The organism is Chryseobacterium daeguense DSM 19388, from assembly GCF_000430825.1.
GTDB lineage: Bacteria > Bacteroidota > Bacteroidia > Flavobacteriales > Weeksellaceae > Chryseobacterium > Chryseobacterium daeguense.
The window spans coordinates 1-57,671 of record NZ_AUMT01000005.1 but is presented as its reverse complement, the minus strand read 5'-3'; the positions used below and the strand labels follow the sequence as shown (position 1 = coordinate 57,671).

The 57,671-nt window shown below is 35.4% G+C and carries 55 protein-coding genes and 2 tRNA genes (1 of these 57 running past the window's edge); 35 read left to right on the top strand and 22 right to left on the bottom strand.

The window, feature by feature from the left end:
- Both H560_RS0108810 and H560_RS0108805 read left to right on the top strand, forming a co-directional pair.
- Window positions 1-149, top strand: the end of a protein-coding gene (locus H560_RS0108810) for an IS1096 element passenger TnpR family protein (protein ID WP_027379706.1). It extends 448 nt beyond the left edge of the window; 149 of the gene's 597 nt are visible here — the last part of the coding sequence; its start codon lies beyond the left edge, outside the window; the stop codon is at window positions 147-149.
- 221 nt (window positions 150-370) lie between these two features.
- On the top strand, window positions 371-1,720 hold the full coding sequence (locus H560_RS0108805; RefSeq protein WP_027379705.1) for an alpha-amylase family glycosyl hydrolase: 1,350 nt from the start codon (window positions 371-373) through the stop codon (window positions 1,718-1,720).
- A 67-nt stretch (window positions 1,721-1,787) separates the two neighbouring features.
- Here the strand turns inward: H560_RS0108805 and H560_RS0108800 are convergent, their stop codons facing one another.
- Complete coding sequence (locus tag H560_RS0108800; protein ID WP_027379704.1) at window positions 1,788-2,588, bottom strand: hypothetical protein; 801 nt, start codon at window positions 2,586-2,588, stop codon at window positions 1,788-1,790.
- Window positions 2,589-2,954: 366 nt separating this feature from the next.
- On the opposite strand from H560_RS0108800, the gene H560_RS0108795 reads away from it, so the two are divergent.
- From H560_RS0108795 to H560_RS0108760, 8 genes are all read left to right on the top strand, one after another.
- Window positions 2,955-3,395, top strand: a complete 441-nt coding sequence (locus H560_RS0108795; protein ID WP_027379703.1) for a hypothetical protein — start codon at window positions 2,955-2,957, stop codon at window positions 3,393-3,395.
- Window positions 3,396-3,509: 114 nt separating this feature from the next.
- A complete protein-coding gene (locus H560_RS0108790; RefSeq protein WP_027379702.1) occupies window positions 3,510-4,304 on the top strand; it encodes a thymidylate synthase in 795 nt (264 codons plus the stop codon).
- 213 nt (window positions 4,305-4,517) lie between these two features.
- Window positions 4,518-4,748, top strand: coding sequence for a hypothetical protein (locus H560_RS0108785; RefSeq protein WP_027379701.1), 231 nt, complete (start codon window positions 4,518-4,520; stop codon window positions 4,746-4,748).
- Entirely contained in the window at window positions 4,748-7,261 is a 2,514-nt protein-coding gene (locus tag H560_RS0108780) for a M1 family metallopeptidase (protein WP_027379700.1), read from the top strand. Before H560_RS0108785 ends, H560_RS0108780 begins: the two co-directional genes overlap by 1 nt.
- A 138-nt stretch (window positions 7,262-7,399) precedes the next feature.
- Window positions 7,400-7,681 carry a T9SS type A sorting domain-containing protein gene (locus tag H560_RS0108775; RefSeq protein ID WP_027379699.1) on the top strand — a complete coding sequence of 94 codons (282 nt, stop codon included), beginning with the start codon at window positions 7,400-7,402 and terminating at the stop codon, window positions 7,679-7,681.
- Between the two features lie 166 nt (window positions 7,682-7,847).
- Window positions 7,848-9,176, top strand: a complete 1,329-nt coding sequence (locus tag H560_RS0108770) for a hydroxymethylglutaryl-CoA synthase family protein (RefSeq protein ID WP_027379698.1) — start codon at window positions 7,848-7,850, stop codon at window positions 9,174-9,176.
- 384 nt (window positions 9,177-9,560) lie between these two features.
- Window positions 9,561-12,440: a SusC/RagA family TonB-linked outer membrane protein gene (locus H560_RS0108765; protein ID WP_027379697.1), complete on the top strand. Its 2,880-nt coding sequence runs from the start codon at window positions 9,561-9,563 to the stop codon at window positions 12,438-12,440.
- Between the two features lie 12 nt (window positions 12,441-12,452).
- Window positions 12,453-13,862 carry a RagB/SusD family nutrient uptake outer membrane protein gene (locus H560_RS0108760; RefSeq protein ID WP_027379696.1) on the top strand — a complete coding sequence of 470 codons (1,410 nt, stop codon included), beginning with the start codon at window positions 12,453-12,455 and terminating at the stop codon, window positions 13,860-13,862.
- Window positions 13,863-13,966: 104 nt separating this feature from the next.
- Here the strand turns inward: H560_RS0108760 and H560_RS0108755 are convergent, their stop codons facing one another.
- Window positions 13,967-15,166 (bottom strand): dicarboxylate/amino acid:cation symporter, encoded by a 1,200-nt coding sequence (locus tag H560_RS0108755; RefSeq protein WP_027379695.1) that lies wholly within the window; start codon window positions 15,164-15,166, stop codon window positions 13,967-13,969.
- 94 nt (window positions 15,167-15,260) lie between these two features.
- On the opposite strand from H560_RS0108755, the gene H560_RS0108750 reads away from it, so the two are divergent.
- The 3 genes from H560_RS0108750 (at window position 15,261) to H560_RS0108740 (ending at window position 17,115) form a co-directional block, all read left to right on the top strand.
- Window positions 15,261-16,175: a DnaJ C-terminal domain-containing protein gene (locus H560_RS0108750; RefSeq protein WP_027379694.1), complete on the top strand. Its 915-nt coding sequence runs from the start codon at window positions 15,261-15,263 to the stop codon at window positions 16,173-16,175.
- A 3-nt stretch (window positions 16,176-16,178) separates the two neighbouring features.
- Window positions 16,179-16,481: a chaperone modulator CbpM gene (locus H560_RS0108745; RefSeq protein WP_027379693.1), complete on the top strand. Its 303-nt coding sequence runs from the start codon at window positions 16,179-16,181 to the stop codon at window positions 16,479-16,481.
- A 109-nt stretch (window positions 16,482-16,590) separates the two neighbouring features.
- Window positions 16,591-17,115: a YcxB family protein gene (locus H560_RS0108740; protein ID WP_027379692.1), complete on the top strand. Its 525-nt coding sequence runs from the start codon at window positions 16,591-16,593 to the stop codon at window positions 17,113-17,115.
- A gap of 81 nt (window positions 17,116-17,196) precedes the next feature.
- Here H560_RS0108740 and H560_RS0108735 read toward each other — a convergent pair whose 3' ends face one another.
- Window positions 17,197-18,180, bottom strand: a complete 984-nt coding sequence (locus H560_RS0108735; protein ID WP_027379691.1) for a PLP-dependent cysteine synthase family protein — start codon at window positions 18,178-18,180, stop codon at window positions 17,197-17,199.
- A 240-nt stretch (window positions 18,181-18,420) separates the two neighbouring features.
- Here H560_RS0108735 and H560_RS0108730 point away from each other — a divergent pair, with 240 nt between their 5' ends.
- Window positions 18,421-19,599 carry a glycosyltransferase family 87 protein gene (locus tag H560_RS0108730; RefSeq protein WP_034752480.1) on the top strand — a complete coding sequence of 393 codons (1,179 nt, stop codon included), beginning with the start codon at window positions 18,421-18,423 and terminating at the stop codon, window positions 19,597-19,599.
- Here H560_RS0108730 and H560_RS0108725 read toward each other — a convergent pair.
- Window positions 19,596-20,519 (bottom strand): DUF535 family protein, encoded by a 924-nt coding sequence (locus H560_RS0108725; protein WP_027379689.1) that lies wholly within the window; start codon window positions 20,517-20,519, stop codon window positions 19,596-19,598. The genes H560_RS0108730 and H560_RS0108725 overlap by 4 nt on opposite strands.
- Before the next feature lie 267 nt (window positions 20,520-20,786).
- Window positions 20,787-22,016 carry an ABC transporter permease gene (locus H560_RS0108720; protein WP_027379688.1) on the bottom strand — a complete coding sequence of 410 codons (1,230 nt, stop codon included), beginning with the start codon at window positions 22,014-22,016 and terminating at the stop codon, window positions 20,787-20,789.
- Between the two features lie 4 nt (window positions 22,017-22,020).
- Here H560_RS0108720 and H560_RS0108715 point away from each other — a divergent pair, with 4 nt between their 5' ends.
- Window positions 22,021-23,217, top strand: a complete 1,197-nt coding sequence (locus H560_RS0108715) for an exo-beta-N-acetylmuramidase NamZ family protein (RefSeq protein WP_027379687.1) — start codon at window positions 22,021-22,023, stop codon at window positions 23,215-23,217.
- An 88-nt stretch (window positions 23,218-23,305) separates the two neighbouring features.
- Here H560_RS0108715 and H560_RS0108710 read toward each other — a convergent pair whose 3' ends face one another.
- The 7 genes from H560_RS0108710 to H560_RS0108680 form a co-directional block, all read right to left on the bottom strand.
- Window positions 23,306-23,512: a hypothetical protein gene (locus H560_RS0108710; RefSeq protein WP_027379686.1), complete on the bottom strand. Its 207-nt coding sequence runs from the start codon at window positions 23,510-23,512 to the stop codon at window positions 23,306-23,308.
- A 4-nt stretch (window positions 23,513-23,516) separates the two neighbouring features.
- Window positions 23,517-24,143, bottom strand: coding sequence for a DUF3575 domain-containing protein (locus H560_RS0108705; RefSeq protein WP_081413949.1), 627 nt, complete (start codon window positions 24,141-24,143; stop codon window positions 23,517-23,519).
- A gap of 4 nt (window positions 24,144-24,147) precedes the next feature.
- Window positions 24,148-25,323, bottom strand: coding sequence for a thioredoxin family protein (locus H560_RS0108700; RefSeq protein ID WP_027379684.1), 1,176 nt, complete (start codon window positions 25,321-25,323; stop codon window positions 24,148-24,150).
- Between the two features lie 134 nt (window positions 25,324-25,457).
- Window positions 25,458-25,530: transfer RNA gene (locus H560_RS0108695), tRNA-Phe, on the bottom strand.
- 114 nt (window positions 25,531-25,644) lie between these two features.
- Window positions 25,645-25,717 (bottom strand) — tRNA-Phe (locus tag H560_RS0108690).
- 97 nt (window positions 25,718-25,814) lie between these two features.
- Window positions 25,815-27,656 carry a lysophospholipid acyltransferase family protein gene (locus H560_RS0108685; protein WP_027379683.1) on the bottom strand — a complete coding sequence of 614 codons (1,842 nt, stop codon included), beginning with the start codon at window positions 27,654-27,656 and terminating at the stop codon, window positions 25,815-25,817.
- A 23-nt stretch (window positions 27,657-27,679) separates the two neighbouring features.
- Window positions 27,680-28,918: an aspartate kinase gene (locus H560_RS0108680; protein ID WP_027379682.1), complete on the bottom strand. Its 1,239-nt coding sequence runs from the start codon at window positions 28,916-28,918 to the stop codon at window positions 27,680-27,682.
- A 305-nt stretch (window positions 28,919-29,223) separates the two neighbouring features.
- Between H560_RS0108680 and fbp the strand changes: the two genes are divergently transcribed.
- The 5 genes from fbp (at window position 29,224) to H560_RS0108650 (ending at window position 37,170) form a co-directional block, all read left to right on the top strand.
- Entirely contained in the window at window positions 29,224-30,240 is a 1,017-nt protein-coding gene (fbp, locus tag H560_RS0108675) for a class 1 fructose-bisphosphatase (RefSeq protein WP_027379681.1), read from the top strand.
- Entirely contained in the window at window positions 30,241-31,245 is a 1,005-nt protein-coding gene (locus H560_RS0108670) for an o-succinylbenzoate synthase (RefSeq protein ID WP_027379680.1), read from the top strand.
- A gap of 547 nt (window positions 31,246-31,792) precedes the next feature.
- The gene (locus tag H560_RS0108665; RefSeq protein WP_027379679.1) at window positions 31,793-33,466 is read left to right on the top strand and encodes a glutamine--tRNA ligase/YqeY domain fusion protein; all 1,674 of its coding nucleotides are present in this window, start codon (window positions 31,793-31,795) and stop codon (window positions 33,464-33,466) included.
- A 178-nt stretch (window positions 33,467-33,644) separates the two neighbouring features.
- Window positions 33,645-34,871, top strand: coding sequence for an MFS transporter (locus H560_RS0108660; RefSeq protein ID WP_027379678.1), 1,227 nt, complete (start codon window positions 33,645-33,647; stop codon window positions 34,869-34,871).
- Window positions 34,872-35,139: 268 nt separating this feature from the next.
- Window positions 35,140-37,170 carry a TonB-dependent receptor gene (locus H560_RS0108650; RefSeq protein ID WP_027379676.1) on the top strand — a complete coding sequence of 677 codons (2,031 nt, stop codon included), beginning with the start codon at window positions 35,140-35,142 and terminating at the stop codon, window positions 37,168-37,170.
- A 59-nt stretch (window positions 37,171-37,229) separates the two neighbouring features.
- On the opposite strand, the gene H560_RS0108645 is transcribed toward H560_RS0108650, so the two are convergent.
- Window positions 37,230-38,186, bottom strand: a complete 957-nt coding sequence (locus tag H560_RS0108645; protein WP_027379675.1) for a YpdA family putative bacillithiol disulfide reductase — start codon at window positions 38,184-38,186, stop codon at window positions 37,230-37,232.
- Window positions 38,187-38,347: 161 nt separating this feature from the next.
- On the opposite strand from H560_RS0108645, the gene H560_RS0108635 reads away from it, so the two are divergent.
- Entirely contained in the window at window positions 38,348-38,998 is a 651-nt protein-coding gene (locus H560_RS0108635) for a hypothetical protein (protein WP_027379674.1), read from the top strand.
- A 144-nt stretch (window positions 38,999-39,142) separates the two neighbouring features.
- On the opposite strand, the gene H560_RS0108630 is transcribed toward H560_RS0108635, so the two are convergent.
- The 8 genes from H560_RS0108630 to H560_RS0108595 form a co-directional block, all read right to left on the bottom strand.
- Window positions 39,143-40,453 (bottom strand): glycosyltransferase family 4 protein, encoded by a 1,311-nt coding sequence (locus H560_RS0108630; protein WP_027379673.1) that lies wholly within the window; start codon window positions 40,451-40,453, stop codon window positions 39,143-39,145.
- An 84-nt stretch (window positions 40,454-40,537) separates the two neighbouring features.
- Window positions 40,538-40,945, bottom strand: coding sequence for a GxxExxY protein (locus H560_RS0108625; RefSeq protein ID WP_027379672.1), 408 nt, complete (start codon window positions 40,943-40,945; stop codon window positions 40,538-40,540).
- Window positions 40,946-40,974: 29 nt separating this feature from the next.
- Window positions 40,975-43,512 carry a glycosyltransferase family protein gene (locus tag H560_RS0108620; RefSeq protein ID WP_185095854.1) on the bottom strand — a complete coding sequence of 846 codons (2,538 nt, stop codon included), beginning with the start codon at window positions 43,510-43,512 and terminating at the stop codon, window positions 40,975-40,977.
- Window positions 43,513-43,534: 22 nt separating this feature from the next.
- Window positions 43,535-43,762, bottom strand: a complete 228-nt coding sequence (locus H560_RS0108615; protein ID WP_027379670.1) for a hypothetical protein — start codon at window positions 43,760-43,762, stop codon at window positions 43,535-43,537.
- Between the two features lie 81 nt (window positions 43,763-43,843).
- A complete protein-coding gene (locus H560_RS0108610) occupies window positions 43,844-44,893 on the bottom strand; it encodes a DUF6263 family protein (protein WP_027379669.1) in 1,050 nt (349 codons plus the stop codon).
- 27 nt (window positions 44,894-44,920) lie between these two features.
- Window positions 44,921-45,664 carry a 23S rRNA (guanosine(2251)-2'-O)-methyltransferase RlmB gene (rlmB, locus tag H560_RS0108605; protein ID WP_034752477.1) on the bottom strand — a complete coding sequence of 248 codons (744 nt, stop codon included), beginning with the start codon at window positions 45,662-45,664 and terminating at the stop codon, window positions 44,921-44,923.
- A gap of 123 nt (window positions 45,665-45,787) precedes the next feature.
- Entirely contained in the window at window positions 45,788-46,180 is a 393-nt protein-coding gene (locus tag H560_RS0108600) for a four helix bundle protein (protein ID WP_027379667.1), read from the bottom strand.
- Window positions 46,181-46,215: 35 nt separating this feature from the next.
- Window positions 46,216-46,686, bottom strand: a complete 471-nt coding sequence (locus H560_RS0108595; protein ID WP_027379666.1) for a DinB family protein — start codon at window positions 46,684-46,686, stop codon at window positions 46,216-46,218.
- A 251-nt stretch (window positions 46,687-46,937) separates the two neighbouring features.
- On the opposite strand from H560_RS0108595, the gene H560_RS0108590 reads away from it, so the two are divergent.
- The 12 genes from H560_RS0108590 (at window position 46,938) to H560_RS0108535 (ending at window position 56,867) form a co-directional block, all read left to right on the top strand.
- Window positions 46,938-47,942, top strand: a complete 1,005-nt coding sequence (locus H560_RS0108590) for an AAA family ATPase (RefSeq protein ID WP_027379665.1) — start codon at window positions 46,938-46,940, stop codon at window positions 47,940-47,942.
- Complete coding sequence (locus H560_RS0108585) at window positions 47,942-48,394, top strand: GNAT family N-acetyltransferase (RefSeq protein WP_027379664.1); 453 nt, start codon at window positions 47,942-47,944, stop codon at window positions 48,392-48,394. The genes H560_RS0108590 and H560_RS0108585 overlap by 1 nt, the downstream gene beginning before the upstream one ends.
- A 51-nt stretch (window positions 48,395-48,445) precedes the next feature.
- The gene (locus tag H560_RS0108580) at window positions 48,446-49,309 is read left to right on the top strand and encodes a DUF58 domain-containing protein (RefSeq protein WP_027379663.1); all 864 of its coding nucleotides are present in this window, start codon (window positions 48,446-48,448) and stop codon (window positions 49,307-49,309) included.
- Window positions 49,310-49,418: 109 nt separating this feature from the next.
- The gene (locus tag H560_RS0108575) at window positions 49,419-50,315 is read left to right on the top strand and encodes a BatD family protein (protein WP_394330256.1); all 897 of its coding nucleotides are present in this window, start codon (window positions 49,419-49,421) and stop codon (window positions 50,313-50,315) included.
- Window positions 50,308-51,300, top strand: coding sequence for a VWA domain-containing protein (locus H560_RS0108570; RefSeq protein ID WP_027379661.1), 993 nt, complete (start codon window positions 50,308-50,310; stop codon window positions 51,298-51,300). Before H560_RS0108575 ends, H560_RS0108570 begins: the two co-directional genes overlap by 8 nt.
- Complete coding sequence (locus tag H560_RS0108565; RefSeq protein WP_027379660.1) at window positions 51,300-52,307, top strand: vWA domain-containing protein; 1,008 nt, start codon at window positions 51,300-51,302, stop codon at window positions 52,305-52,307. Before H560_RS0108570 ends, H560_RS0108565 begins: the two co-directional genes overlap by 1 nt.
- Before the next feature lie 120 nt (window positions 52,308-52,427).
- Complete coding sequence (locus tag H560_RS0108560) at window positions 52,428-53,150, top strand: tetratricopeptide repeat protein (protein WP_228372448.1); 723 nt, start codon at window positions 52,428-52,430, stop codon at window positions 53,148-53,150.
- On the top strand, window positions 53,150-54,892 hold the full coding sequence (locus H560_RS0108555; RefSeq protein WP_027379658.1) for a BatD family protein: 1,743 nt from the start codon (window positions 53,150-53,152) through the stop codon (window positions 54,890-54,892). Before H560_RS0108560 ends, H560_RS0108555 begins: the two co-directional genes overlap by 1 nt.
- 44 nt (window positions 54,893-54,936) lie before the next feature.
- A complete protein-coding gene (locus H560_RS0108550) occupies window positions 54,937-55,539 on the top strand; it encodes a MarC family protein (RefSeq protein WP_027379657.1) in 603 nt (200 codons plus the stop codon).
- Between the two features lie 5 nt (window positions 55,540-55,544).
- Window positions 55,545-55,739, top strand: coding sequence for a hypothetical protein (locus tag H560_RS0108545; protein ID WP_027379656.1), 195 nt, complete (start codon window positions 55,545-55,547; stop codon window positions 55,737-55,739).
- 162 nt (window positions 55,740-55,901) lie between these two features.
- Complete coding sequence (locus H560_RS0108540; RefSeq protein ID WP_027379655.1) at window positions 55,902-56,279, top strand: hypothetical protein; 378 nt, start codon at window positions 55,902-55,904, stop codon at window positions 56,277-56,279.
- Between the two features lie 3 nt (window positions 56,280-56,282).
- Window positions 56,283-56,867, top strand: coding sequence for a super-infection exclusion protein B (locus H560_RS0108535; protein WP_027379654.1), 585 nt, complete (start codon window positions 56,283-56,285; stop codon window positions 56,865-56,867).
- 60 nt (window positions 56,868-56,927) lie between these two features.
- On the opposite strand, the gene H560_RS0108530 is transcribed toward H560_RS0108535, so the two are convergent.
- Window positions 56,928-57,158, bottom strand: coding sequence for a hypothetical protein (locus tag H560_RS0108530; protein WP_027379653.1), 231 nt, complete (start codon window positions 57,156-57,158; stop codon window positions 56,928-56,930).
- 116 nt (window positions 57,159-57,274) lie between these two features.
- Between H560_RS0108530 and H560_RS23560 the strand changes: the two genes are divergently transcribed.
- Both H560_RS23560 and H560_RS0108520 read left to right on the top strand, forming a co-directional pair.
- The gene (locus tag H560_RS23560) at window positions 57,275-57,397 is read left to right on the top strand and encodes a hypothetical protein (protein WP_262486267.1); all 123 of its coding nucleotides are present in this window, start codon (window positions 57,275-57,277) and stop codon (window positions 57,395-57,397) included.
- 42 nt (window positions 57,398-57,439) lie between these two features.
- Window positions 57,440-57,671 (top strand): transposase (locus tag H560_RS0108520; RefSeq protein WP_027379652.1); only part of this gene is annotated, 232 nt, incomplete at its 3' end.

The following is a 57,671-nucleotide window of genomic DNA, read 5'->3' as shown; positions in this document are numbered from 1 at the left end:
TAATGGATGACGATTTCAGCTTTGATGACGATTTTGTTACTACTACCACTTTTGTGGATGAGGATGAGGACAATTTTGATGATGATGAAGAAGAAGACTACAATGATGATGTTTTCGATGATGAAGATGACAGCGATGACGAAAGATAATTAGAATTAACGTATTAAAATATACAGCCCTGAACATTGTTCAGGGCTTTTTTTCTGGAAATTTCATTTAAAAATAACTTCTGCTAAACCTTCAAGATTTTTAAAACCTTGAAGGTTTGATAATATCCAATTACATAAAAATTCACTTTGCAAAGCAAAAATTCACCATTCACCATTCACTTTTATAGATCACATTTCCTATTTTTGTTGAAAATGAATTAATGAGAAAATTAATTTTATTAGCTGTAATTGGTCTGGGAATTGTTTCCTGTACCACTCAAACCGTAAAAAAAAACATGACAGATTTACCTAAAGACTGGAAGCACACCACCAATATCTACGAAGTAAACTTAAGACAATATACAAAAGAAGGAACCTTCAGAGCATTTGAAAAAGAAATGCCGAGACTGAAATCTATGGGAGTGAAAACCCTTTGGTTTATGCCCATCACCCCAATTGCCCAGCTTAATAAAAAAGGCAGCATGGGAAGCCAGTACGCAGCCGCAGATTATACTTCCATTAATCCTGAATTCGGGACGCTGGATGATTTTAAGCATATGGTGAACGAAGCTCACAGGTTGGGCTTTAAAGTGATTATAGACTGGGTAGCCAATCATACTGGATGGGATCATGTCTGGACAAAAACACATCCGGAATTTTATCTGAAAGATGAAGACGGAAGCTTTCACCGCGCTTCCGGGATGGACGATATCATCGAGCTGGATTACAAAAACCAGGAAATGCGTACAGCAATGATTGATGCCATGAAATATTGGGTGAAAGAAACCAACATTGATGGTTTCAGATGTGATCTTGCCTCTTGGGTAGAAGTTGATTTCTGGGAACAGGCCCGTCCTGAAGTTGAAAAAATAAAGCCTCTTTTCTGGATAGGAGAATATGATGAACTGGAAAATCCGGATTACGGAAAAGTTTTCGATGCCAGCTATTCATGGAAATGGATGCATAAATCCGCAGATTATTATAAGAAAAACGAACCGCTTCAGGAGCTTAAAGATTTGCTAATCAAATACTCGGCGATAGGAGATAAGTCAATGAGAGCCTGGTTTACAACCAACCATGACGAAAATTCATGGAACGGAACCGAATATGAAAAATATGGTGTTATTACAAAACCAATGGCTGTATTTTCAGCCACCTGGAACGGTATTCCACTGCTTTATTCCGGGCAGGAGCTTCCGAATATGAAACGTTTGGAATTCTTTGAAAAAGATGTGATCAAATGGACAAATACCTATCAGAATGCAGATTTTTATAAGACTTTATTAAATTTAAAATCAACAAATCCGGCTTTACGAGGGGGAGATCAGAATGTAACGACTTATTTTCTTAATACAACAGCCAATGACAAGATTTTAGCTTATGTAAGAAAAAACGGGAATGATGAGGTGCTGGTTGTCTTAAATATGTCAAAAGAACCGGTAAATTTTGCCATTGAAGATGAACATTTATCCGGAACATTCATCAATGTTTTTGATAAAATGAAAAGAGATTTCAGTGATGATAAAAGCTTTGATTTTAAGGTCTCAGATTTTGCTGTTTTTGAAAAATGAAATTCCCAACCATTAAAGTTTTGGCTAAAATTATAAAAAAGCGGACTATTACGGTCCGCTTTTATAGTTAAAATGACTGTAATTTGACGTTATCTATTACCCAAAGCTCCGAAGAAGCATTATTTCTCACACCAATTCTCAATTTCAACTGGCTGGAATTAGGAATTCCCGTTACCGACATTTTTGTGATCGCCTGAGCACCCGTTAATGTAATTCCCGATCCGGTATTTGTATTGGATGAAGTCACTGTAATTCCGGATGCAGAATAGCTGTTCGTTCCCGTTCCGGAACCTGTAAAAGCCCATCTTACATTAGTCGCGGTGGAAGAATTTCCTCCGGTAAGCGTAAGTTTTGTGTTGTAATTAGCCCCGCCGTCTGTGCTTATATCAATGCTTACAATATCCGTGTTTTCCATTCCGTTTGCTGTACTTCCTATTGAAAATGCAGCCACATCAAAACTGAAAGTGATATTATTTGTATAAGCCGAAGCATCAATGGTATTGAATTCTACATAAGAAATTGTAGCAGAAGAGTTTGAGTTTGAGTATCCAAAACCTCTTGTTCCCTCAGAAAATAAAGCTACAGAAGCCGGTGCATCAGAGTTTGTTGTAGATCCGGAAGTAAAATTGAAACTTGTAGGTGCAAAGCCTGAAGTTGTATAGTTCACAGAATCACTTGTTTCAAATCCTTGGGTAAAGACTACTCCCGTCTGCTGGCTGCCGCCTCCTGAACTTTCAAAGCCCAGATCTACCCATTTAGTACCATTCCATCCCAGGAATTTTTTTTGTTCTTTATTGTAGACGATCAGTCCCTCGCTTGCCGTAGCGGTTAAACTGTTTACAGCAGCTGTGGTAAGTCTTGGAACCAAAACTCCTTTAGAATCCGAAGAAACTTCCAGTACAGAAGAAGCATGTGGATTCTCAATATTAATCCCTACCTGTGAAAAAAATAGTCGTTGATGTAGAAACCAACGAGATAATGAATAATTTTTTTGTCATTGTTTTTTTAAAATTGTTGGCAAATATAGGAATTGTTGTTATTGCGAATTTTGGGATTAATAAAATTTATTTAATTTAAATAATAAAATACTTCATTTAGTGTTGAAATATTTAATTATAATTGAAGTTTGTACACTTGATTTAAAAATAATATTAAACTTATTTTTTTTGAAATTTTTTAATTAACTTAAAAATAGTATACATTTGAAATTATATGTCAAATGAAATTTGTCGTTATGGATAAATCAAAAATATTAGAAATTGTCAAAAATAAAATCACGGAAAAAATACAAAGTTTTGAACACCTCATTGCCGAAACTAGGGCTTCCAACAATGATACAAAAAGCTCAATGGGCGACAAATATGAAACCGGCCGCGAAATGCTTCAGCAGGAAATCAATAATCTTCAAAGACAATTGAACGAAACCCTGAATCAGCAGTCTTTAATCCAAAAAATTACCGCCGAACCTTCTTCTAAAGTACAAAATGGAGCTTTGGTGAGAACAGATAAAGGTCTCTTTTACATTGCAGCATCCATTGGGGAAATTGTTTTTGATAATAAGAAAATCATGACCGTATCCGCAGAATCTCCTCTGGTAAAAGCAATGGCCGGGCTTAATTCCGGGCAAAAATTTTCTATTAATAATATGAATCAGACCATTGAAGAAATCTGGTAACATTAGAATTAAGATATTGAAAGCATCCATGAAAATGAATGCTTTTTTTATGATGTATGATAACAGGAAATTCCTTTGTTTTTTCTAAATTTGACCCATCAATTCATTTTCAAAATGCAGAATTACTTAGACCTTTTACAGCATATTTTAGACAACGGAACGGATAAAACAGACAGAACCGGAACGGGAACAAGGAGTGTTTTCGGGTATCAGCTGAGATATGACCTGTCAAAAGGTTTTCCTTTGGTGACAACAAAAAAGGTGCATTTGAAATCTATTATTTACGAATTGCTTTGGTTCCTGAAAGGAGATACGAATATTAAATATCTTAAAGACAACGGCGTTTCAATCTGGGACGAATGGGCAGATGAAAACGGAGATTTGGGACCAGTTTACGGCGCACAGTGGAGAAGTTGGACCGGTGCAGATGGAAAAGTAGTTGATCAAATTACTGAAGTTATCGATCAAATTAAAAAAAATCCCGATTCCCGAAGACTTATTGTTTCCGCTTGGAACGTTGCAGAAATTCCTAATATGGCTTTGGCGCCTTGTCATGCGCTATTCCAGTTTTATGTGGCAGATGGAAAACTGTCTCTTCAATTGTATCAGAGAAGTGCAGATGTTTTCCTGGGAGTGCCTTTCAATATTGCAAGTTATGCGTTGTTATTGATGATGGTTGCCCAGGTTTGTGATCTTGAAGTGGGGGATTATGTTCACAGTTTTGGTGATGTTCATATTTATAATAATCATTTTGAGCAGGTAAATAAGCAATTAGCAAGAGACCCAAGACCGCTTCCGACAATGAAATTAAATCCTGAAATTAAAGACATTTTCGGTTTTGATTTTGAAGATTTTACATTGGAGAATTATGATCCGCATCCGGGAATTAAAGCACCTGTTGCGATATAACTTTTTAGTAATTAAAGTACAAGTTTTTATATTCACTTATTTGTCATTCCGTAGGAATCTAAACTAAGTTTTGAATATTGCTGTCGAGATTCCTGCGGAATGACAAACTTTGAAAATAATTTTAATCAAATAAAATTAAAATAAAGTATAAAGTGAAGTTTACAAACTTCACTTTTTTTGTAACATTTAACCTAATTTTTCTACCTATCCGTCATGAAATCACTTAAAATTACCATTGAAAAAAATACCGATGCCGATAAGCTGAAAGAAATACTTCTTCAGATAAAAGGAGTGGATTCCGTAGACATCATCGACGAAGAAAATCCTGAAAGCGAACTGAAAAAAGCTTTTAACAAAACCAAAGAACAGTTTAAGAAAGGAGATTACGAAACGGTTGTAAATGATATTTTCGACATTTTAACAAAAAATAATTCTAAAAAATAATGAACAAAGCCATTTTATCGATTGCTCTTTTGGCTGGAATTTTCTTTTCCACCAATGCAGCGGCACAAACCGAAACTTCGGGAAGAGAAAAGGTGTACAGAGCCACTCACACGAAAGTAACGGAACTGAAACATACCAAGCTTAAAGTAAATTTCGACTATCAGAAGGAACAAATGAATGGGGAAGAATGGCTTACAGCCGCTCCTTTTTTCTATCCGACAAACGAATTGACGCTCGATGCAAAAGGAATGTTGATTCATGAAGTAGCTTTGGATATCAATGGCAAAAAATCTCCTTTAAAATATGATTACAAGGATGATGTCTTAAAAATCACCTTAGATAAAACGTATCAGAAAAATCAGGATTATACTGTTTATATCAAGTATACCTCCCGTCCGAACGAAGTAAAACAGGAAGGAAGCGCGGCCATTAATGATGCAAAAGGTCTGTATTTCATCAATGCTCAAGGACAGGATCCTGATAAGCCGACACAGATCTGGACACAAGGCGAAACAGAATCTTCTTCTGCATGGTTCCCGACCATTGACAAACCAAACCAGAAAACAACCCAGGAAATCTATATGACGGTTCCAGATAAGTATGTAACGCTTTCTAATGGTATTCTGAAAGATTCTAAAAAAGAAGCGAACGGTTTGAGAACAGACCATTGGGTAATGGATAAAAGGCATGCAACTTACCTTTTCTTCATGGGAGTGGGTGAGTATGCAATTGTAAAGGATAAATGGAGAAATATTCCTGTAGATTACTATATCGAGAAAGAATATGAACCATACGCAAAGCAGATCTACGGAAATACACCGGAAATGATGGAGTTTTTCTCTAAAAAAATGGGCTATGATTACCCTTGGGCAAAATATGCCCAGATTTCAGGGAGGGATTACGTAAGTGGAGCCATGGAAAACACCACGGCAACGCTTCACGGAAGTGATATTCTTCAAAAACCCGGGCAGCTGATCGATGAAAATACCTGGGAAGATACTATTGCCCACGAATTATTTCACCATTGGTTTGGAGATCTGGTGACGGCGGAAAGCTGGAGTAATTTGACGGTAAACGAATCCTTCGCAAACTATTCCGAATATCTTTGGAACGAGTACAAATACGGAAAAGACCAGGCAGATTACCATCAGATGCAGGATGTAAACATGTATATTCATAACCCTTCTGATTTCAAAAAAAATCTGGTAAGGTTCAATTATGATTCACGTGAAGATGTTTTTGATCTGGTAACGTATCAGAAAGGAGGCGGAATTCTTCACATGCTTAGAAATTACCTTGGCGACGATGCTTTCTTTGCAGGGATGAATGATTATTTAAAATCAAATGAATATCAAAATGCGGAAGCACACCAGCTAAGGCTGTCTTTTGAAAAAGTTTCTGGAAAAGACCTGAACTGGTTCTTTAATCAGTGGTATTTCGGAAGCGGAAATCCGAAAATCAATTATTCTTACACTTTTGAGCCTGTTAAAAAGCAAATTGCGGTTACCATCAATCAGACTCAGGATCAGCCGTTTGAATTTCCTTTGGCTATTGACGTTTATGACAACGGGAAGCCGAAAAGATATAATGTCTGGGTAAATGCGGAAGCAAAAAATACATTTAATTTTGATGTTTCTAAAAATGCAGATTTAGTTAATATCAATGCAGACGGGGTTTTATTAGCTGATATTACAGATACTAAGACACCGGAGCAGTATTTAATGCAGTTCATGAATTCCAGGGAGTTCAAAAGCAAATACAATGCTTTAAACGGAATTAAAGATCAGGTAGGAAAAAGTCCTGCGGCCACAAAATTATTAGCTGCCGCGATCAAGGATCCATTTTTCAGAACAAGGATAAAAGCTTTGCAGCTCATGGATTTATCGAATCCGGAGCAATTAAAAGCTTTGGGTTCTGATGTAGAAAAGCTGGCGGCAAATGATCCTAAAACACTGGTTCAGGCAGCAGCAATCTCTGCACTGGCAAAAACCAAGGACAAAAAATACATGCCAGTTTTTGAAAAAGGCCTGAATGCTGTTTCAAATTCAGTAAAAGGAAATTCTGTAGGTGCAATAATCGAAATTGATCCTTCAAGAGCCAATGCTTTGGCAGATAAAATAGATTTGGAAGGTGCTCCGGATAATTTGATGGATAAGCTTTTACCGATTATCGTTAAAAATAAAGTAACTTCACAGATGTCAAATATTGCACAGGTTGCGGCATTTTATCCTTTCATCAAATTCCAGAATCCTGAATTAGGAAAAGTGGCAGAAGAAGGATACAACTGGATTATGACTTCCGATAACCTGAAGGCGACAGAAAGTATTACAAAAATGCTGGGCCATGCAAAAGGGCAGATAGCAGAAAATCCGCAGGCTAAAATGATGATAACCCAGATATTGAAAGAGGGTCTCAATAAAAAAATGGAACTTTTGAAACAAAACCCTCAAAGCGCTGCAAGCATTAATAAACAAATTGATGTAATTAATAAAGCTATTGAAGATTTTAAATAATTAACAAAATAAATTATTAAAAAATATGATAACCGTTACTTTTTGTAGCGGTTATTTTATTGATGATATTCTTTTATTATTTACCAGATTGCTATTGAATGAGAAAATAGCCAGGGATATTCTACGTTAATTGATAATGTGACGATCAGCAATGAGGTTTTAAGTACAAATGATGTTGTAAGCCCTTCAAAATCATCAGTAAAATATTACCCTAATCCGGTAAAAAACACATTGAATTATGTCAGTAAAGGAAAGGTTGATGAAATTAATATTTTCGATTCGAATGGAAGAAAAGTTCAGACTAAGAAAGTAAATTCGGAACAGGGGAGTATCGATATTTCCGGATTGAATAATGGAATCTACATTATTTCAGGAAAAACAGACAGCGGAACCGGTACTTTTAAAATGATCAAGAATTAAAATATAATAGATTTATAAGTTTGATTAATAATTTACAATAAGGCACCTTTTTTTAGGGTGTCTTTTTCTTCAAAATAGAATTGATTCAAAAGATTATAAAAATTTGGTAAAAATCATATATGATTAAACGTTTACATTTTTTAAATTCGTATTAAAATTGAAAATTATGACTTTTGGAATTGAGGCAGTAAGCTATTATGTACCTTCTTTATATTTGGAAATTAAGGATTTAGCAGAAAAAAGAGGAATTGAACCCGCCAAACTGGAAAAAGGGCTTGGGCTTCATAAAATGGGCTTCCCTGATGTTCATGAAGATGCTGCAACTTTCGCTGCGGAAGCGTTGTTGAAACTTATCAGAGATTACAATATCAACCCAAAAGAAATTTCAAGAATTTATCTGGGAACAGAAAGTGCTTTAGATGCTGCAAAACCAACGGCTTCATACGCTATGCAGATGGTTGAAAAGGTACTGGAAGCAGAATTTGGAGAAAGATGTTTTAAAAATTGCGATGTTGTAGACATGACATTTGCATGCATCGGAGCTGTAGATGCACTTCACAATTCTTTGGATTTTGTAAGGGTAAATCCGGATAAAAAAGCGGTTGTTATTGCAAGCGATTATGCAAAATACGAGCTGGCTTCTTCAGGAGAATATACGCAGGGAGGCGGTGCTGTAGCTGTTTTAGTTTCCTCGAAACCCGATTTAATAGAAATTGAAAATAATTGGGGCGTGGCAACAGAAAGTGTTTTCGATTTTTTCAAACCAAGACGTCATTTTAAAAAAGAAGATCTGACTAACGCTTCTGAGAATTTTCCGGATAAAATTGAAATTTTCACAGATGAACCGGTCTTTGATGGGCAGTATTCCAATCAGTGTTATCAGGACAGGATAAGGGAAGCTTATAATCATTATAAGGAAATTACAGGAAAAAATAAACCTTATAAAACCTGGAAGTATCTTATTTTTCATCTTCCGTATGCTTTTCACGGAAAAAGGGTTTTCACGGAAATTTATAGTTTAGAAAATGGTCTTTCTTATCAGACTCCTGATGAGCAGAAGGCTGTTGCAAAATCCGAAGATTATATTAGGTTTATCAATGATAAAATTGAAAAATCACAAAGAGCTTCATCAGAAATCGGAAATATGTACACGGCATCTATTTTTATGGCCTTGCTTTCAGCATTACAAATTTCTTTTGATGAAAAGGAAGAGCTGGAAGGTAAGGAAATTGGTTTTTTAGGATACGGAAGCGGTTCAAAATCAAAAGTTTTTGCCGGAAAAGTTTCAGCGGGGTGGAAAAATGTTGTAGAAAAATGGAATTTATTTGAAAATCTTAAAAACAGGATAGCCATAGATTTTGAAGCCTACGAAAAGCTTCACAGAAAACAGCTAAGTAATTCTGTTAATGAAAATTACAAAGGGTTTGGACTGAAGTCTGTTGAGCTGGAAAAGCCATTTTTAAAAGGAGCCAGATATTATGATTATCAGATATAAGATTAAGATTTACTAGTATAAAGCTTTGAGAAATCAAAGCTTTTTTTGTTAATATTATTCAATAGCAATTATGTGAATAATTCAAATTAATTGTGAATTAATTTTATTTTTGAAAATTTTTATGTAAACTAAAAATTTTATAATTAATTGTTAATTGTTTTAAACTTTTAACATGATATGATGATTTTTTTTACAATTGAATAAATAACATTATTTTTTAATAAAAAGTTAAAAAAATTCATAATAGATTAAACGTTTAATTTATTTTTAAATTAAAATATTGAAAAAATCAGAATTATAATTATTCAATTGTTTGTTTTTCAGTTAATTAATAATTGATAATGTTAAAGTTAATTAACACATTTGTATTGTAAAAATACAAATATGAAGAACAATAATTTAAAATTATGTGTTATAACAACTGCTGTACTGTTTTTTACCGGGCAGGCGAATGCCCAGAAAAAAGGTAAGGATTCAATAAAGGAATCTACTATTGAAGAGGTTGTAATGGTAGGCTTTGGTCAGAAGAAAACTGTTAAGGAATTGACAGGAGCTATTGGAACCATGAAGAGTGATGCTATAAAAGATGTTCCTGTAGCTTCGGTAGATAAAATGCTTCAGGGCCGGATAGCAGGAATTCAGACGGGTAATGCTTCTGGGCAACCAGGAGGATTTGCTTCTGTTAGGGTAAGGGGCATAGCTTCTGTAAATGGTGGAGTTAATCCAATTTATGTAGTAGATGGTGTAAGAATCCAAAGTGGAGATTTAACGACCGGAGCAACTACCGGAAATATTTTGGCAAATCTTAATAGTGAAGATATTGAAAGCCTTACAGTATTGAAAGACGCTTCTTCTACGGCGGTTTATGGAGCTGATGCCGGAGCCGGGGTAATTGTTATTACTACTAAATCTGGAAAAAAAGGCAAACCAAAAATTTCCTTAAACTTTGAATCTGGAATGAATTCTAGAGCGATTCAGGGAATGAAGGGATTGAACACAGAACAGTATAGACATTTATTAAGTTATAGTATTGCTAACGCTTATGGTTTTGATCCGGCTATAGTATCTAATATGGCGAGTCAGGGATCTTGGCCAAGTGGCACATTTAATTCATCAACTGTTTCTACTCTTAAAAATATCTATACCACGAATAATGATACAAATTGGAGAGATGTAACAACACGAAGTGGTTATCAAAATACCATCAATGCCTCAATTAGTGGTGGAAATGATAAGATTACTTATTATAATTCAGCTAATTATTTTTTACAGGAAAGTGAACTGAAAGGTTCTGATTTCAAGCGTTTAGGCTTTACCTCAAAAGTTGACTATAATGCGACCGATAAATTAAAAATGGGAACTGATATTCAGCTTTCTTACAGCAAAATAAATACGTTGCCTAACGGGGGAGGCTTTGCCAATCCAATATTGTTTGAGCTTTTTGCAAGACCTACAGACCCGGGATATAATGCAGATGGAACTTATTATTTAGGAACGGGTGGAAGATTAAGTAATAATTTATTTAACTCAGGATATACTCAAGAAAATAATTATTTCAGAGCAAATACTGCCAGAATTTTTGGAAATATATATGGAGAATATCAAATTCTAAAAAATCTCACGTACAAAATGGTTTTTGGGGCCGAACTGAATAATATTGAAAATGATGTTTACTATAATCCAGTACATGGTGATGGATATCAGGTAAATGGTAGGAAAACAGAATCAACAGCAAGATATTTCAATTGGAATTTTCAAAATATAGTGAATTATAATTTTAAACTTGATGATAAAAACAGGTTTAACATTTCTGGTATTCAGGAAGCTTATCAAAGAAATTATAGATTTGTTGCAGGTCAAGGTGTGAACGTGGGTTCACCGAATCTGGAAACATTATCGAACTTTATAAAGCCAGTATACGCAAGGGGCGAAAAATCAAAAAGCTCCAGAAACGGATATGCTCTGATCTTCAATTATGACTATGATAAACTCATTTTATTAGATGCTTCTATAAGACGTGATGCGTTGTCAAATTTCACTCCTGGTCAAAAATGGGGAACTTTTTATTCCATTGGAGCAGGAGTAGATTTAGTAAGATTACAATTTGTAAAAGAATGGAAAGATGTTTCTCAATTCAAATTAAGAGCTTCTTATGGTAAAGTAGGGAATACCATTTCAAGTATTCCATATTCTTTATATGAATACACTTTAAACTATAACGATATGCCGGCTGCAAACATGAAATATGTCTACAATCCGAATTTAAAATGGGAAACAGTAAAACCTTTAAGTTTAGGTGTGGATATGGGCTTCTTTAAAAACAGATTGACCGTTACAGCCGAATATTACAATAAAAAGACCAATGATTTGGTATTCAGTGTGCCATTACAAATGTCTCAAGGCCTGCCAATTCCTACAGAAAGTGCGCTTACCTATCCGTTTATGGATGTGAATGTAGGATCTTTGGTTAATAAAGGTTTTGAATTTACCGTTAATTATAATGTAATTAATAAAGAAGATTTTAGCCTTAGTATTGGAGGAAACCTAAGTACGCTTAAAAATGAAATAACTTCATTATATGAAGGAAAAGATATTATTTTAGGATCAACAATATTAAGAGAAGGAGAAGGGGTAAATACATTTTATATGAGAAAATGGGCAGGTGTAGATCCTTCTAACGGAGACCCTTTATGGTATAAAAATGGAATTGATGGTGAAACAACAAATAAATATGCAGATGCTGGTCTTGCTGTTCAGGGTAGAGCTTATTCAAATTTATTTGGAGGTATTAATATTAATGCTTCTTATAAAAACTTTACATTGTCTGCATTGGGGACATTTGGATTTGGAGGTCAGGTACTTAATGACTGGGGTAGATATACAAATTCTGACGGTCAATTTACATATTCTTACCCTGGTTCAACGGATGCACTTGATTTCTGGACTCCGTCTAATCCCAATGCAACAAACCCAAGGCCTATTTATGGAAATGGAACCAATTCAAACAGAGAATCAACTCGTTTCTTAGCTAAAACAGATTATTTAAGATTAAGTAATGTAAGACTCGGTTATAGGTTTGATGCCAAAATGCTGAGAGGTACCGGCATGCAAAGCTTTGAAGTTTATGTACAAGGTAATAATATCTGGACTCATCGGTATGATAAAAACTTGAAATTTGATCCGGAAAATAATTTAAATACGACTAACAACCTTAATTTACCTGTTCAGAAAACATATTCATTAGGGTTTAATATACAATTTTAAAACACAAAAAATATGAAAACAAATATTTTAAAATACAGCCTTTTAGCTCTTTTATCAATTAATACATTTACTTCTTGTAGTAATGATTTTGTAGAAACAGAATTTTATCAGCAAGTTCAGCAGGGTCCTTTAAATACAATTGAAGAACTTGAAGCTTTTGTGAAGGGGCAATATACTGCTATGAGAGCAGCAACCTATTACGGATGCGACTTCCTAATGATTGGTGAAACAAGAAGTAATAATATGTATTCTGATTTTACAAATGGAGCTGGATATTATCAAAGTGTTGCCAGTTATTCTATGACAACCAATGATACGTACGCATCTAATCCATATATGCAAATGTATCAGGTTATAGCAAAGGCAAATATAGTTATAAATAATACTCCATCACAGCAATTAACATGGAAGTCCTCACAGGATCCCGTAGTTATACAAGCGAGATTTAATTATTTAAAAGGACAGTCTTATGCTGCAAGAGGCCTTGCTTTATTTGATTTATTAAGGCTGTTCGGACAAGAATATTCTGGGGGAACAACTGGTGTTGTTATTCCAACAGTTTACGATCCCACTGCATTACAAGCACGTTCCACAGTTGCAGAAACCCGAGCAAGAATTGAGGCTGATTTTGATCAGGCACTTGCTTTAATGGGAACTCCAACAGCAGCTGCAATTGCAAATAAAACTGAAATAAATTCGTATTCAGTTAAAGCATTAATGTCAAGATATTACTTATATAAAGGTGATTTTGCTAAAGTAAGATCTTTAGCTGCTGAAATAGTAACATCTAATAAGTATTCAGTAGTGCCAGCTGCTGATTATGCGGTTAGTTTTACTAAAGCAAATAGTAGTCCTAACTCAATTTTTGAACTATCTATAGGTTCTACTAATGATTTAGGAACAACATCCGTATCTTATAAATTAAATGTTGCTCCTAATGGTTATGGTAATATGAAAGTTTTACCTTCACTTAGATCAACATTTAATGCGAATGATGTAAGATTACAAGGTATTACTTCGGCTAATGTTCTTAACGGTAAATATGTAAATACTTTTGATAATATTCACATTGTGAGATATGAAGAAGTATTATTAAATGGCGCAGAAGCTGAGTTAAATGGAGGGTCACCAGCTATTGCTCTAGGATATTTTAATCAGATACAACAAAATCGCGGATTGTCAAACGCTGTTGCAGTTACATTAAATGATATCTATTCTGAAAGACAAAAAGAATTGGTAGGAGAGGGATTTGGATACTGGGATTTATTGAGAAGAGGACAATCAATTACTCAGAGAAATTCAAGTGGAGCAACCGTAGCTACAAGAAATATTGGTGATAATCTATTAGCCTTCCCAATACCAAGAAATGAATTAAATGTACCAGGGACAAAAGTGGTACCTAACCCAGGATACGGGAATTAAATAACAAAATTCTTAAAAATTATATCCTCGCTTATGCGGGGCTTTTTTTAGCTTAGAAAGCAATAATCAAATAAAATATTATTAATACAGTTCGTGTTAAAAAATCAAACCTTAACAAACCGGCTCACAAACATCGAAGCTACCAATTGCCCGACTGCATTTAAAACCGTAGCTAACGGATCAACCAAAGTACCGATAATCATCACCGCAGGAATTGCTTCCTGAGGGAGCTTGTAAACAGAAATCATCAGCATTTCACCGATATATCCGCCATTAGGAATTCCGCCGGCAACAATACTTACGAAAACGGTAATACCTAATGCTAAAAGTAAATTGGTAGGTTCAAAGAAATCTCTTCCGATAATTAAAAAAGCCACATAAATTTTTATAATCGAAGACATGGAAGATCCATTTTTATGCAAAGTAGTCCCAATCGGGATTACAATGTTGGCAATTTGTGCCGGGATTCCCATCTTGGATGCAGACAATAGACTGGCAGGCATTGTCGCGAAGCTGCTGCACGTACTTAAAGCTGTTAGGGTAGGAAAGATGGAATTTGACCAAAAACTTTTTACACCACTCTGTCCTTTTGCCATAAAGGCGTAAAGTGAAAAAAATACGATGAAATAAACAATTCCTGCAATATAATAAAGCCCTAAAGGTTTTGCATAAAATCCGAAAAGCTGAGGTCCTAAAGTTGCCACCTGGTAGGCAAAATAAGCGCCGAGCCCGATAGGAGCTATTTTCATGATGAGTAAAAGCAATTCTTTCATTACCTCATATCCCGAAGCAATAAATGCTCTGAAAGTCTGCCCTTTCTCACCAGCTTTTCTGGCGGAAAAACCGGTCATGAAAGCAAAAATTAAAAGAGCCAGCATATTTTGTCTCGAAAAAAGCTGGGTAAATTCTCCCACTGTAAAAAATCCTACAATTCTATTGCCCCAGCTATCATTATTCGCTGCCTCTTCCACAATTTCCGTGCTTCCTGACACTCCGGAAACCGGAAATATATATACCGCGCAGATCGTAAAGATGGCTGCCGTTAAAATAAAAAACAGAAAGGTTAAAGCCATCGTAAGCATGATCTTTCCAAATTTTGACTGCTGTTCCAGCGAAGCGATGGAATTGGAAACGGCAAAAAATACCAGGGGTACAACACTTACAAAAAGCAGATTCAGGAAGATGTCGCCTAAAGGTTTCAGATATTCAACAAACCCGGGGGCGGTTATCCCAATAACGCTTCCAACAGTGATTCCCAATAGTAGAAGTAAAATTCTCGAATAGTTTTTCAACACTTCTTTCATGCGGTGCTTTTTGATCAAAGATAGGTTTATTTTTAACATTGTGTTATATTAATTTTATTCATTAAATCCTTAAATTTGAGTAAATATCGTTTCTATGGCTTATATAGATTACTATAAAATTCTGGGCGTAGATAAAAACGCAACGCAGGAAGATATCAAAAAAGCATATCGGAAATTAGCAAGAAAGCTTCACCCTGATCTTAATCCGGATGATAAGGAAGCGGAAATGAAATTCAAAGAACTAAATGAAGCTAATGAAGTTCTCAGCAATCCGGAAAACCGCACCAAATATGATAAATACGGTGAACACTGGAAGCATGGAGAAGAATACGAAAAAGCAAGGCAACAACAAAGCCAATATCAAAATCAAGGCGAAGGTTTCGGAGGCGGATTTTCCGGTGCGGATTTTGGGGAAGGTGAAGATTTTTCTGATTTTTTCCAAAGTATGTTTGGTGGAGGAGGAGGCTTTGGAAGAAGCTCAAGAGGAAGTGCTTCCGGAAAGTTTAAAGGACAGGATATTCATGCTGAATTAAATTTAAGCTTAAAAGATGCAGCCACTACCCATCCGCAGACCTTTGAAATTAATGGTAAAAAAGTAAGAATCACCATTCCGGCGGGAGTTTATGATGGCCAGCAGATTAAACTGAAAGGTCATGGCAGCCCGGGTTTCAACGGCGGGCCGAACGGTGATCTTTACATCACGTTCAATATTGCAGCTGATCCTGATTTTGAAAGGATTGGGGATGATTTGAAAACGAAAGTTTCTATTGATCTGTATACAGCGGTTTTAGGCGGAGATGTGAAAGTCAATACTTTGGGTGGAAGTGTTAATCTGAAAGTGAAGCCGGAAACTCAGAACGGGATGACTGTGAGATTGAAAGGAAAAGGTTTTCCGGTATATAAAAAAGACGGACAATTTGGTGATCTTTTTGTGACATACGAAGTGAAATTACCGACAAATCTTACGGAAAAGCAGAAAGAACTTTTTGAACAACTTAAAAATTCCTAGGCCATGAGTGAAAGAATATCGCGAGAAGAGCTCGTAAAAATATACAATATTGAAATCACTTTTTTTGATGAGCTGGTGAATTCCGGTTTGCTGAATATCCAGACGGAAAATGAAATCCGGTATCTGATGTATGAGGATCTGCCGGCTTTTGAAAGGTTTACCAACTGGCATTATGATCTGGAAATCAATCTTCCCGGGCTGGAAGTTATCCACGAAATGCTTAAAAAAATGGAAGACTTAAAGCAAAAGAACCGTGAGCTGATGAGCAGGCTTTCGGCGATTAGTGATACGTTTGAAGATCATTAGTTTTGTTTAAGGTTAAGGTTAAGGTTAAGGTTTAAGGTTTTAAATTAAATTATGATTTAGATCGGGAATGAAAATCCTATCTTTACAGACTTGAAGAAAATTAATAATTATGAATGAAAAGGTTATTGTTTTAAAGCCTAAGAGACAGGATTTCGAGGAAATATATTTTAGCGGAAATCAGGGAAGCTTGTTTTTTTCATCTTCAACCCGGGGGAAAACAATTACCACTATTGTTGTGGGCCTAATTTTGCTGATTTTATTCTTTTTTAAAGATGATTTTACCAAAGAGAAATTCGGTATTTTATATTTCGTAAGTTTTCTGTTTTTGCTTTGCGCGGTTTTCCTTTCAGTGAGTATTAATAAGGTTTCCAGGTGGAAAAAGCAGGTAAACGGATATTTAATAAAACTTGAAAACTGCAAAATTTATGAAATTACACTTGATCAGAATTTTTTTACCGTAAATATTGATGGTGAAAAAGAAACCAGCGAATGGAAGGATTTTGAATATTTCGACAGTAATGGAGATTATATTGCCCTTGAAGGAAAGTACAGCTATATGTTTCCTAAAAAATCAATGAGCACTCAGGATTACAGCTTGTTAAAACAAACTTTAACTAAAAATATTAAAGAATAGCATAAAAAAACTCAGAGTATCTGCTCTGAGTTTTTATTTATATAAAATGCAATCGGCAAATCTGCCTTTTTGCAATTTAGCCTAGTCCAGCCAGCCCATTTCTTTCATCCACTCATCATTGTACACTTTTCCGACGTATCTTGAACCGTGGTCATGGAAAAGAACAACAATCACATCATCTTTCGTAAACTGATCCTTCATCTGAACCAATGAAGCAATCGCGCTTCCCGCGGAATATCCGCAGAAAATACCTTCTTCTTTTGCCAGCTTTCTTGCATAGATTGCCCCGTCCTTATCCGTCACTTTTTCGAAATGATCAATCACGGACATATCATAGTTTTCAGGAAGAATATCTTCTCCGATGCCTTCTGTAATATAGGTATAAGCATTTTCCAGGTGGATTTCTCCCGTTTCATGAATTTCTTTTAAGATAGAACCGTATGTATCAACGCCTATTACTTTAATATTCGGATTTTTTTCTTTGAAGAATTTTCCACAGCCCGTAATGGTACCTCCGGTTCCGGCTCCCACCACAAAATGAGTCAGCTGGCCTTCCGTCTGTTCCCAGATTTCCGGAGCTGTAGATTCATAATGAGCGGCACGGTTTGATAAATTATCGTATTGATTCACATACCATCCGTTTTCCGTTTCTTTAGCCAGCCTTTTTGAAACCGAATAATAAGAACGCGGATCAGTAGGCTTTACATCTGTAGGGCAAACAATTACTTCTGCTCCCACAGCACGAAGAATATCACATTTCTCTTTTGACTGTTTTGAGTTGGTTACGAAAATACATTTGTAACCTTTGATGATTGCTGCAAGAGCAAGTCCCATTCCCGTATTTCCTGAAGTTCCTTCAATAATGGTACCTCCGGGTTTTAATCTTCCATCTTTTTCAGCGTCTTCAATCATTTTCAGGGCCATTCTGTCTTTTACGGAATTCCCCGGATTGAAAGTTTCAACCTTTGCCAGAACCAACGCAGGAAAATCTTCACCTAAAACTTTATTAAGCTTTACTAAAGGTGTATTCCCGATGGTTTCAAGGATGTTTTTTGCGTATTTCATAAATGTTTTTTAAAGCACTGCAAAGATAAGGCTTTATATTTAGATTATTCATGCTTGAGATAAATGCTTGATAATTAAAGGAATTTTTAAATTTTTCTATAATTAAGACAGGCCGATTATTTTAATATTTTTTCTTGGGATTGATTATCAACTTTTTTACCTTTGGGCGACAGTGGAATGCATCGGAACATCAAGGTTTGTTGTGTCCGGATAAACATTTATTTTTTAAACACAGATTAAATGGAAAAAACAAGACAAATCTTTTTAGATCTCATCAGCAATTACAAAATTATTTTTGCTGTTTATTTTATAGTATCAATTGTAACGGCGGTAAGCAATTTTATCCGTGGCCCACAGTCTTATAATAATTATCTTCTTTTTAAGTATGTTTTTGTGCATACCAGAGAAGAAAAGAATATTTTTCTGCAATATCCTGAGCTGTTTTTTGACAGCAATCACTATGGTGTTTTATTTAGTGCACTAATCGCCCCATTTGCCATGATGCCGGATTGGCTGGGCATGGTACTCTGGAATATTGCAAATACAGCCGTTTTTCTTTACGGAATTTATAAAATTCCTTTTTCCGAGAAAAAGAAGGCTTTTTTTGGTCTCCTCTGCCTGCAGGAATTTATTACAGCGTCTTTGTACTATCAGTTTAATATTGCATTAACAGGGCTTTTGATGCTTTCTGCAATGTATATTTATGAAAAAAAAGAAGTAAAATCTGCTGCTACTATTTTAATAGGGACTTTTGTAAAAATCTATGGGATTGTAGGCCTTAGCCAGTTTTTCTTCATTAAAAATAAGTTTAAATTTATTATATCAGGATTCATTATTGGGATTTTATTTTTTGTGATTCCAATGGCGTATTCATCATCAGGGTATGTATTTCAGAGCTATTCAGACTGGATGAATTCCCTTATTGAGAAGAATGCCCACAACCAATCGGTAGGCATCATGCAGGATATCTCCCTCATGGGAGTTGTCAGAAGGATTACGGGAGATCTGTCAATTTCAAATCTGTCTTTCCTTGCTTTTGGAGTTCCAGTATTTGCATTGCCATATATCAGGATAAAACAGTATCAGCATCTGGCCTTTCAGTTGATGATTTTAGCTTCTACACTTTTATTTTTGGTGTTATTTAGTTCCGGCTCAGAGTCGCCTACTTATGTTATTGCAGTTGCCGGAGTGCTTATCTGGTTTTTTCTTCAGAAAGAAAAGACTCCTTTCATAACAGGACTGCTGGTTTTTGTCATTATTTTCACATGTTTTTCCACATCAGATCTCTTCCCGAAATTAATTAGGGAAAATTACATCAGAAAATATTCTTTAAAGGCAGTGCCCTGTATTGTTGTATGGCTTAGGGTGATTTATGAACTTTTAGTTAACGATTTTGAGAAAAAATATAGTTTAAATTAATTTTTTCCTGTCGGATCTTTTAAAAAATTAAATAAATCTGCTTTTACTTTATCCATCAGCTCATATCTTCTTTTATAATAGGCTCTTTTTTCAGATTTTATTTCTGAAATATCTCTTTTCTGCGTTTCTAGAGGAAGGGCGTACCAATTTTCTCCAATTTCTTTTCCACCAATCTCCTTCCAGAAATCATCGTATGAAAAATGGATGGAATGCAGCGACGGAATATGAACGAAATGTTTCTTTTTTTGGGCCTGATACCTACCGCCAATCGCGTGGATATGCTTTACTTCAAGGATTTTACAAAACTCCTGAAGAATCTCGATGAGAAAAGCTTTTGGACGGATCCCGCTCATCAGCTTTTGTGCTTCTTTGGTTACATATTGCCCATCCCTAACTGGGCGGCCTTGCAAGCATCCTATTTTGCAAATCCACCCTGAGGATTCATTAAATTCAAAAGAAAATGCCACAGAACTAATCACTCCGTGCAGGTGATCTATAAAAAGGGAAATTACCAGCTCGCCTTCCTTCCTGTACCGGTCGTCATAGCCTATGCTTACGTGACCCGGGAAATTGTTTTTCAAAGGCAGGTTACTAAAATTTTCACTTTCTTTATAGATTATTTTTTGAATATTATTTTGATAAATAAACCGATAGGTATCACAAATAATTTTTATTTTTTTTGTAATAGAGTAGTCGGTGGAAAGATAAGTTTTAAATGGTTTCAGATACAGCCTGGGTCTATGGTGGAGAATTTCCGTAAAATTATCGGTATCCAGGATTTTGAACCATCTTTTAGACGGAATGTGGTGTAGCGAAGCCAGTGCAAAGCTTTTGTACTGCTGTTTGCGCATATAATTCGGTTTTTCATCACTGAAAGCTACCCTGGCATAATTCCAAGCTTTAATGCTAACTCTTATCATTTGTATATTTTTTTGTGTTTAGCAACAAAATTACAAATAATTTTGATTTAACAAAATGTGAATTATTTTTTTATGATAATTTATGATTCTTAAATAATATAAATAACTATTTTATAATTAGTAACTTGATAAAAGTGTAATTTAATATCTAGTGTAATAACTCACAGTATATTTTTAGATATATTTTTTGAGTATAAGGGTATTTTTAGGAAAAAGAACTATAATTCTGGTAATATAAATTAAAGCTTAACGTTTTAACAATATTGTTTAATTATACTTAATCGCCTTCACCGGAGAAATTTTACTGATCAGATAACTCGGAATAATCAGCGCCAGGCCGGAAATAATCAGAATTCCCACAGAAATAGAAATAATAGCAATCGGGTTAAGGTCTACAGGAACTGTGCTTACGTAATAATTTTCAGGATTTAATTTAATAATTCCAAAAAACTTCTGAATCAAGATTAATCCAAGACCAATTGCATTTCCGTATAAAAGCCCCGGAATCATAATAATCAACGTATAATTAATGAAAGTAGCCCTGATCTGGGAATTGCTCGCTCCCAAAGTTTTAAGTAAACCGATGGAATTTGTTCTTTCAATTATTAAAATTAAAAGAACCATGATAATATTAATGACCACAACAATCAGCATGATGATAATGATCAATGCAATATTAGTGTCAAAAATGCTGATCCAGTCGGTTATCTGGGGATATTTTTCAGTCGCTTTTTCTGCATAGTTTTTATAGCCTATCAGTTTTTCAATTTCAGGGAAATCTTTGTCGATGTCGTTTACATTTTTCAGGAAAATATCAATTCCTCCTATTTCGTCAGGCTTCATATCCTGAATCTTTCTCACATGGTTGATATCACCGATCACGAACTGCTCATCAATCATCTTTATGTCAGTTCTGTAAATTCCCACCACTTCAAACTTCCTGTAGATAGGCTGTTGATCTGTTTTCGAGAAAACCGTAACAATGCTGTCTTTTACCTTTAAATGAAGGTCTTTTGCAATTTTCTGAGAAATAGTGACACCGTTGTTGTAGCCAGTTTCCGTAATCTTTGGAGTTGTTCCGGAAATCAGGAATTTTTTAAAGCGCAGGCTGTCAAAATCTTTCCCGACACCCTTGAATATAATCCCTGCAAAGTTGTGCTGATTCCGCATGATTCCTGTGATCATAGCATATTTCTGCACAGTATTCACATCCGCAATTTCTTTTATTTTCTGAATGTTGAGCCCCTGATTATCAAGAACCGAAGTGTTGTAAGAAGAATTTGACCTTGTGGATTTTACCGTAATATGGCCGCTGAAATCTCCCAGCCTTTCTTTAATAGCTTTTTTGGACCCGAATCCCGTGGAAACGGTAATTAAAGAAACAATAATTCCCAACGCCACGGAAAGCCGGCCGATGAAGATGATAACCCTCGAAAGGTTATTTTTGTTATCTTTGGAAAACGCTATTTTTCTAGAGAAATATAAAGGAAATTTCAAACCTATGAATTTAGATTTCAAAATTAAAAATTTAGTTCTTATTTGCCTAATTTTTTTGGGAGTATTCACCCAATATTATTCTCAGACTCAAGATAAACCCGATTTCAAAACCGGGGCAGATCAGCCTGAGCTGTATTTACCTTTATTAAAAGGAAAAACAATAGGTGTGGTAACGAATCAAACAGGTCTGATGAGCGACAAAACCCATGTTGTAGACTTTTTAGTAAAAAACGGTATTAAAATTAAATCCATTTTTGCGCCGGAGCATGGTTTCCGGGGAGATGCAGACGCCGGGGAAAAAGTGAAAAACGGGGTAGATGTGAAAACCGGAATCCCAATAGTTTCTCTTTATGGAAATAATAAAAAGCCAAAACCAGAACAATTAAAAGGAATTGATATTGTTCTTTTTGATATTCAGGATGTTGGAGTGAGGTTTTATACTTATATCTCCACTTTAGCGTATTTAATGGAAGCAGGAGCTGAAAATAATGTTGAAATAATGCTTCTGGACCGCCCGAATCCTCACGATGGATATACAGATGGCCCGGTTTTAAAGAAAAAATGGGCAAGCTTTGTAGGGATGCATGAAGTTCCGGTGGTTTACGGACTTACGATAGGTGAATACGGGAAAATGGTGAACGGAGAAAAGTGGCTGAAAAACGGGGTTCAGGCTAAATATACCATGATACCAATGAAAAATTATCATAAAAAAATGCGTTATACAATTTTGGATAAGCCTTCACCGAACCTACCCAACGATAAATCCATTAATTTATATCCAAGCTTATGTTTCTTTGAAGGAACGCAGGTTTCTGTAGGAAGGGGAACAGATCTGCCTTTCCAGATTTACGGCTCACCCTGGACGAAAAATCTTCCTTACCAGTTTACACCCAAGCCTAATTTTGGAGCAAAGGATCCTTTTTTAAACGGAAAATTATGTTATGGAGAAAATCTTTCCGGTTACTCAAAAGATTTAAGAGAATTAAATCTGGAGTGGGTTATTAAAGCATATAAAAATTATAAAAATCCACAGCTGGACTTTTTCTTAAAAAATCTATGGTTTGATACGCTCGCAGGAACTGATGAGCTGAGAAAGCAGATTATTGCGGGGAAATCAATCTCTGAAATAAAAGCTTCATGGAAGCCGGATTTAGAAAAATTTGAAAAGATCAGATCAAAATATATTATGTACGAAAACTGAAAATGTGAATGGTTAATAGTCAATTTGCTTACGCTTGTGAATTATTAATTGACTGGTGCAGCCAAACTGACTATTAACCATTGACCTTTCAGTCAAAATTCTGTGGGGGAGTTTTATCATTCTTTCCCTTATTCAAAATAAAAAGTCCGATTGATAAGCCGATAACTCCGGCACCGGCCGTCATTAAAGCTCTTTCCAGTTTATCGGCCTCATTGCTGCCAATGTAATTCATTAAAAACAAAATGACAAAGGTGACTGCCGAAATAATAAGATGATTCTTTCCGAATATTTTCATTAGTTTATTTTAATTTATAAGAAAGCATGATACCGCCTCTGTATGGAAGGATTTCACCACTTCTGTTAAAGCCTTTTGCGTCATCATATCTCCTTCCTGTACCTCTTTCATAGCCTTTATAAAAGTCCTGTGAAGTCCCTACTGTTGCGTAAATATCCATATTCCATCGATCCGACAATTGAAACTGATAACCGGCTGTAACTCCAAATATAATAGAGTATCCTTTTTGATATACATTAGGATAGTCAAAAGATTCTCCACGGTCATTGGTAAAAGTTCCGCCATTCCAGTAATTCCATTTTTGAAGCTTAAAAGCTGCTGCTGAAATATTCGCTCCTACATACCAATGCTTAAAAGCTTCATCAAAGTAGTACCTTCCTTCCAGAGAAACAGAATAGTACTGGAATTCGTGGCCGGCAAATGATTTCCACGGAGACACAAAAACGTCCCCCTGCAAAGTATATTTTTTGCTTAGCTGATGTTCTAGGCCCAGATTAACAATACCAATCGGAGCAAGCAGGGCATTTGCTTTTAAATAGACGCCGGTATCATTTTTTTGCTGTTCCTGAGCGTGTAAATTTCCCAGAAACAATAGGGTGATGAGGGTTGTAATACATTTAATTTTCAACATGTGCTTATTTTATTTGTTTCAATAATGCTTCAGCCAAACTAGCATCCTTTTGTGCCTGGGTTGCCATATTTCTGGACATTTCTGCATAAGTTTTTGCCATTTCTTTATTCCCTGTCAAGAAATAAAGTTTTGCCAGAATGTATGTGTTTTCTGATGTTTCGCCTCTCATGACAGATTTTTCTGCCCATTCTGCTGCTTTTTTCAGTGATGCCGGAGTTTTGATGTGTTCAGAAAATACCCATGCTGCTTTTAATAGTTCATTAGGCTCAAAAGCTTCTGAATTTTTATAGTAATCCAAGGCTGCTTTTTCATATTCCGGGAAGTTTGCATTTTGCTCGTAATAGCTTAATTTCGTCTGATTAAGCTTTACTACTGCAGCTTCCTTTCCAACAAGAGGTTCGGCGGTTTTCATAAAATAATCATCATTGATTTTTTTATTTTTTTGATCAATGGCCTGATTTACCACTTTTGCCAGTTTCAGCTGATTATCAAATTCTTTATAAGTTTCTTCCGGCAAAAATTTTACAATTTCTGCTTTTCTTTCTGCAAAAATTTTATAGTTTTTGTCTTCTGTGGATTTGATGAAATATAACAAAAGCCCTACATCATTTTTTGTGAATTCTTCCGTTTTCTTTTTATTTTCAAAATATCTTTCTGAAGCTTTTTTAGCAAATTCAAAATCTGAAGAAGAGTTCAGCTTCATGATATTAATTAAAAATTCCGGATCTTTTTCACCTTTTGCAAATCGGTCTTTTAATGAGCCCTTTTTATTGTTGGGAGAATTGATATCCTGAGCCATAGTAAGGAACATACTTTCTTCCATATATCCGAAATTCTGGGAGACCAGCTCACCGTCGCCATTTAAAAATAGGTAAGTAGGATAGGAACGAACTCCATATTTTGCCGCAATTTCCCTTCCTTCACCTTTTTCCATATCGAATCTTCCGTTCACAAAATTGGTGTTGTAATAATCTCCAACGGATTTTTTTGTGAAAATATTTTTTTCCATCATTTTGCACGGACCACACCATGAAGTGTATGCATCAATAAAAACAATTTTGTTTTCCTTTTTAGCTTTTGCAATAAGATCTTTGAACGGCAGTTCCTGAAACTGAATTGCCTCCTGAGCGAATGTAATAATGGTAGAAAATAAAAATAATCCTGAGATAAGCTTCTTCATTTTTAAAATAAAATTAAAAAAACGAAGATACTTATTTTCAGTGTAAATGGGCGGTGGTTGCTGTTAGATTAACTTTGATTTAACAATATCCGCTGGGCTAAAACAAAAAACCATCTCAAAAGAGATGGTTTAAGTGGTTTCTCCAGGAATCGAACCAGGGACACATGGATTTTCAATCCATTGCTCTACCAACTGAGCTAAGAAACCATTGGTGTACTTCGTTTTGAAGTGGTGCAAAACTAATATTTATTATTAACTTCTGCAAGATTATTTTAAAACAATTTTGAAAAGAAAACCACCTTTTTACAGGTGGTTTTTGTGTGGTTTCTCCAGGAATCGAACCAGGGACACATGGATTTTCAATCCATTGCTCTACCAACTGAGCTAAGAAACCATTCTTTTACTTCGTTGTTTTAAAGTGATGCAAAAGTAGTAAGTTTTCGTATATGAAGCAAGTATTAACATTACTTTTTTCAATAAAACTTAAAAACCTATTGATTTTCAGCCGTATTATTTTCCTGTTCTTTGCGGATTTGTTCGCTCATCTCCTCCAGTACTGGCTTTATCGTGCTTTCAGGAAGGTCACTTATTCTAATGTACATCAGTCCGTCGATGGCATCATTGAAGTTAGGGTCTACATTGAAGGCGATTACTTTTGCGTTTTGCTTGATATATTTCTTGATTAAAACAGGTAACCTCAATTCCGGTTCCAGGTCATCGATAATTTTGTCGAGTTTATTAAGGTCAGATTCCATCTCTTCAAAGAAAAGATTTTTATCCCTGTCTCTAAGTTTTACCTTATACTCGTTTCTTGGTGTAATGTATTGAGCTACAGCAGAATCGTAGTAATTGGAACGCATAAACTCAATCATCAGAGATTTTGAAAACTCAGAAAATTTATTGGAAATACTTACGCCTCCCATTAGAAATTTATGGTCGGGATTTCTTAGGCAAACATGCACAATTCCTCTCCACAAAAGGAAAAGAGGAAGCGGTTTCTGCTGATATTCCTGGCATATGTAAGCACGCCCCATTTCAATAACTTTTTTAAAGAATGGGTGAATATCCTGTTCGAATTCAAATAAAGAGCTGGTATAAAATCCTTTAATACCGGACTTTTTCATCACTTCTCTTCCTAAAGCCATTCTATAGGCTCCCACCAATTTTTCTTCAGCATTATCCCAAAGGAAAAGATGATGATAGTGTTTGTCATATTCATCCAGATCGAAGGGAAGATTGCTCCCTTCACCCACTGCACGGAAAGTAAGTTCTCTTTGACGCCCGATTTCCCTCATGATAGATGGGATTTCTTCGTAATTCGTAAAGTAAACTTCATAATTTCCGTTGCTGAAAAACATTTTATCTGTGCCTTTCAGTTTATTGATATCTTTTAAAATATCTTCTTTCGGGGTTTCGTCGATGATATTCTGAACGATATTTTCTTCTTTTAACAAAGGAAATTTTACAGATAAATTTTGGAGATTAATGCTTTGGGCTAATGATTTTCTCTTTTCATAATAAGACTTCATCATATAGACCTTACGTTTCAGGAATTCTCCCAGTTCTTCAATGGTTTCCATATCATCCATTGCCTTTACAGCAATAGGCCTTCCGACTCTGATTCTGATGGGTTTTTCCCTGTCATTCATCATTTCAGCGGGAAGCATTAAGGTCTGTAAATTCGGGTGCAGCTTAGAAACCTGATAAAATAAGCGGCTGTTTTTTGCATGAAAATACATAGGAACTACCGGCACTTTTGCCATTTTAATAAGCTTAAGAGCCGGTTTTTCCCATTCTTTATCTAAAATTTCCCCGTAAGGATTATTTTTATTTGAAACTTCTCCCGCCGGGAAAATCCCGACACAGCCTCCGTTTTGTAAATGCTTCAGGGTTTCGCGCATTCCGGATGAGCTGCTGTATGCTTCTTTTCTGTTTTCAAAAGGATTCACGGAAATTACGTACGGTTCCATAGGCTTGATCTTTTCCAAAAGGAAGTTTCCCATTACCTTAAAATCCGGACGTACTTCCGATAAGACCTTGCACATCAAAATCCCGTCTATCGCACCCAGCGGATGGTTTGAAACCAAAATAAATGGCCCCGTTTTCGGGATCTTCGCCAGGTCTTCTTCAAAAACGATGTAGCTTAGATTTCTTTCTTTTACAAATGAGTCGAAAAAGTCTTTACCTTCCTTGTCTTTCAGTTTGTCGTACAGTTTATTTACTTCGTTTATTTTAGCAATGCTCATCACAGCAGATGCTACTGGATTCTTAAGAAATCCTATTTTACTTAAGCCGGAAGCTTTAATTAAATCATTTTTCGAAATTAAACTCATATTGTGTTTAGTCGCAATTAATATTACTGTGTTACCATTTGAAGCGTATTCTTTGAAATCTGCTCCAATAATACACTTTTTTCCTGGTAAAATTTATCAATATTCTCCATCTTCGCATTTCTTACGGTAAATAAAGATACATTTTTTACAATTTCCGTACTGAAAACTTTTTGTAATTCCTGATTCAGTTCATCTGCATTATTGAATTTATCTTCAAGACATAAAGCCAGTGAAATGGCAGAATTCTGCATCAGGGAAACTTTAATTTTATATTTGGATAAATATCCGAAAATTAAGCTCATGTGGTCTTCAGCAATGAAAGAAAAATCTCTTGTAGAAATTTTCAGCAAGGTTTGGTTTTCTTTTAAAATATAAGATTCCTCACTTTGATTTTTTTCTGAAGCACCTACTTTTGTGCCCGGTTTTGTAGGATCTACGAAAGATTTTACATAAAAAGGTATATTTTTCTGCTGAAGCGGCTGCAATGTTTTCGGGTGAATGACACTTGCTCCGTAATAGGCCATCTCAATGGCTTCTTCATAGGAAATGTTTGAAAGAAGGCTTACGTCTTTAAATTTTCTAGGGTCACCCGTCATCACTCCCGGAACGTCTTTCCAGATGGTCATGGCATCGGCATTCAGGCAATAGGCAAAAATAGCCGCCGAATAGTCTGAGCCCTCTCTACCTAAGGTCACCGTGAAATTATTGTCATCAGAACCGATGAAACCCTGTGTTACGTAGCAGATTTCTTTATTTAAGCTGGAGATAAATTCTTCTGTTTTCGCCCAGTCTACAACGCCTTCTCTGTAAGAATTGTCCGTTTTTACATAATCTCTGGCATCTAACCATTGATTGGTAAACTGAATTTCATTTAAATATTCACTCACAATTTTAGTAGAAATCATTTCCCCGCAGCTCACCACCTGGTCATAGACGAAGTTGTAGTTTGGAGATTTGTTTCTTCTTAAAAAAGAATCGATATCATCAAAGAAAATATTTATTTCTGCAAAAACAGCGTGATCGGCAGGAAATAAACCTTCCGCAATCTCAATGTGTTTTCGTTTTATCTTTTCAATCTCAGTTTGATAGTTATCCTTTTTGAAATAAAGTTCCACAACTTTTTCCAACTCATTAGTCGTCTTGCCCATCGCTGAAATTACCAGCAGACATTTGGCAAATCCCTGGCTTTCTAAAACCATAGACACGTTCTTTACACCTTCGGCATCCTTCACTGATGCACCACCAAACTTGAAAATTTTCATTAAATTGTTAATAATAAAATTGTTAGATAAAAATTTGTGAGAGTTTTTTACGGGTGTCAAAATTATAAATTTACGGCGAGATATGAAATAGGCAGATGACAGAGCGGGCTTAAGATTTCATTAAAATTTGAAATATCTCCCAATGATTGCAGAATATGGGAGATGTATTTTTTCTTAATCATGATTTAAACCGGATAATTATGCCTATATCGTGTTGAAATACAATTGGTAACGTCTTTTATGAATTAATTTTTTCTAATGTGATAAATTTTACGAAATTTGGGGAAAACGTAAAAAGAAAAAATATGTCAGATCAGCCATTACAGACGTTAGGAGAGTTTCTTATTGATAAGCAGGATGATTTCCAATATTCTACGGGTGAGTTTTCTCGTCTTCTGAGCGCAATAAGACTGGCTTCTAAAGTTGTAAACAGGGAAGTGAACAAAGCCGGAATTGCAGATATCATAGGAAAAGCCGGAAATGAAAACGTGCAGGGAGAAGAGCAGCAGAAGCTGGATGTAATCGCCAACGATATTTTTATTACAGCATTGTCCCAGAGAGAAGTAGTCTGCGGTATTGCTTCCGAGGAAAATGATGATTTTATTGACATTAAATGTGGAGAAAACGGCCATTTAAGTAAATATGTGGTATTAATTGATCCGCTGGACGGCTCTTCAAATATCGATGTAAATGTTTCTGTAGGAACAATTTTCTCCATTTACAGAAGGGTTACCGAACCAGGAACTCCGGTTCAGCTGGAAGATTTTTTACAGAAAGGGATCAATCAGATTGCGGCAGGATATGTAATTTACGGTTCGTCCACAATGATCGTTTATACCACTGGAAACGGCGTAAATGGTTTTACGCTTGATCCGTCACTGGGAACCTATTATTTGTCCCACCCGAATATGACTTTTCCAAAAACAGGTAAGATTTATTCAATTAATGAAGGAAATTATATCAAGTTCCCTCAGGGAGTTAAAAACTACCTTAAATATTGCCAGATGGAAGAAGGTGACAGGCCTTACACTTCAAGATATATTGGGTCGTTGGTAGCTGATTTCCATAGAAATATGCTGAAAGGAGGGATTTATATTTACCCGTCTTATTCACAGGCTCCGAACGGAAAACTGAGATTATTATACGAGTGCAATCCAATGGCTTTCCTTGCTGAGCAGGCTGGTGGAAAGGCAACGGACGGATTCAGGAGGATTCTGGAGGTAGAGCCTACGGAGCTTCACCAAAGAATACCTTTTTTCTGCGGAAGTATCGATATGGTGGAAAAAGCGGAAGAGTTTATGCGAATCGATAGTGTAAAATAAATGAAAGCAGAATATTTCAGATATTTATTACAATTCAAACGCCCGAGTGGAACATCTCGCGGCGTTTTGCATGAAAAGGAAACCTTTATTCTGGAAATTTCAGAAAATGGACAAAAAGGAGTTGGTGAATGTGCGGTTTTCAGAGGATTAAGCTTTGATGACAGGCCGGATTATGAAGAAAAATTGCAATGGCTTTGTGAAAATATTCATCAGGATTCTGAGTTTTTAAAGCAGGAATTGAAAGATTTTCCATCCATTTGGTTTGGTTATGAACAGGCTGTGTTGAATCTGAAATATGGTGGAAATCTCTATTTCCCAAGCGATTTTACAGAAAATAAAAATCCCATTATCATCAACGGGCTGATCTGGATGGGAGATATTCAGTACATGGAAGAGCAAATCCATGAAAAGCTGGAGAAGGGTTTCCATTGTATTAAATTAAAAATTGGGGTCGATTGGAAGTCCGAACATGAAATTCTTAAGGAATTGAGAGCGAAATTCTCAAAAGATAAGCTGGAACTTCGTGTAGACGCGAATGGCGGTTTTAATAAAGAAGAAGCCAAAGTTGTTTTACAGCAGCTTGCGGATTTGGATATTCATTCAATTGAACAGCCTATCAAAGCGGGAAATTGGGAAGAAATAGCAGAATTGTGCGGAAAAACCCCAACTCCGATCGCTTTGGATGAAGAATTAATCGGAATTACTGATCTTAATGAAAAGAAAAAACTTTTACAAGTTATAAAGCCTCAATATATTATTTTAAAACCATCTTTAGTAGGAGGTTTTTCCGGTTCTGATGAATGGATTTCATTGGCTGAAGAACAGCATATTGGCTGGTGGATTACTTCCGCACTGGAAAGCAATATCGGGCTCAATGCCATTGCGCAATATACCTTTACGAAGCACAGTAAAATGCCTCAGGGATTAGGGACAGGAGGATTGTTTACCAATAACTTTGAAAGTCGATTGGATCTTCAGGGTGAACGGTTATTTTTTAAGGGCTAATGTAGTTTTAGGGTCGAATAATCTCTTTTTTTGTTTTACAATCAGTTAACTTAGATCACGTCTTTTACGAAAATCATTTTCTTTAAATACTCCAGTAAATAAGAAAACTTTGTTTTAACCTTTTTCATGATATAAAATTTAGTGTTTCTATGGTTTTAGTTTTTACAATGTTTATGCCAACTTGGGCAGTTATTTGTGTTTTAACAAAAGTTTTACAATGCACATTAATTTTAAGATATGATATTAAGTAATAATTAAAAATTATTTAATATTTAAGGGGCGTTTCAGAAGATTATATTCTTATTTTAAACATATAATTTCGGAAACAGAAATCATGTGATTGTTCGTGTGAACGTAAACATCGCTCTTAAGGATAAGGATTTAAGGCTCATATTTTAGTTTTTAATTATGGTTTTTAGTTCTTTCTAAGTTAATAAAAATATTGAATTATTAACAATTATACTTTTTAATTATAATTTCCGTAAACCCTCAAAATTTCATAAATTTGCAAACTGTCGTCTTTATGCGACATTTAAAGCGAATTTTAATGGAAGAAGAAAAAAAATCACTCAATTTTATTGAGCAAATTATCGAAGATGATTTGGCAAACGGTCTGAGAAGAGATCAGATCCGTTTCCGTTTTCCGCCCGAACCAAACGGTTATCTGCATGTAGGCCACACAAAAGCGATCTGCATCAATTTCGGTTTGGGTGAAAAATACAATGCTCCCGTAAACCTTCGTTTCGACGATACGAACCCTGAAAAAGAAGAGCAGGAATTCGTAGATTCTATTATGAAAGACGTTGAATGGCTGGGTTTCAAATGGGATAAAGTTTTGTACGCCTCCGATTACTTCCAGCAGCTTTACGATTGGGCAGTTCAGCTTATCAAAGAAGGAAAAGCTTATGTAGATGAGCAGCCGTCCGAAATTATTACCGAACAGAGAAAAAATCCTACAGAACCGGGTGTGGAATCTCCATACAGAAACCGTCCTGTTGAAGAATCTCTGGACTTATTCGAAAGAATGAAAAATGGTGAATTTGAGGAAGGTACAATGTCTCTTCGTGCAAAAATTGACATGACTTCGCCTAACATGAATATGCGTGATCCTGTAATGTACAGGATTTTAAAAAGGCCTCACCACAGAACAGGTACAACCTGGAAAATTTATCCGATGTACGACTGGGCACACGGTGAATCTGATTATATCGAACAAATTTCACATTCTCTGTGTTCCTTAGAATTTGAAAATCACAGGCCGCTTTACGACTGGTATCTGGATCAGGTATATGATGAAGGTAAAGTAAGAAACAAGCAGAGAGAATTTGCAAGGATGAACGTTTCTTATATGATTACTTCTAAAAGAAAACTGCAGAGGTTAATCGCTGAAAATGTGGTGAACGGCTGGGATGATCCTAGAATGCCTACCATTTCCGGAATGAGAAGAAAAGGGTATACACCGACTGCTATCAGGAATTTTATTGAAAAAGTTGGGGTTGCAAAAAGAGAAAATTTAATTGAGCTACAGTTATTGGAATTCTGCGTTCGTGAGGATTTGAATAAAGTAGCAAAACGCGTCATGGCGGTCGTAGATCCTGTAAAACTAGTCATTGAAAATTATCCTGAAGATAAGGAAGAATGGCTGGAAACTGAAAATAATCCTGAACAGGAAAATGCAGGAACCAGAGAAATTCCTTTTTCGAGAGAATTATATATTGAGCGTGAAGACTTTAAGGAAGAAGCTAATAATAAGTTCTTTAGATTAAAATTAGGTGGGGAAGTTCGTCTGAAATCTGCTTATATCATTAAAGGTGAAAGGGTAGAGAAGGATGAAAATGGTGAAATCACAACCATTTATGCTACGTATGATGAAAAATCAAAGTCAGGAAGCGGAACTGAGGAAAGCTTAAGAAAAGTGAAAGGTACCATTCACTGGGTGTCTTCAAAACATGCGATTCCTGTGGAAATCAGAAATTATGATAAGCTTTTCACTGTGGAACAGCCTGATGCTGAAAAAGATGTAGACTTCTTAAACTTCATCAATCCAGAATCTGTAACTACTATTCAGGGATTTGCTGAGCCTGGGCTAAAAGAGGTGGCAGTCGGAGAACCTCTTCAATTCCAGAGAATTGGCTATTTCACGAAGGATCAGGATTCTACGGATACCAATTTGGTATTCAATCGTACTGTGACATTAAAAGACTCTTATAAGCCGGAGTAAAAATTATTTATATCAATATAAATGAAACAGGGCTTAATTTTTAAGTCCTGTTTTTTATTTAAAAACACTAAAACCCAAATAAGTCTTCACAAGTAACACTACTTAAATTGTATTGTTCGTGAAAAAAAATAGTGGAATTTGTATTAAAACCAAATACAATTATTAAACTTGAAAAACTATGAAAATAATAAACATATATGCCAGCTCATTCAAAGGGCTCTCACGGGAAAGCTGGATGCTCGCGCTGGTGATGCTCATCAACCGGTCGGGGTCTATGGTGCTTCCGTTTTTGGGAGTTTATATGACGAACCATTTACATTTTAGCATTGAAAATACGGGAATTGTTTTAAGCTTTTTCGGAATAGGATCGGTTATCGGTTCCTGGCTGGGAGGGTTCATTACAGATAAAATAGGAGAATATAAGGTTCAGTATCTAAGCTTATTGTTGAGCGTTCCTTTGTTTTGTTTAATTCCGGTTTTTAAAACAGAAGTGGGAGTGGCAGCGATTATTTTACTGCAAAGTATTGTAAGTGATACCTTCCGTCCCGCGAACTCGGTGGCGATCACAAAATATGCAAAACCAGAAAATATTACAAGAGCATTTTCATTAAACCGGATGGCTGTCAATCTTGGATTTTCAATTGGCCCTGCTTTAGGAGGGATTTTGTCTGCAATTTCTTATGAATTTTTGTTTTTCAGTAATGCACTGGCGGCTTTATTGGCCGGGATATTATACATCTCATTCTTTAAAAAACGAAATAAAATAGCCAAATTAAAAGCCAAAAAAGTAAAAGAAGCTATTGAAATTAAAAAAGAAAATTCGCCGTACCGCGATGGTAAATTTTTGATTTACTGCTTTTTCTGTATGCTGTTTTCCATTTGCTTTTTTCAGCTTTTCAGTACATTGACGATCTTTTACAAAGATGTAGCGAAACTTAGCCAGCAGAATATAGGGTTCATTTTAGGATATAGCGGTTTCCTGATTGTATTGCTGGAAATGGGCTTTGTACAAATTGCGGAAAAGTATTTTAACCTTGCTGTAACCATGCTTTTTGGAACCTTCATCTGCGGATTTTCGTATGCAATGATGGCTTTTGACCATAGTCTGATTGCACTGGTTATTTCCATGACTTTGCTTTGCATAGGGGAAATCTGGACGCTTCCGTTCATGTCTGCCATTACGGCTTTACGTTCCGGGGAAAATAATAAAGGCGCTTATATGGGATTGAACGGAATTTCGTTTTCAATTGCTTTTATCATTACGCCTTATCTGGGAACTTTGATTGCCGAAAAATTCGGATTCAATGCCTTGTGGATCGGGACCGGAGTTTTAGCAACTATTATTGCCATAGCATTTTATTTTATTGTTCCATGGATGATTGGCGACAGGAAAAAAGCAGCGTAAAATTTTTATTTGGGCGTATCCCTTCGTTTTCCAAAGCTAAACCTCATAGGTTTTTAAAACCTATGAGGTTTTTTCCATCCCAAAACTTCGGGCCGGGCTGCTTCGGGGTGCGCTTCGCTTCCGTACTCGTTCGTTCCTCACTCGCACCGGCTCCTTCGTCGCCGCCCTCCGCATCCCTTACGCGAAAGAAAGCTGCAAAAAATAAACATTTACAAAATTTTAATCTCAATTAAATAAGAAAAGAATAATTTTTGCTTTGCATTATCTCATGGCAAAATTTTATTTTCTAGTTTCTTTATTTTCGGTTTCATTTTTCTTTTCACAAAAGAAGGATTCTGCAACATTGATTTCTCAGGTGGAAATTGATGCTTACAAAAAACCAACCCCTTTTATGGCTTCTGTAAAGTCGGTTTCTGTAGTTACAAAAGATCTTCTTAACCAAAATACTCAGGAAAGAATGCTGGAATCTTTTAATCAGATTGCCGGTGCAAGAATGGAGGAACGGTCGCCTGCAAGCTATAGAATTTCTGTTCGTGGAAGTACTTTAAGATCGCCGTTTGGGGTGAGGAATATTAAGGTTTATCTTGATGATTTTATTTTGTCGGATGCTTCAGGGAATACATATTTTAACAGTATTTCTCCGGGATTAATTGATAAGATGGAAATTTACAAAGGCCCGGAAAGCGGTGATTACGGTGCAGTTACCGGCGGAACTGTACTTTTGAAAACCAGGAATTCAGATAATTTATCAGCTAATTTATCAATTGGAAGTTACGGAACTTTCAGCCAGAGCTTTGATTTCTCGAAGCAGCTGGGGAAACATTTTGTGGAGTTTTTCCAGAATTATTACCGGACGGATTCTTACCGGGAACAATCTGCGGTTCAGCGAAAGTCCGTGTTTTTAAAAGACCGTTTTCAATATTCTAAAAATGCTTCTTTGAACGCAATGATTTTACTTTCTGATCTGGATTATCAAACGCCGGGCGGATTAACTTTAGAACAAAAGCAGGCCGACAGAAAACAGGCAAGACCGGCAACTTCAACAGTTCCGGGAGCTAAGGAGCAAGACGCGGGAATCCGCAATAAAATGCTTTTGGCCGGGCTTTCTCATGAGTTTAATCTCAGCCCGGAATTTTCACATTTTATCATGGTTCAGGGTTCCTATGTAGACTTTGAAAATCCTTTTATTACTAATTTTGAAAACCGTTTTGAAAAGAATTTTGCAGCAAGAACTCATCTTAACTTTGAGAAAAACTGGGAAAAGATTTCTTTAGCTTACAGGATAGGATTTGAAGGCGGAATTAATGATATTTTGATCAAAAATTATGATAATGAAGGCGGTTTCGAAGGCAGCCCGCAAAATTTCGATAACATTAAAAATAAGTCAGGATTCTATTTTTTAAGTCAGAAATTCAACTTTAATGAAGTGCTTTTTACAGATATTTCGATTGGTTTAAACGTAAACTCTTACGATTGGGAAAGGATTTATCCGCAATCACAAGATGGAAGTGTAAAGTTTAAAAACCAATGGCTCCCGAATTTCGGGATTACATATTTTATTGCTAAAGATTTCTCCGTAAGGGGTAAAATTGGAAAAGGAAATTCTTCGCCTACCAATGAGGAAATACGATCTTCGAATCAGGAATTTAATATAAATCTGGTTCCGGAATATGGCTGGAATAAAGAGTTTGGATTGAGAAAGCAGTTTGGGAATTTCATTTTTGTAGAAGGAAGTTATTTTGATTTTAGAATGAAAGATGCCATTGTGAGAAGGCAAAATGAAGCTGGACAGGAGTATTTTGTAAATTCCGGGGAGACCATTCAGAAAGGTGTTGAGTTTTTGTTGGAATCTAAAAATTTTAATCTTAAAAATGATTTTTTCAGCAATTTTAAATTCAGGATTTCAGGCAGCTTTTACAATTTTAAGTTTGAAAATTATAAGCAAATCGATAAGGGTTTTTCTGGAAATGATCTTACCGGTGTTCCCCGAACGACTGTAAATAGCTTATTAAACTTTATTTTCTTTAAAAAGCTTTCCGTAGATTATTCTCATTTTTACACTTCTAGAATTCCTTTAAATGATTCTAATTCTGTCTGGTCGGAACCAAGTTTTATAGGAAATATACAGTTCAGATTTCCGGTGGATTTTGAGAAAACGCGCCTGAATTTAAATTTACAAATTCAAAATCTTTATAATACGGATTATGTTTTAGGTTTCGATATCAATGCTTTTGGAAGCCGTTTTTATAATCCGGCGGCAAATAGGAACTTTATTCTTGGGGTTGATATTTTATTTTAAAAAAGGACAGCTTATCATGCTGCCCTTAAAATCTAATCAAACCTTTAATTAAAGTTTGTTTATAATATATGACGAATAATCATCTCTGCGTGAATTCTTGAATTTTCAATAAACCAGAGATGCGTATCTTTTCCGCCGCAGACCACACCGGCGAGGTACAAATTCGGGATGTTTGTTTCCATCGTTTCAGGATTGTATAGTGGATTTAAACATTCTCCCTGCAGTTCAATTCCTGAGTTTCTTAAGAAGTCAAAATCAAGAAGGTAGCCAGTCATGGCCAGCACAAAATCGTTGTCAATCTCTTGGATTTTCCCGTTTTCATCCCTGAAAATGACAGAATTTTCTTTAATCTCAATTAATTCAGAATTAAAATGAGCTTTAATACTTCCTTCCGCAATTCTGTTTTCTATATCCGGTTTTACCCAGTACTTCACACTTTTTGAAATTTCAGAATGTCTGATAATCATGGTTACATCGGCTCCTTTTCTATACGTTTCCAATGCTGCATCCACCGCAGAATTACTTGATCCTACAACCACTACTTTTTGCCGGGCATAAGGATAAGGCTCCGTGTAATAGTGTTTTACTTTTGGCAGATTTTCTCCCGGAATATTCATGAGATTAGGAATATCATAGAACCCCGTTGAGATAATTACATTTTTGGCGGCATATTTTCCTTTGGTAGTTTCCACTGTAAATATTTCATTTTTCTTCAGAATTTTTTCAACCTTTTCATAAAGATGAATATTTACATTTCGTTGCCTTGCAATTCCCTGATAATATTCTAATGCTTCATGTCTACCCGGTTTTGGAGCAGTGGAGATAAACGGAATCCCGTCAATTTCCAGTTTTTCAGCGGTTGAAAAGAATCTCATGTACAAAGGGTAATTGTATAAAGAATTAACAATAGTTCCTTTTTCGATAATTAAATAACTCAAATTATTTTTTTTGGCTTCAAGTGCGCAGTTTAAACCTATTGGGCCACCACCGATAATAAGAATATCCAGAATTTCCATGAGACAAATGTACGAAAAAGCAGTAATCATGCAGCTGCAAGCCAAAAACTAAAAACACCCCTAACCCAAACCCTCAAACTCTCAAATTCTCCCACTCTCAAACTCCCACCCCAACCATGGCATCGGTTTTGGTGCATAATTAACCAATACACCTAAAAAATATGAAAAAATTATTCGCTTCATTTATCATTTTATCCGTAATAGCCTGTAATAAAACGGCTGATAAAACAAACGAAAAAACAACAGATCAAAGTGTTCAAACCTCTGTTGACAGTACAGCAGTAAATCCTGATCCGGCCGAAGTTAAGGTTAATAAGAAAAGTCTTTTGGAGACTGCTAATAAAGACATTTTACTTGCCTTAAAGGAAAAAGATTATAAAAAAATAGCAGCATTCATCCATCCGGAAAAAGGAGTCAGGTTTTCAATGTATGCTTTTGTGGATCCAAAAGAAGACAAAGTTTTTACAAAAGATGAATTTGAAAAATATCAGCCTACGAAAACACTTTTTACTTGGGGAACCATGGATGGCTCCGGCGATTTGTACAAAGCAACGATTAACGATTACCTTACCAAATGGGTCTATTCAAAAGATTTTATAACCGGACAATTTTCACTAAATGAATTTCAGGGAAAAGGAAATTCACTTAATAATTTAAAGTCAATCTATCCCAAAGCAGATTTCACGGAAAATTTTATCAAAGGTTCGGAAGCCAATGCGGGAATGGACTGGAGATGTCTTCGCCTGGTTTTTGAAGAATTTCAGGGGAAATACTATTTAGTCGGAGTTGTAAACGATCAGTGGACAATTTAATGCTTTTTTAACGCAAAGATTAAAAAATCTGCTTCTCAAAGCTTGAAATACAGCTTCATCAAATCAACTTGTTAACTTAACTTTGTTTACTTTACAGTAGTCATGCAAATATAATCTTTGCGTTAAACCAGAAATGATTTAAAATTAAACAGACCCTAAAATTTCAACTAATTTTTTAGTCAGATTTTTTCTTGAAAATTGTTCAATATTTTGAGTATTTTCGAGAAGGTTTCCGTTTTTCCAGAGCTCAAATTTTTCTAAAATAAAGCTTTTGATTTTTTCTGAATCGTCATAGCTGAAATGTTTTCCGGCTTTAGTCTCATCCAGAATTTTAGCAACATCAGCATCATCTGGCCCAAACGAAATAATTTGCTTTCCGGTAGCCAAATATTCGAAAATTTTTCCGGGAATAATTCCTTTTGATGTATCGTTGGGAAAATTAGTGATCAATAAAAGCGAAGATTTCGCCATTTCATCAATGGCTTTGTCATGGGATAGATAGCCCAGGTTTGATATGTGATTTTTTAAACTTGAATTTTCAATCTCATTTAAAATTTTATCATCAATTCTTCCTGCAAATTTTAATTCGAAATTTTCGGCAAAATCAGAATTTGTTTTTACCAGTTCATTCAACGCCTGCCAAAGGTTTTCAGGATTTCTCAGCTGCTCCAAAACACCGATATAGCTTAGTGTAAATGGAGGTTTTGGGGCTTGATGGTTTGATGGTTTGATGGTTTGAGATCTTGCGTCTGTTTCATCAAAACCGTTGGTAATACAAATAGCGTTTGCCCCGTGTTTCCTGAAATTTTCAGCATCGGTATAGCTTGTTGCCAGTGTAATATCTGCGTTTTTGAAAACCTCACTTTCCAAATGGCGATGCTTTTTATCTGAGTTTTTGGTAAGCTTTAAATGTTTATAATATGAAATTTCCGTCCAGGGATCACGAAAATCGGCAATCCATTTTAAATTAGGAAGTCTCTTTTTTAAGTTTAAACCAATCAGGTGTAATGAGTGTGGCGGCCCCGAAGTCACGACAACATCAATTTTATTTTCTTTTAAATAATTTTCTAAAAATTTCACAGAAGGTTTTACCCAAAAAACTCTTGCATCCGGAATAAAGAAATTCCCTCTTACCCAAATCGAAAGTCTTGATTTCCAGCTTTGATTTTTACCAACATCAAATTGCCCGGCCTTGAATTTTTTATTGCTTTTATTAAGCTTTTCAGCTAATTGATAGGGTTCCCAGATTTTGGTTTTTACAATTTCTATATTTTCTGGAACATCTTTCAGCAGGCTTTCATCCACCAAAGGGTAGCTCGGGTTTTCCGGCGTGAAAATTACCGGCTTCCATCCGAATTCAGGCAGATATTTCGCAAATTTCAGCCATCTCTGAACCCCGGGACCTCCCGCCGGCGGCCAGTAATAGGTGATGATGAGTATTTTTTTTTGTTCCATTAATAAATTGTTTTACCCGCAAAAGGGACAAAAGATTGTATTGCTTTTTAGTTGTTCAAAGTTGACAAAATTGTTCGATAATATTTAATCAAATTGTTCAAAATATTTATTGATAAATGTTTCCTGGCCAAAATGGTAAACATTTTTCACATTAAAGTTTATGAGAATTCCTTTTGGAACTTTTAATAAATTCATGTAATTAAGAATTTGAGATTTGTGAATTTCCAAAATTGATGAAACAGATTTAATTTCTAAAACAATTAAATTTTCAATTAAAAAGTCACATTTGAAATCACAGCTTAAATATTCATTTTTGTATACTACAGGAATTTGAAATTCAGATTTGTATTCAATATTTCTTAATTTGAACTCCTTTTCTAATGCTTTATGATATACAATTTCGGATAAACCCGCACCTAAAATTTTATGAACTTCAATACAAGCTCCATTAATCCGGTAGGTGAGATCTGTAATATACTTTTGAGTAATCATATGAATAAAGCTTTTATCAAACTTTTGAATTACTGAATATTTTCAGTTTGTCTTTTGTCTCTTTTGCGGTAAATGGAATAAATCCCTAATCCGCTGAGTACAATAAACAATCCGAAGCAAAGCAAAGAAATCCATTTTCCTTTTTCAATAACTTCCGGTTCGAAAACCATTCTTACGCGGTGATTTCCGGCAGGAACGTGAACAGCTCTCAGTAAATAATCTGCTTTTATATACGGAACTTCTTTTTCATCAATAAACATTTTCCAGCCGTGAGGATAATAAATTTCAGAGAAAACAGCCAATTGCGGGGTTTTTGACTGAGATTTGAATTCTAACTCGTTCGGTTGATATTTGGTTAAATTTATAAATGCTGTTGAATCTGCCTGAACCGGTTTTCCATCGAAATATTTTTTATCAGAAGATGCAATTACAGCTGTTCTTTTACTGTTAATTATCCCAATTGATTTAATTTCTTCATTTGGATTGTCTACAAATTTCAGATCACTTACAAACCATGCGTTTCCGTTTGCTTTAGGATTTGGAATTGCCTGTGGCTGTTCAGGCCCGCCTACAACCCAGTATTTTGCATTCAAAAGATTCAGTACATTCGGAACTTTTACGGAATCCATGGTCTGGAAATATTCATTAATCACATCATCATATCTTCTCAGCTTCACGGCGTGATAACCACCGATTGAAGATTTGAAATAAGACGTATTAGTCTCACTGAAAGTTCCTAAAATATTGTTGAAAATTCTGTAATGCGTTTTATCTTTTTCAGCGATTGTTTCAAGGGTTTTGTTGACGTTTACATTGGCCACAATTGATTCAAGGCTCGGGTTTCCCTGAACTTTTTCCGCCAGAAGATCAGAGCTTTCTGTCTGGAAAGGGTTTTCTGCAAAGATTTTATCAACGTAATTTTCGTCATTAAGATATCTCTTATTTACGGTCCAGAGATCAAATAAACTTACCAGTCCGATGATAACAAGAGCAATATTCTGGTTTAATTTTTTCTTTAAGCTTAAAAATAAAACTCCGACTGCAATGGCCACATAAATAAAGGCTTTAATGGCATCTGTTTTAAACAGTTTAAATCTTTCATCCACAAGATAATCCAACAGGAAAGGAGGAAGATAAGTTTTTTCATTATCTGTATGGAAACCTAATAAAGATTTTCCGAAAATAAGCAGGATTAAAACAAAAGCCAATGTCCCGCCACCTACATACAGAAGAATTTTCTGTTTGTATTCTTCCGTCAATTTTTCGTCTGTAAAGAATCTGTATAACCCTATAATTGCAATTAACGGGAATAATAACTCTACTACAACAAGGATAGACGACGGTGCTCTGAATTTATTATAAAACGGAACAAAATCAATAAAAAAGTCGGAGAGAGGCATGAAATTACTTCCCCATGCTAAAAATACAGTAAGAATTGAGGCTCCCAAAATCCAGTAACGGTATTTTTTCCAGGCAAAAAAGAACCCGAGAAGCGCAAGAAAACAGACAATAGCACCCTGATAAGCAGGACCCGAAGTTCCCGGCTGGTCGCCCCAATAGGTAAGATTACCGAAACCTTTAGAAATTCTGTCCATCTCAGTCTGTGAGCCTACATTTTCCTGCACGAGCTCCTGAACTCTGTTCATCATTTCTTTTCCTTCCGGTTCCTGGCTTCCGCCACCCATTAATCTTGGAATGAAGAGGTTCAGTGTTTCCAGCTTTCCGTAGCTCCACATCAGCATGCTTTCTTTATCCATCCCGGAATTTCCTTCGGTGTGGCTGTCATTTGTAAGGATCTGCTTTCCACGAACGGTTTCTTTAATATATTCGGAATTGGCCATGATTCTCTGGGAATTCATCCCAACCCCGATGATGCATGAAGCAGCAATGATTCCCGAAGAAACCAGGAAATGCTTCATGGGTGTTTTCTTTTGAATCGCACGGATTAATTCGGATAGGAATAAAAATCCCAGTGCAAGGAAAAGGTAATAGGTCATCTGAGGGTGATTCGCTGCAATCTGAAGTCCCATAAAAAGGGTAGTGACAATGAATCCCCAAATGTATTGTTTCCGGATATAAACAAGCAATATCCCGGCTAAAAGCGGTGCAAAATACTCAATAGTGTTAATCTTACCGTTGTGTCCGGCCGCAATGGCAATATAAAAATAGGTAGAAAGCCCGAAAAAAGTAGCTCCTAAAAGCGCATACTTCCAGTTTCTGACCACCACCATTCCGAGAAGGAAAAATCCGGCAAAAAGCAGGAAAAGATAATTAACCGGCCTCGGGAAAAAGTTCAGCTTGGAGTCAATTACTTTAATGATATCTCCTTTAAACTGGCTTCCCATCTGATAGGTAGGCATTCCCCCGAACATGGAATCACTCCAGTAGGTTTCTTTTCCGGTATCGGCTCTGTAATCGAGAAGCTCTTTTGCACCGCCCCGATACTGCACGATATCATGCTGGAAAAGCTGTTTCCCCGAAAAAACGGGAGTGGAGTATAAAAATGCTAAAACTATAAATGCAACAATAGAAATTGCAATATAAATCAAGTTTTTATTTTTCGCCATGTTGATGGTTATTATCTTTATTTTACCTTTTATCTTTAGTTTCTTTTACCTCTTCATAGTCCACGGTTTCTGCATCCCACTTGAGGTTTGGGTTATTCTTGTCTGAGTTCTGTATGTCCTGCTGCCTGTTATTCTGATTATTGTTATTAAATCTATAACTGTAAAACGTCTTGAAGAAAATCCTCTTCAGAATATTCCAGACGAAGAAAATAATGATTGCAGCCAGTACCAGCTCAAAAATATACTTCATAATAATTAAAATGTTTAAAGTTCAATGTTTTTAGTTTAAGGTTTAAAACTCTCAAACTTTCAAACTCTTGTACGCTCAAACTTATTTCGCTGACGGATTTACCATTACAGAAGAGTTGGAAACACTTTTCATAGACTGAGACTGTTTTCCGTCTGAAATGGTTTCAATCTGGGTAGTTACCACCTTGATGTTCTGATTAGTGATCCATCCTGTATTTTGATCAAATTTAATCGTTCCGTTTTGGGCAAGCTCACTGCTTAGGCTGTGGGTAATCGGGCCCTGGTTCTGCTTTTCCGTTTTCTTAGGAATTCCTCCTGTTACGGCAATTTCAGCAGTTCCGTTGCCTACGCTTTTTAAAACATAGTTGGAAGTTACTTTAATTTTTCCGTTAGGGTCTGCATTTTCGCTGCTTGTCCATTTTTCTCCGATTTTTGCCCCTTTTTTAGGGATAATCGTTAAGTTTTTACTGAACTGGTCTTTCAAAACTTTTTCATTAAAAGATTCTTTAAGACTTGCCACTACACTTGCTTTCTGGTTAGCATCTTTCACGATGGTCCCTACTGCATTGGCAACTTTTGTATAAACTGCATCGAAACCTGTAATAGAAATTACGTTTCCTTTGTTATCCATTTTCATGTTCAGCTTATTGCCTGTCAATGCTCTGTTGATATTCCAGATCATCTTCAGGTCATCTTCTTTCGGAATCGGAAGCTTGGTATCCACAACGATAGTTTTACCCTGCGCACTTTGCGAATTTCTTTTTGCAATCAGGTTCAGGGTCATGTCATATACATTTCCTTTTATGTCATTTACGGTAAAAGACATTTCATCGGTAGATTCGCTTGTTCCGTTGATCGTTTTTCCCTGAGGATCGGTCATTGTTTTAGTATCTCTCTGGTAAGTTGTTAAAGGATACGTTTTTCCTTTTTCAAGTTTAAAGGTTTGAGTATAAATACCCGCAGAATCTTTTATTGCAGGATTTTCTTCTATTTTAGCCACAGAATCAGCCGGAACTTCCACTGTAATCGTTTTTCCGGTTTTCGGGTCTATTTTAGTGATTTTTGCGGTTTCTTTTTTACAAGATACAAGAGCTATGGATGAGATTAGCGCTAATGCTGCTATGTTTTTCATACGTAATTTTTTAATGTTAAAATCGAATTAATTTGTTTTCGTAAATTTCTGTCTTACAGCTTCATATAAAATGGCGCCGCAGGCTACAGAAACATTTAAAGATTGTGTTTTTCCTTCAATAGGAAGTTTTATTTTATCGTCTGCATGATGCATTACTTCTTTAGAAATACCGGTTTCTTCATTTCCCATCACAATAGCGCAAGGTTCTGTAAAATCTACGTCATAGATCATTTTCTGAGCCTTTTCACTGGCTGCATATACAGAAATTCCGCTTTGCTGCAGGAAGTCTACAACATGCGCCAGATTGGGTTCTTTACAAATTTTAATGTTGTAAATGGCTCCGGCAGAGGTTTTTATGGCATCAGAATTTATCGGTGCTGCGCCTTTTTCAGGGATAATTACAGCATCAATTCCCACACATTCCGCGGTTCTGCAGATCGCCCCGAAGTTTCTGACATCGGTTAATCTGTCTAAAATCAGTAAAAACGGAGTTTTTCCCTGCTCAAATAACTGAGGGACAATATCTTCCACTTTATGAAACGGAACATCTGATATAAAGGCAACCACACCCTGATGGTTTTTTCTGGTGAATCGGTTCAGTTTTTCTACCGGTACATAATTGGGACGGATTTTATTTTTAGCTAAAATTGCCTTAAGCTCAGCATAAATAGGACCTTGCAATGCATTTTGCACAAAGATCTTGTCAATCGTTTTTCCCGCTTCAATAGCTTCAATCACGGGACGCAGCCCGAAAATAAAATCGTCTTTCATTGAGTAAGTTTTATGTTTAAGGTTCAAAGTTTATAGTTTAAAGTTTAAAGTTTAAAGTTTAGTGTTTCATGTTTAAAGTAATTCGGCTCAAACCTTGAGCCCTAAACACGAAACTTTGATCTATTAAGTTTTATACTTTGTTCCTTTTAAATCTGTCATGTTTAAATATTTAATAAAAGAGCTAATCTTTTTGCTTAATACTTCAGTCTGCTCTTTTAAAGTCTCAAATTTTTCCTGTGAAATAAAATTTCTGTCAAAAACTCTATACAACTGTGATCTTGTTTCTCCACAAGAAGCTTTTGCAATTGATAGGAATTGTATAAATTCTCTGTTTTCGTTTCTTTCAAATCCCTCCGCAATATTGTCCATGATGGAGCCCGATGAACCATCAATTTGACTACAAAGTTTAAAGTTATTTTTAAGATTTGTGAATTCAATTATCTGATAGATCTCTTTGCATAATTCTCGTGATAATTTCCAAATTTCTAAATCCTCAAATCTATTTACAGTTGCCATAAACCTTAAACTTTAAACTAAAAACCTTGAACAGCCTAGTATTTTTCTCCTAAAATTGCTCTTTTCTGGGACATTACATAGCCATAATGCAGGGTTTCGTGCATATTGTTAAATATAATAGCATCCTGAATGCTTTTCAGATCCATTCCGAAGCTTGTGGTGTAGGGCGTGTAATCTGAGAAGAAATCGCTGTCATAGTCCCTCATTAAAATCTTTGAAGTTTCCGTTAATAAAAATTCCAGATCTTCAACTTCTGATTTTTGAACACTAAGGTTCGGTAAGGTGCCTTTTTTATACGTTTCAATCCAGTATTTGTCAATTCTGAAAGGATTTCCGCTCAGGTAATAATGCAGAAGCTGCTGAGTGGCAACGGTATGCGCGATATTCCAGTAAATATTATTATTAAAACCGTCCGGAATCAGTAAAAGATCTTCGTGTGAAGTGTTTTGCAGGATGTCCAGAAGGTTCTTTCTTACTTGTCTGTGAGCTTGAAAATGATAATTCATTTTACAAAATTTTTAATCACCAAAAATAGTTTAATAAACTGGAAATGACAATTTTTGAATGCGGGATTAAAGCAAAATTTATATATTTTTATGAAAAAAAATAATAATCTTATTGAGTTTTAAGGTTTCAACTATTCTGAATCTTGCATCAATGCTGGAATATTTAACAAACTTTAACTCAAATATGGCATTAATTGTGTTGATTAATGCAAGTTTTTATTAGAAATTTACCAATTATTTTAAATCAAACTATGTCAGAGATAAATCAAGCGGAAGATATTCGTCAGTTAACGGAACAGGTAAAGGAAGCCAATTACTTTTTTACCCTTCTTAGACAGGAAATCAACAAGGTTATTATTGGGCAGGAATATATGATAGACCGCCTTTTGGTGGGGCTTTTGGGAAATGGGCACGTTCTTTTAGAAGGTGTTCCGGGACTGGCCAAAACATTAGCCATTAAAACGCTGGCAGAAGCTGTTCACGGAGAATTTTCGAGAATCCAGTTTACCCCGGATTTGCTGCCTGCAGATGTTGTCGGGACAATGATTTACAATATTAAAGACAATGATTTTTCAATTAAAAAAGGTCCTGTTTTTGCCAATTTCGTGCTTGCGGATGAGATCAACCGTGCACCGGCAAAAGTACAGTCGGCTTTGTTGGAAGTAATGCAGGAAAAGCAGGTAACCATAGGTGATGAGACCATGAAGCTGCCAAAGCCGTTTCTTGTATTGGCCACGCAAAACCCTATCGATCAGGAAGGTACTTATCTTTTACCGGAAGCGCAGAGTGATCGTTTCATGCTGAAATGTACGATCGATTATCCGAAGTTTGAGGATGAAAGAACGGTGATGAGAATGGTTTCCACGTCACACCAGCCGGTCGTTAAGCCTGTTATTTCTCTTGAACATATTGTTGCTGCAAAAGAATTGATCAATCAGATTTATCTTGACGAAAAAATTGAAAAATACATTCTGGATATGGTTTTTGCAACCCGTTATCCTGAAAACTACGGTCTTCCTGAATTGAAAAATTATATAGGTTTCGGAGCATCTCCAAGAGCTTCCATTAACCTGGCTATTGCTTCAAGAGCTCATGCATTTCTGAAGGGAAGAGCTTTTGTAATTCCTGAAGATGTAAAATCTTTAGCAAAAGATGTTTTAAGACACAGAATTGGGTTAACATTTGAAGCGGAAGCGGAAGAAATTTCATCAGAAGAAATTATCAATAGAATTTTAGCGAAAATCCAGGCTCCGTAATGAGTGAAGTGGTTATAAGAAAGGCAGTTCAGGAAGATTGCGCTCCGATGCTGGAGCTCATCAAGGAACTGGCGGATTATGAAAAGGCTTTACATGAAGTCACTTTAACTTTAGATCAGTTTATTGAAGACGGATTTGGAAAATCTCCGGTTTGGGGAGCTTTCATAGCGGAATATAATGGTGAAATCGTTGGAATCTCTCTGTATTACGACAGATATTCAACATGGAAGGGAAGAAGGCTTTATCTTGAAGATCTTGTGGTGACGGAAAAATTAAGGGGAAAACAAATCGGAAAGAAATTATTTGAAGCAACCATGGAGCATGGAAAATCCAATCAATACAGCGGAATGGTTCTTCAGGTGCTGAACTGGAACGAGCCGGCCATTAATTTCTACAAAAAATACAGCCCGAAATTTGATGATGAATGGTTTAATGTTTCTATAGAGTTTTAAGTTATAAATTATGAGTCTTCTCCAAGCTATAATCTAAATCCTTTTACCTAAATGAAAATAAAAGATATTGTAAAAAAAGTCAAACAAATAGAAATCCGTACCCGAAAAAAGTCGGAAGCTACTTTGATGGGGCAATATTACAGTGCTTTTAAGGGGCAGGGAATGACTTTTTCGGAGGTTCGTCCGTATCAGTTTGGGGATGAAATCCGAAGAATAGACTGGAACAAGACAGCCCGCTTCCGCGAACCGTTTGTAAAAGTAATGGAAGAGGAAAGGGAATTGACAATGATGCTGCTGGTGGATATTTCCGCTTCTATGGATTATGGTACAAAAACGCAGCTGAAAAGGGAATATGTAGCAGAAATTGCGGCTAGCCTGGGTTTTTCAGCAGCTGGAAATAATGATAAAGTGGGATTGATTTTATTTGCTGATAAAGTCTATAAAGTGATTCCGCCACAAAAAGGAAGAAAACACATTCTCTCCATTATCAGTAATATTCTGACGGCAGATTATATTCCCGCAGTGTCAAAAATCGACAAAGCCATGGAATATATGATGGGAATTTTCAAAAGAAAATCACTGGTTTTCCTTTTTTCAGATTTTGAGGATGAATATGATTCTAAAATGTTGAGAGTAGCTTCAAAAAAGCATCAGCTTTTGGGAATGAGGATTTTTGATGAAAAAGATAATGAAATTCCGGATGTAGGATATACTTTGCTGTATGACGCAGAAACGGGAAAACAGGTTTGGGCCAATACTTCCAGCGCAAGATGGAGATATACTTTTGCCGAAGCCCAGAAGCAGAAACTGAGAGCCCTGGAAGAGGATTTTGCCAACAGTTTCGCGAGTTTTATGAATATTAATACCGGAGATAATTATTCTAAATTACTGTATAATTATTTTCAGAAGAAATAAAAATTAAACGTTCTTTTGTCATTGCGAGGAGGAACGACGAAACAATCTCTTATTAAAGATCCTTCCTTCGTCAGAATGACAGATGTAATGATAAAATTTAATGATAAAATTGAAAAAAATACTATTCATATTTTGTTTTGTAATCTGTGCAAATGCTTTTTCACAGATCCTTTCTTCCAGCGTTGAGAAGAAAACCATTGCCCTGGGTGAGGTGAATCATATTGTGGTAACAATTAATAATCTCCGCAATGAAAAAGTTTCTGCCGCCCCGGAAAATGAGCTGCTGCCTTTTCATTTTGAAGAGGTAAAAGACAGTATTGCACAGACGCAGGATGTTTATTACCGGAAAATAGATTTTGCGGTCTTTGAGGAAGGAAAATTTACTATTCCGGAATTGGAATTTAAAGTGGACGGAAAGGTTTTAAAAACAATTCCCTACGAGATTGATGTGATCAATACAGCCCAAAAAGCAGATCAGATCAATGATATTATGAATAATAAAGGTGTAAAGCTTGAAGCAACGGATTATTGGGAGCTGTATAAGTTTTATATTTTAGCTGCAATAGCTGTTATCGCTTTAATTATCACAATTGTAATGTTCGTGAAATATGGGCGGAAGCCAAAAGATTCACCTGTGGTTGCAACCAATCAAACGTTAAAGGAGCTCGATTCTTTGAAGAAGAAAAAATATGTGGAAGCAGGGAATTACCGTTCTTTTTATGTTGAATTAATAGATATTTCAAGAAAATTTATAGCTAAACAATACCGTTTGCCGGCAGATGTTTTGCTTACGGATGATTTGATTGATTTAATGAAGAAAAATAATACCATTTCTCAGGAAAACGAAAGAGTGGTGGAAGATGTATTTGTAAGAGGTGATCTGGTAAAATTTGCGAAAACTTTTCCTGATAAAGAAACGATGGAAAAAGATTTTGCAGATATCAGGGACTTTGTAAAGAGATCGTCAAAAGATCTGGAATTCGAAAACTTGAGAAAGGATGTTTAATTTTGAATTATATAGCCCTTGGTTTTTACTGCTTTTTCTGCTGTTTATTCCTCTTTTAATCAGGGATATAAGCAGACAGAAGAGAAAAGGCATTAAAGTTCCTACGGTTAAAAATATGGGTGACAGCGGAGGGATTCAGGCAGTGATGTTTTTTTTGAAAGCTTCAAAATACATCATCCTGACAGCTTTGATCATTGCTATGGCAAGACCGCGCACTTTTACCATTTCTCAGGACAGAGACGATACGAAAGGAATTGATATCATGCTTTCAGTCGATGTTTCATTAAGTATGCTGGCTAAGGATTTAACACCCGACAGGCTCACAGCTCTTAAAGATATCGCTATAAAATTTGTTGAAAAAAGGCCCAATGACAGGCTCGGATTGGTAACATATTCTGGAGAAGCGTTTACGAAAGTTCCCGTAACTTCTGATCATCAGGTGGTTATTGATGAGCTGCATAATTTAAACCCATTGGAGCTACAGCCGGGAACCGCAATTGGTGAAGGGCTTTCCGTGGCGGTAAATCACCTTAAAAACAGCAAGGCGAAAAGCAAAATTATCATTTTGATGACAGATGGTGTCAATACAATTGAAAATGCAATGCCACCTGCCATTGCTGCTGAATTTGCAAAAAATAATAATATAAAAGTATATTCTATCGGGATTGGAACCAATGGATATGCCTTAATGCCGACTCAGACGGATATTTTCGGAGATTTGGTTTTTACGGAAACAGAAGTGAAGATCGACGAGCCGGTTTTAAAAGAGATTGCTCAGATGACAGGTGGTAGATATTTCAGAGCAACTTCTAACAGCAGCCTGGAAGAAGTTTATGATGAAATTAATCAATTGGAGAAATCTGATGTAAAAGTTTCCAAATTATATAATTATCAGGAATATTTTAAAATTTTCCTCTGGATCGCCTTGGGAATGCTGTTTTTGGATGCTTTATTGCGATGGGTTGTTTATAAAATTTTAAGTTAATGGATTGGTATTTAGGGAATTATTGGTACTTGTTATTGCTATTGCTTTTGCCGCTGTTAGCTTTCTTTTTGATCCGTTATTTAAAATGGAAAAATAAAAAAAGAGAAATTTTTGCAGACAGCCAGTTTCACGAGCATTTATTTGAAAAAAAATCCGGATTTACGAAATTTTTTCCGGCATTATACCTTATAGCTTCATTGTTTTTAATCTTTTCTATCATTGATCTTTTAAGCGGTTCGGAAGAGATTAAATCAAATCAAAAATTAAATAATGTCATTTTCATGTTGGATGTGTCCAATTCGATGAATGCTGAAGATATTGATCCAAGCCGTTTAACGGAGGCAAAAAACCTGATGATCCAGACCATGCAGAAAATGAAAAGTGACAAGGTGGGAATTGTCATTTTTGCCGGTCAGGCAGCTTCTATTATGCCTTTAACCACGGATTATAATTCGGCGGAAACTTACATCAGCGGAATTGAAACAAATTCCATGCAGATTCAGGGTACAGATTTTTTGAATGGAATGAAAATCTCTGCAGATAAATTTAAAAATGTAAGCAAAGGTGCAAGAAAAGTAGTATTGCTGAGTGATGGTGAAGATAACGAAGGAAATGACGATGCTGCGATAAAACTAGCCAAAAAGGAAGGCATAATAATCACTTCCGTTGGTGTAGGTACGGAAGAAGGTGCGCCGGTTCCGGAATATGTTTTTGGCCAGTTGATGGGATATAAAACAGATATTAACGGGCAGACCGTTATATCAAAAAGACAAAGTGAGGCATTGAAAAATATGGCGGAATCCACGGGTGGTTCCTATATTGACGGGAATAATATTAACGAAGCTCCGGACAGAATTATGGATGCTTTAAATAAAAATACAGGGACTTCTGAAACCATGGTAAAATCGCAGAATGCGGTTCATTATTATCAATATTTTTTAGCCGTTTCAATATTTTTCTTTTTTATAATTTATATTTTTAACCCTAAAAGAGATTTTAACGTTTAATGTACAGATTTTATAATTGAAGCTAAAGACAGTACTTTAACCCAATTTTAACAAATAAACACCTGTTTATTAACATATAAAGGAATAATTTTGCAGTTAATGAATACTAAAATCATTTTTTTGTCGTTTATAGTTGCTTTCACGTTTTCAGGATTTCTGTTTGGGCAGAAAAACTACAGAACGTTAGTGTACGAAGGCAACGAAAAATTTGACGGTAAAGACTATGATGGAGCGTCTTCTAAGTACATGGAAGCGATTAAAGCAAACGGAAAAGATTTTGCGGCGCATTACAATTTAGGAAACGCATTGTACAAAAGCAAAAAATACGAAGAAGCCAAAGCAGAGTTTGAAAAAGCAAAACAGCTTTCCCAGACACTTCCCGATAAGGCGGCAGCACTTCATAACCTGGGAAATACTTATATGCAGATGAATCAGCCGGAGAAAGCGGCAGATTTTTATAAGCAATCCCTGAAACAGAATCCTTACAGAGAGGCAACCAGAAAGAATTATGAAATTGCCAAACTGAAGGAAAAAGAAAAACAGCAAAAAAAACAACAACAAAATAACTCTGGTAAAGGAGGCGGTGGTAAAGACCAACAACAAAATGATGATCAAAAAGGAAGTCCAAAAGATCAAAAGCAGGATCAGGGACAAGGCCAGCAGAATCAAGGAAAAGGTCAGGGAAATGATCCCGGCAAAAACCAAAATGATGAAGGCAGGTTACCAAAAGATCTGGAAAATCAAATACTCAATAAAGTAAACGATAAAGAAAAAGAAACCGCCAGAAGAATTTTAAACAAAAATTCTTATTCGATGCCTGAAAGCAACGAGAAAGATTGGTGATGCAGAACAGAATTACCTACATATTACTCCTTTTTATCTCCGTAATTTCTTACGGGCAGGTAAATCTTAGCGTTACTCCTGATAAAACTACCTATAACGGAAAAGATATTGTAAACCTCAGTATTGTCCTTGAAATTGAGGGTAGTGAGTACAATCAGCAGACAAAGCTTCGTCTTCCGGATTTTTCTAAGTTTAATCTCATCGGAACGGGTTCTGTAAACAATGCTTATATAGATCCTGAAACTAATACCGTAGTTTCCCAGTCCGTGACCAGGCTTGCGCTTGAGCCGAAACAGAAAGGCAAAGTAAAAATCGGGTCATTTCTTATAACAATTAATAATAAAATTTATAAAACCGAACCTTTTGAGATTCTCATAAAAGATGTAGATAAGAAGCCTGTAGTGGCAGGCAATCCATCTAAAGATGTTTATTTAAACATGGAAATTGAGGATAGGGAAGTATATCAGGACCAGCCTACCATTGCTGTTCTGAAAGTATATTCCAAAAACATGGATAACTTCAGAAGGGTTAAAAATATACGTCTTCCGGAGAAGGAAGATTTAGATATTTATCCTGTCAGCTTTGCCAAATCTGAGATTGATCCTTCTTCAGATTACGGGAACATGGCATCCCAGACACTGGCAGTATTTATGATATTTCCAAATGAAGCAGGCTATGTGGAGGTTCCGGGCGTTTCAGCATCGGTAAGCTCTTATTCAAATAAAAATAAGATTGTTTCCAATAAGGTAAAAATTAATGTTAAAAAGCTCCCTGAGGGCTCTCCTGAACATTTTAAAAATGCGGTGGGTAATTTTAATGTAAGTATTTATAACACTTCCAAAGAAAAGGCTGAGGTAAAAAAGCCACTAAATATTCTTGTAAAAGTAACTGGTGAAGGAAATTTAAAGGACATGGCCCTGCCAAAGATTTCAGAATCTCCGGATTATGAGATTTTTGCTCCTAAAATTACTTCTAAAGTGGCTGTAGGAACAGATGGTATGAAAGGTGAAATCTTAGCCAATTACATCTTAATTCCTAAAAAAGCAGGTGAAATAGCTATTAAAACAGAACAGTTTGCTTTCTTCGATCCGTCTACAAAAGAATATGTGGATCTTGGCCAGCAGATGCTTGCTGTGAATGCTTTTTCTCATCAGCAGATTATGGAATCCCGCACAACGGTTGAGAAAGTGAATGAATATACCAACACATTCCTGGAGACGGTGAATACCCCGGTTTTGAAAACAACTTCATTTAAAGTGAAGGAAAAGTCTAAGTTCCACTGGAGTATACTTTTAACCAATCTTGGTATTTTACTAGGATTATTTATAGCTTACCTGTTATTTAAGACATGGCAAAAAAAGCGTAAATTAATTAAAGAATCTGCACCTTCAAAACCTTTAGGTACTATTGCAGAAACTGAGACTGAAATCAGAGAAAGGCTGAAAACAGATGTTAATGATTATTTCAGTTATCTTGAAAATCTGAAGGATAATGAAGATTATCAGAAGTTTTTTCAGACTGTTGAAGAATTAGATTCTGAAGTCAGAAATCAGTATTTCCAAAGCTCTACAGAAGATTTCAGGAATTTTCTTGAAAGCTATAAGGGTTCTTCTGTTGCGGAAGAGTACAGAAATCTTACCCAGAAAATTCAGATAGAGAAATATGCACCTGTAAAATCTTCTGAAGGAATTGATGATCTTTTAAAGTCAATTGTCAATTTGTACTCTCAGATTGCTAAATAATCATTTTATTTTCATATTTTTGCGAAATTATTAATAACAAAGAGATGGAGATTTTTAATGATTTTTCTATAAAAGAGATCGTAACTTGTTTTATGGTCCTTTTTGCGGTGATCGATATCATCGGTTCTATCCCTATTGTGGTGAGCTTGCAGCAGAAATTCGGAAAAATTGAGGCTGAAAGAGCTACCATTACGGCAGGTCTTATTATGCTTGTTTTCCTTTTTGTGGGGAATAAAATTCTAAAATTTATTGGAGTAGATGTAAATTCTTTCGCTATTGCAGGGGCTTTTGTTATTTTTATCATTGCCCTGGAAATGATTTTAGGAATTGAAATTAATAAAACCTCAGAAGCCAGATCTGCATCTATTGTTCCTATTGCTTTTCCTTTGGTGGCGGGAGCCGGAACTTTAACGACAACTTTATCTCTTAAGGCTGAATTTCATGATATTAATATCATTTTTGGGATTATTCTCAATACAATTTTCGTATATTTGGTACTGAAATCTGCTACCTGGCTGGAGAAGAAAATGGGAGATGCTACATTGGCTATTTTACAGAAAGTTTTCGGAATTATCCTGTTGGCGATTTCAATTAAATTATTCACCGCAAATTTTGCACAATTGGTGCAGACTTATATTAATTTTTAAGAACTATGCAGAAGTTTTATAAAGTATTTTTAATACTGTTTATCGTTTTTATAGCGATTAATCTTTACGCTATCGACTGGCAGTCAGATATTTTATCTGAAGATAACCTGAAGTTTGTATTTTCAATTGCTTCGGCTGTTATCGGCCTTATTTTACTTTTCGTAATGAATACGTGGAGTAAAATAGGAGTTAAAAAATAAATAATTGTAATTTTATTATTAGATAATAATATACTAGTTAATACCAAATTAATTAAACAACATTTCAATACGTAAACAGCATCAATCTTTTTGGTGTTGTTTGCTTTACTATTTGCTTATCATATATAGATTACATAAATTTACTATTAAACAATAATAATTATGAAAACTTTTGATGATTTGCAAAGTATTTGGGAAGATTTAAATATCAAACCCTACAATCATGATGGAAAAATAGAAATAACAATCATGACTGGAGGTGATGATAAGCTAGTTATTAGTATATCTGATAAAAATGACGAAGACAGTGGTAAAAGTATATTTTTGAAAAACGTTAGAATTCAACCTTTAACTAATAATGATTTTAAAATTACATTTATTGATGATGACAACTTAAACACTACTTTCTTAAATGGAAAACATCCAATTAATAATAATGAAAATTTAATGATATTAGATATCCCTGAATATGGGAAAAGATATTTTGAGAAAAAATCAGGAATAAATTTTAAATATCAACCAATAAATTTAGGCTATTAAAGTATGGAAAAGATTATTGATAGGCTGTTTGATTGGGATAAAATATCGACAAAACTTATTTTCTTATTATTTTTAATTACAGGAATATTATTATTTATACCCGATAATTACTTACAGAATTTAAAGCTAGAATCGTTTATTTCTGAGTATGGAAAATATATTGGAATTACTTTTATTAGTACTGTAGGTTTTCTTTTAGTATCATTTACTTCTTATATCATTTCTGTAATTAGAAATAAAAGAGCTACTATTAAAATTAAATCAACTATTGTTAAAAATATCAATCAATTGACATATCCAGAAATATTTGCATTAAGAGAATTTTTGATTAATGGAAAATCGACACTTCAATTACCATTTTTGGACGAAACAATTATAAGTTTAGAAAATAAAATGATTATATATAAAGCTTCTAATACTGGAGTTTCTACTATAAGAGGACAATATTGGGCATATTCTATATCAGAATATGCATTGCCTTATATAAATAATCACTTACTTAAAATACCAACAGAATTAAATGATGAAATTAAAGCTAAAATTGAAAATGAAAGACCAAATTGGTCATTAGATAATAGTTTCAGATGATATTATTAGTAGTATATAATCTGCAATAAGCCCAGCTAAATAGCTGGGCTTGTTATTAAACTATTTTGAATTATTCTTTTTAGCTTCAGAAACTTTCCTATCATAAGGAGATTTATTAGTAGGTTGTAATGAGATATTTTCCTGATGAGCTTTATTAGTAATGGACCCTTCTGATCGACCCAGTTCATATGCTATTAATCCAGTAGGTGTATTCTTATCTGCTAATTTTTGTAATTTTTCAATATCAGATTCAGTCCAAGTCTTACCTTGATTTTTAGGAGTTTTTGCCATAGTTGTAATTTTTAGTTTTCATAAAATTAAGAAATAAAATTGATAGTATTGTAATTTCTTTCAACAATAAAGCTTATAATTCATTGAGTAGCATATATATTCTAAATTCAATTATTATGAAATCATTAAAAGAATTCATTGCAGAAAATTTAGAAAATTCATCTGTTCAAACTGTAAAAGAAAATACAGAAAAACAGGTTGACGAGAATAACAGTCAAGAACCAACTTGGAGTTGCTAACTTTGTTAGGACACAATTCTTATACTCTTTATCTTTAAGAGTATGAAAAAGATCAGAAAAAATTACAGTCTAGAGTTTAAGATCCAAGCAGTATCTTTAAGTGAGCAGCGAGGCAATGTATCCTCGGTAGCTGAAGAATTTGGGATCTGTAAAGAAAGTCTCGTTAATTGGCGAAAACTTCACAAAGAAGGTAAACTTAGCAAGGAAAAACAAATATCCTCTGATCCAATAAGGGAAGAGTTATTGAGACTTCGCAAAGAACTGGAAGAAACAA

What these genes read in the sequence shown, in the direction of transcription:
- H560_RS0108805 (WP_027379705.1), top strand. Translation starts at nt 371, where the DNA reads ATGAGAAAATTAATTTTATTAGCTGTAATTGGTCTGGGAATTGTTTCC.
- H560_RS0108795 (WP_027379703.1), top strand. Translation starts at nt 2,955, where the DNA reads ATGGATAAATCAAAAATATTAGAAATTGTCAAAAATAAAATCACGGAA.
- H560_RS0108790 (WP_027379702.1), top strand. Translation starts at nt 3,510, where the DNA reads ATGCAGAATTACTTAGACCTTTTACAGCATATTTTAGACAACGGAACG.
- H560_RS0108785 (WP_027379701.1), top strand. Translation starts at nt 4,518, where the DNA reads ATGAAATCACTTAAAATTACCATTGAAAAAAATACCGATGCCGATAAG.
- H560_RS0108780 (WP_027379700.1), top strand. Translation starts at nt 4,748, where the DNA reads ATGAACAAAGCCATTTTATCGATTGCTCTTTTGGCTGGAATTTTCTTT.
- H560_RS0108770 (WP_027379698.1), top strand. Translation starts at nt 7,848, where the DNA reads ATGACTTTTGGAATTGAGGCAGTAAGCTATTATGTACCTTCTTTATAT.
- H560_RS0108765 (WP_027379697.1), top strand. Translation starts at nt 9,561, where the DNA reads ATGAAGAACAATAATTTAAAATTATGTGTTATAACAACTGCTGTACTG.
- H560_RS0108760 (WP_027379696.1), top strand. Translation starts at nt 12,453, where the DNA reads ATGAAAACAAATATTTTAAAATACAGCCTTTTAGCTCTTTTATCAATT.
- H560_RS0108755 (WP_027379695.1), bottom strand. Translation starts at nt 15,166, where the DNA reads ATGAAAGAAGTGTTGAAAAACTATTCGAGAATTTTACTTCTACTATTG.
- H560_RS0108750 (WP_027379694.1), top strand. Translation starts at nt 15,261, where the DNA reads ATGGCTTATATAGATTACTATAAAATTCTGGGCGTAGATAAAAACGCA.
- H560_RS0108745 (WP_027379693.1), top strand. Translation starts at nt 16,179, where the DNA reads ATGAGTGAAAGAATATCGCGAGAAGAGCTCGTAAAAATATACAATATT.
- H560_RS0108740 (WP_027379692.1), top strand. Translation starts at nt 16,591, where the DNA reads ATGAATGAAAAGGTTATTGTTTTAAAGCCTAAGAGACAGGATTTCGAG.
- H560_RS0108735 (WP_027379691.1), bottom strand. Translation starts at nt 18,180, where the DNA reads ATGAAATACGCAAAAAACATCCTTGAAACCATCGGGAATACACCTTTA.
- H560_RS0108730 (WP_034752480.1), top strand. Translation starts at nt 18,421, where the DNA reads ATGGAAAAAACAAGACAAATCTTTTTAGATCTCATCAGCAATTACAAA.
- H560_RS0108725 (WP_027379689.1), bottom strand. Translation starts at nt 20,519, where the DNA reads ATGATAAGAGTTAGCATTAAAGCTTGGAATTATGCCAGGGTAGCTTTC.
- H560_RS0108715 (WP_027379687.1), top strand. Translation starts at nt 22,021, where the DNA reads ATGAATTTAGATTTCAAAATTAAAAATTTAGTTCTTATTTGCCTAATT.
- H560_RS0108710 (WP_027379686.1), bottom strand. Translation starts at nt 23,512, where the DNA reads ATGAAAATATTCGGAAAGAATCATCTTATTATTTCGGCAGTCACCTTT.
- H560_RS0108705 (WP_081413949.1), bottom strand. Translation starts at nt 24,143, where the DNA reads ATGTTGAAAATTAAATGTATTACAACCCTCATCACCCTATTGTTTCTG.
- H560_RS0108700 (WP_027379684.1), bottom strand. Translation starts at nt 25,323, where the DNA reads ATGAAGAAGCTTATCTCAGGATTATTTTTATTTTCTACCATTATTACA.
- H560_RS0108685 (WP_027379683.1), bottom strand. Translation starts at nt 27,656, where the DNA reads ATGAGTTTAATTTCGAAAAATGATTTAATTAAAGCTTCCGGCTTAAGT.
- H560_RS0108680 (WP_027379682.1), bottom strand. Translation starts at nt 28,918, where the DNA reads ATGAAAATTTTCAAGTTTGGTGGTGCATCAGTGAAGGATGCCGAAGGT.
- fbp (WP_027379681.1), top strand. Translation starts at nt 29,224, where the DNA reads ATGTCAGATCAGCCATTACAGACGTTAGGAGAGTTTCTTATTGATAAG.
- H560_RS0108670 (WP_027379680.1), top strand. Translation starts at nt 30,241, where the DNA reads ATGAAAGCAGAATATTTCAGATATTTATTACAATTCAAACGCCCGAGT.
- H560_RS0108665 (WP_027379679.1), top strand. Translation starts at nt 31,793, where the DNA reads ATGGAAGAAGAAAAAAAATCACTCAATTTTATTGAGCAAATTATCGAA.
- H560_RS0108660 (WP_027379678.1), top strand. Translation starts at nt 33,645, where the DNA reads ATGAAAATAATAAACATATATGCCAGCTCATTCAAAGGGCTCTCACGG.
- H560_RS0108650 (WP_027379676.1), top strand. Translation starts at nt 35,140, where the DNA reads ATGGCAAAATTTTATTTTCTAGTTTCTTTATTTTCGGTTTCATTTTTC.
- H560_RS0108645 (WP_027379675.1), bottom strand. Translation starts at nt 38,186, where the DNA reads ATGGAAATTCTGGATATTCTTATTATCGGTGGTGGCCCAATAGGTTTA.
- H560_RS0108635 (WP_027379674.1), top strand. Translation starts at nt 38,348, where the DNA reads ATGAAAAAATTATTCGCTTCATTTATCATTTTATCCGTAATAGCCTGT.
- H560_RS0108630 (WP_027379673.1), bottom strand. Translation starts at nt 40,453, where the DNA reads ATGGAACAAAAAAAAATACTCATCATCACCTATTACTGGCCGCCGGCG.
- H560_RS0108625 (WP_027379672.1), bottom strand. Translation starts at nt 40,945, where the DNA reads ATGATTACTCAAAAGTATATTACAGATCTCACCTACCGGATTAATGGA.
- H560_RS0108620 (WP_185095854.1), bottom strand. Translation starts at nt 43,512, where the DNA reads ATGGCGAAAAATAAAAACTTGATTTATATTGCAATTTCTATTGTTGCA.
- H560_RS0108615 (WP_027379670.1), bottom strand. Translation starts at nt 43,762, where the DNA reads ATGAAGTATATTTTTGAGCTGGTACTGGCTGCAATCATTATTTTCTTC.
- H560_RS0108610 (WP_027379669.1), bottom strand. Translation starts at nt 44,893, where the DNA reads ATGAAAAACATAGCAGCATTAGCGCTAATCTCATCCATAGCTCTTGTA.
- rlmB (WP_034752477.1), bottom strand. Translation starts at nt 45,664, where the DNA reads ATGAAAGACGATTTTATTTTCGGGCTGCGTCCCGTGATTGAAGCTATT.
- H560_RS0108600 (WP_027379667.1), bottom strand. Translation starts at nt 46,180, where the DNA reads ATGGCAACTGTAAATAGATTTGAGGATTTAGAAATTTGGAAATTATCA.
- H560_RS0108595 (WP_027379666.1), bottom strand. Translation starts at nt 46,686, where the DNA reads ATGAATTATCATTTTCAAGCTCACAGACAAGTAAGAAAGAACCTTCTG.
- H560_RS0108590 (WP_027379665.1), top strand. Translation starts at nt 46,938, where the DNA reads ATGTCAGAGATAAATCAAGCGGAAGATATTCGTCAGTTAACGGAACAG.
- H560_RS0108585 (WP_027379664.1), top strand. Translation starts at nt 47,942, where the DNA reads ATGAGTGAAGTGGTTATAAGAAAGGCAGTTCAGGAAGATTGCGCTCCG.
- H560_RS0108580 (WP_027379663.1), top strand. Translation starts at nt 48,446, where the DNA reads ATGAAAATAAAAGATATTGTAAAAAAAGTCAAACAAATAGAAATCCGT.
- H560_RS0108570 (WP_027379661.1), top strand. Translation starts at nt 50,308, where the DNA reads ATGTTTAATTTTGAATTATATAGCCCTTGGTTTTTACTGCTTTTTCTG.
- H560_RS0108565 (WP_027379660.1), top strand. Translation starts at nt 51,300, where the DNA reads ATGGATTGGTATTTAGGGAATTATTGGTACTTGTTATTGCTATTGCTT.
- H560_RS0108555 (WP_027379658.1), top strand. Translation starts at nt 53,150, where the DNA reads ATGCAGAACAGAATTACCTACATATTACTCCTTTTTATCTCCGTAATT.
- H560_RS0108550 (WP_027379657.1), top strand. Translation starts at nt 54,937, where the DNA reads ATGGAGATTTTTAATGATTTTTCTATAAAAGAGATCGTAACTTGTTTT.
- H560_RS0108545 (WP_027379656.1), top strand. Translation starts at nt 55,545, where the DNA reads ATGCAGAAGTTTTATAAAGTATTTTTAATACTGTTTATCGTTTTTATA.
- H560_RS0108540 (WP_027379655.1), top strand. Translation starts at nt 55,902, where the DNA reads ATGAAAACTTTTGATGATTTGCAAAGTATTTGGGAAGATTTAAATATC.
- H560_RS0108535 (WP_027379654.1), top strand. Translation starts at nt 56,283, where the DNA reads ATGGAAAAGATTATTGATAGGCTGTTTGATTGGGATAAAATATCGACA.
- H560_RS0108530 (WP_027379653.1), bottom strand. Translation starts at nt 57,158, where the DNA reads ATGGCAAAAACTCCTAAAAATCAAGGTAAGACTTGGACTGAATCTGAT.
- H560_RS23560 (WP_262486267.1), top strand. Translation starts at nt 57,275, where the DNA reads ATGAAATCATTAAAAGAATTCATTGCAGAAAATTTAGAAAATTCATCT.